The 55,919-nt window shown below is 72.5% G+C and carries 51 protein-coding genes (2 of these 51 cut by a window edge); 26 read left to right on the top strand and 25 right to left on the bottom strand.

Features of this window, described 5'->3' with window-relative positions; translation table 11 throughout:
- Positions 1-236: the 3' portion of a TOBE domain-containing protein gene (locus ACZ4IF_RS11345; RefSeq protein WP_467561645.1), read on the top strand. Its footprint begins 160 nt before the window's first position; 236 of the gene's 396 nt are visible here — the last part of the coding sequence; the start codon falls outside the window, past its left edge; its stop codon occupies positions 234-236.
- A 51-nt stretch (positions 237-287) separates the two neighbouring features.
- Here ACZ4IF_RS11345 and ACZ4IF_RS11340 read toward each other — a convergent pair whose 3' ends face one another.
- Positions 288-764, bottom strand: a complete 477-nt coding sequence (locus tag ACZ4IF_RS11340; protein ID WP_467561643.1) for a molybdopterin-dependent oxidoreductase — start codon at positions 762-764, stop codon at positions 288-290.
- A gap of 170 nt (positions 765-934) precedes the next feature.
- On the opposite strand from ACZ4IF_RS11340, the gene modA reads away from it, so the two are divergent.
- The 3 genes from modA to ACZ4IF_RS11325 are packed head-to-tail and all read left to right on the top strand — an operon-like array spanning position 935 to position 3,803.
- Positions 935-1,771 carry a molybdate ABC transporter substrate-binding protein gene (gene modA / locus ACZ4IF_RS11335; protein WP_467561641.1) on the top strand — a complete coding sequence of 279 codons (837 nt, stop codon included), beginning with the start codon at positions 935-937 and terminating at the stop codon, positions 1,769-1,771.
- Positions 1,768-2,646 (top strand): ABC transporter permease, encoded by an 879-nt coding sequence (locus ACZ4IF_RS11330; protein WP_467561639.1) that lies wholly within the window; start codon positions 1,768-1,770, stop codon positions 2,644-2,646. Before modA ends, ACZ4IF_RS11330 begins: the two co-directional genes overlap by 4 nt.
- Positions 2,647-2,672: 26 nt before the next feature.
- The gene (locus ACZ4IF_RS11325) at positions 2,673-3,803 is read left to right on the top strand and encodes an ABC transporter ATP-binding protein (RefSeq protein WP_467561637.1); all 1,131 of its coding nucleotides are present in this window, start codon (positions 2,673-2,675) and stop codon (positions 3,801-3,803) included.
- Positions 3,804-3,877: 74 nt separating this feature from the next.
- Here ACZ4IF_RS11325 and ACZ4IF_RS11320 read toward each other — a convergent pair whose 3' ends face one another.
- Positions 3,878-4,810 (bottom strand): FkbM family methyltransferase, encoded by a 933-nt coding sequence (locus tag ACZ4IF_RS11320; RefSeq protein ID WP_467561635.1) that lies wholly within the window; start codon positions 4,808-4,810, stop codon positions 3,878-3,880.
- A gap of 214 nt (positions 4,811-5,024) precedes the next feature.
- Between ACZ4IF_RS11320 and ACZ4IF_RS11315 the strand changes: the two genes are divergently transcribed.
- Together ACZ4IF_RS11315 and ACZ4IF_RS11310 are read left to right on the top strand one after the other, a co-directional pair.
- Positions 5,025-5,444 carry an ATP-binding protein gene (locus ACZ4IF_RS11315; RefSeq protein WP_359489209.1) on the top strand — a complete coding sequence of 140 codons (420 nt, stop codon included), beginning with the start codon at positions 5,025-5,027 and terminating at the stop codon, positions 5,442-5,444.
- 109 nt (positions 5,445-5,553) lie between these two features.
- Positions 5,554-6,384 (top strand): hypothetical protein, encoded by an 831-nt coding sequence (locus ACZ4IF_RS11310; RefSeq protein ID WP_467561633.1) that lies wholly within the window; start codon positions 5,554-5,556, stop codon positions 6,382-6,384.
- A gap of 87 nt (positions 6,385-6,471) precedes the next feature.
- Here ACZ4IF_RS11310 and ACZ4IF_RS11305 read toward each other — a convergent pair whose 3' ends face one another.
- The 10 genes from ACZ4IF_RS11305 to ACZ4IF_RS11260 all read right to left on the bottom strand — a co-directional run bounded on the left by ACZ4IF_RS11305 (position 6,472) and on the right by ACZ4IF_RS11260 (position 15,354).
- Positions 6,472-6,996 (bottom strand): hypothetical protein, encoded by a 525-nt coding sequence (locus ACZ4IF_RS11305; RefSeq protein ID WP_467561631.1) that lies wholly within the window; start codon positions 6,994-6,996, stop codon positions 6,472-6,474.
- Positions 6,997-7,143: 147 nt separating this feature from the next.
- The gene (locus ACZ4IF_RS11300) at positions 7,144-7,860 is read right to left on the bottom strand and encodes a sigma-70 family RNA polymerase sigma factor (protein WP_467561629.1); all 717 of its coding nucleotides are present in this window, start codon (positions 7,858-7,860) and stop codon (positions 7,144-7,146) included.
- A gap of 189 nt (positions 7,861-8,049) precedes the next feature.
- On the bottom strand, positions 8,050-8,202 hold the full coding sequence (locus ACZ4IF_RS11295; protein ID WP_179332499.1) for a hypothetical protein: 153 nt from the start codon (positions 8,200-8,202) through the stop codon (positions 8,050-8,052).
- Between the two features lie 172 nt (positions 8,203-8,374).
- Positions 8,375-10,213 (bottom strand): alkyl/aryl-sulfatase, encoded by a 1,839-nt coding sequence (locus tag ACZ4IF_RS11290; RefSeq protein WP_467561627.1) that lies wholly within the window; start codon positions 10,211-10,213, stop codon positions 8,375-8,377.
- A 61-nt stretch (positions 10,214-10,274) separates the two neighbouring features.
- Positions 10,275-10,496, bottom strand: coding sequence for a hypothetical protein (locus ACZ4IF_RS11285; RefSeq protein WP_095935547.1), 222 nt, complete (start codon positions 10,494-10,496; stop codon positions 10,275-10,277).
- 71 nt (positions 10,497-10,567) lie between these two features.
- Positions 10,568-12,286: a transglycosylase domain-containing protein gene (locus ACZ4IF_RS11280; protein ID WP_467561624.1), complete on the bottom strand. Its 1,719-nt coding sequence runs from the start codon at positions 12,284-12,286 to the stop codon at positions 10,568-10,570.
- A complete protein-coding gene (locus ACZ4IF_RS11275; protein WP_467561623.1) occupies positions 12,283-13,029 on the bottom strand; it encodes a hypothetical protein in 747 nt (248 codons plus the stop codon). Before ACZ4IF_RS11275 ends, ACZ4IF_RS11280 begins: the two co-directional genes overlap by 4 nt.
- Positions 13,026-13,577: a SigE family RNA polymerase sigma factor gene (locus ACZ4IF_RS11270; RefSeq protein ID WP_359489193.1), complete on the bottom strand. Its 552-nt coding sequence runs from the start codon at positions 13,575-13,577 to the stop codon at positions 13,026-13,028. Before ACZ4IF_RS11270 ends, ACZ4IF_RS11275 begins: the two co-directional genes overlap by 4 nt.
- A 92-nt stretch (positions 13,578-13,669) precedes the next feature.
- Positions 13,670-14,275: a hypothetical protein gene (locus ACZ4IF_RS11265; protein ID WP_467561621.1), complete on the bottom strand. Its 606-nt coding sequence runs from the start codon at positions 14,273-14,275 to the stop codon at positions 13,670-13,672.
- 128 nt (positions 14,276-14,403) lie between these two features.
- Positions 14,404-15,354 (bottom strand): L,D-transpeptidase, encoded by a 951-nt coding sequence (locus tag ACZ4IF_RS11260; RefSeq protein ID WP_467561619.1) that lies wholly within the window; start codon positions 15,352-15,354, stop codon positions 14,404-14,406.
- 111 nt (positions 15,355-15,465) lie between these two features.
- On the opposite strand from ACZ4IF_RS11260, the gene ACZ4IF_RS11255 reads away from it, so the two are divergent.
- Complete coding sequence (locus tag ACZ4IF_RS11255; protein ID WP_467561617.1) at positions 15,466-15,978, top strand: SigE family RNA polymerase sigma factor; 513 nt, start codon at positions 15,466-15,468, stop codon at positions 15,976-15,978.
- Complete coding sequence (locus ACZ4IF_RS11250; protein WP_467561615.1) at positions 15,968-16,672, top strand: L,D-transpeptidase; 705 nt, start codon at positions 15,968-15,970, stop codon at positions 16,670-16,672. The genes ACZ4IF_RS11255 and ACZ4IF_RS11250 overlap by 11 nt, the downstream gene beginning before the upstream one ends.
- Here the strand turns inward: ACZ4IF_RS11250 and ACZ4IF_RS11245 are convergent.
- Entirely contained in the window at positions 16,669-17,580 is a 912-nt protein-coding gene (locus ACZ4IF_RS11245; RefSeq protein ID WP_467561613.1) for an alpha/beta fold hydrolase, read from the bottom strand. The two genes, ACZ4IF_RS11250 and ACZ4IF_RS11245, sit on opposite strands and share 4 nt — an antisense overlap.
- A gap of 172 nt (positions 17,581-17,752) precedes the next feature.
- On the opposite strand from ACZ4IF_RS11245, the gene ACZ4IF_RS11240 reads away from it, so the two are divergent.
- Positions 17,753-18,205 carry a MarR family winged helix-turn-helix transcriptional regulator gene (locus tag ACZ4IF_RS11240; protein WP_467561779.1) on the top strand — a complete coding sequence of 151 codons (453 nt, stop codon included), beginning with the start codon at positions 17,753-17,755 and terminating at the stop codon, positions 18,203-18,205.
- Positions 18,206-18,216: 11 nt separating this feature from the next.
- Positions 18,217-18,495 (top strand): ribosomal protein L7/L12, encoded by a 279-nt coding sequence (locus ACZ4IF_RS11235; RefSeq protein ID WP_359489181.1) that lies wholly within the window; start codon positions 18,217-18,219, stop codon positions 18,493-18,495.
- Between the two features lie 95 nt (positions 18,496-18,590).
- Here ACZ4IF_RS11235 and ACZ4IF_RS11230 read toward each other — a convergent pair whose 3' ends face one another.
- The gene (locus tag ACZ4IF_RS11230) at positions 18,591-19,934 is read right to left on the bottom strand and encodes a helix-turn-helix domain-containing protein (RefSeq protein WP_467561610.1); all 1,344 of its coding nucleotides are present in this window, start codon (positions 19,932-19,934) and stop codon (positions 18,591-18,593) included.
- A 556-nt stretch (positions 19,935-20,490) separates the two neighbouring features.
- Here ACZ4IF_RS11230 and ACZ4IF_RS11225 point away from each other — a divergent pair.
- On the top strand, positions 20,491-21,735 hold the full coding sequence (locus ACZ4IF_RS11225) for an amidohydrolase (protein ID WP_467561608.1): 1,245 nt from the start codon (positions 20,491-20,493) through the stop codon (positions 21,733-21,735).
- 8 nt (positions 21,736-21,743) lie between these two features.
- On the opposite strand, the gene ACZ4IF_RS11220 is transcribed toward ACZ4IF_RS11225, so the two are convergent.
- From ACZ4IF_RS11220 to ACZ4IF_RS11210, 3 genes are all read right to left on the bottom strand, one after another.
- On the bottom strand, positions 21,744-22,970 hold the full coding sequence (locus ACZ4IF_RS11220) for a hypothetical protein (protein WP_467561606.1): 1,227 nt from the start codon (positions 22,968-22,970) through the stop codon (positions 21,744-21,746).
- Between the two features lie 129 nt (positions 22,971-23,099).
- Positions 23,100-24,257 (bottom strand): PP2C family protein-serine/threonine phosphatase, encoded by a 1,158-nt coding sequence (locus tag ACZ4IF_RS11215; protein ID WP_467561604.1) that lies wholly within the window; start codon positions 24,255-24,257, stop codon positions 23,100-23,102.
- Between the two features lie 4 nt (positions 24,258-24,261).
- Positions 24,262-24,903, bottom strand: coding sequence for an NAD(P)-dependent oxidoreductase (locus tag ACZ4IF_RS11210; protein ID WP_467561602.1), 642 nt, complete (start codon positions 24,901-24,903; stop codon positions 24,262-24,264).
- Positions 24,904-25,041: 138 nt separating this feature from the next.
- Here ACZ4IF_RS11210 and ACZ4IF_RS11205 point away from each other — a divergent pair, with 138 nt between their 5' ends.
- On the top strand, positions 25,042-25,479 hold the full coding sequence (locus tag ACZ4IF_RS11205; RefSeq protein WP_467561600.1) for a hypothetical protein: 438 nt from the start codon (positions 25,042-25,044) through the stop codon (positions 25,477-25,479).
- Between the two features lie 519 nt (positions 25,480-25,998).
- Positions 25,999-26,898, top strand: coding sequence for a hypothetical protein (locus ACZ4IF_RS11200; RefSeq protein ID WP_467561598.1), 900 nt, complete (start codon positions 25,999-26,001; stop codon positions 26,896-26,898).
- On the opposite strand, the gene ACZ4IF_RS11195 is transcribed toward ACZ4IF_RS11200, so the two are convergent.
- Positions 26,813-28,144, bottom strand: coding sequence for an aminotransferase-like domain-containing protein (locus tag ACZ4IF_RS11195; RefSeq protein WP_467561596.1), 1,332 nt, complete (start codon positions 28,142-28,144; stop codon positions 26,813-26,815). The two genes, ACZ4IF_RS11200 and ACZ4IF_RS11195, sit on opposite strands and share 86 nt — an antisense overlap.
- 74 nt (positions 28,145-28,218) lie before the next feature.
- Between ACZ4IF_RS11195 and ACZ4IF_RS11190 the strand changes: the two genes are divergently transcribed.
- From ACZ4IF_RS11190 to ACZ4IF_RS11175, 4 genes are all read left to right on the top strand, one after another.
- Entirely contained in the window at positions 28,219-29,016 is a 798-nt protein-coding gene (locus ACZ4IF_RS11190) for an alpha/beta fold hydrolase (protein WP_467561594.1), read from the top strand.
- A gap of 206 nt (positions 29,017-29,222) precedes the next feature.
- Positions 29,223-29,681: a DUF7144 family membrane protein gene (locus ACZ4IF_RS11185; protein ID WP_467561592.1), complete on the top strand. Its 459-nt coding sequence runs from the start codon at positions 29,223-29,225 to the stop codon at positions 29,679-29,681.
- A gap of 86 nt (positions 29,682-29,767) precedes the next feature.
- Positions 29,768-30,775, top strand: coding sequence for an endonuclease/exonuclease/phosphatase family protein (locus tag ACZ4IF_RS11180; protein ID WP_467561590.1), 1,008 nt, complete (start codon positions 29,768-29,770; stop codon positions 30,773-30,775).
- 89 nt (positions 30,776-30,864) lie between these two features.
- Positions 30,865-32,799: an FUSC family protein gene (locus tag ACZ4IF_RS11175; protein WP_467561588.1), complete on the top strand. Its 1,935-nt coding sequence runs from the start codon at positions 30,865-30,867 to the stop codon at positions 32,797-32,799.
- A 114-nt stretch (positions 32,800-32,913) separates the two neighbouring features.
- Here ACZ4IF_RS11175 and snpA read toward each other — a convergent pair whose 3' ends face one another.
- Positions 32,914-33,618: a snapalysin gene (gene snpA / locus ACZ4IF_RS11170; RefSeq protein WP_467561586.1), complete on the bottom strand. Its 705-nt coding sequence runs from the start codon at positions 33,616-33,618 to the stop codon at positions 32,914-32,916.
- A gap of 186 nt (positions 33,619-33,804) precedes the next feature.
- On the opposite strand from snpA, the gene ACZ4IF_RS11165 reads away from it, so the two are divergent.
- Complete coding sequence (locus tag ACZ4IF_RS11165) at positions 33,805-34,743, top strand: LysR family transcriptional regulator (protein WP_359489155.1); 939 nt, start codon at positions 33,805-33,807, stop codon at positions 34,741-34,743.
- Between the two features lie 126 nt (positions 34,744-34,869).
- Here ACZ4IF_RS11165 and ACZ4IF_RS11160 read toward each other — a convergent pair whose 3' ends face one another.
- The gene (locus tag ACZ4IF_RS11160) at positions 34,870-36,933 is read right to left on the bottom strand and encodes a PhoX family protein (protein WP_467561584.1); all 2,064 of its coding nucleotides are present in this window, start codon (positions 36,931-36,933) and stop codon (positions 34,870-34,872) included.
- Between the two features lie 231 nt (positions 36,934-37,164).
- Between ACZ4IF_RS11160 and ACZ4IF_RS11155 the strand changes: the two genes are divergently transcribed.
- From ACZ4IF_RS11155 to ACZ4IF_RS11135, 5 genes are all read left to right on the top strand, one after another.
- Positions 37,165-38,976, top strand: a complete 1,812-nt coding sequence (locus ACZ4IF_RS11155; protein WP_467561582.1) for a VWA domain-containing protein — start codon at positions 37,165-37,167, stop codon at positions 38,974-38,976.
- A 163-nt stretch (positions 38,977-39,139) separates the two neighbouring features.
- Positions 39,140-40,855, top strand: a complete 1,716-nt coding sequence (gene metG / locus ACZ4IF_RS11150; protein WP_467561580.1) for a methionine--tRNA ligase — start codon at positions 39,140-39,142, stop codon at positions 40,853-40,855.
- Positions 40,856-41,053: 198 nt separating this feature from the next.
- On the top strand, positions 41,054-41,419 hold the full coding sequence (locus tag ACZ4IF_RS11145) for a PH domain-containing protein (RefSeq protein WP_028799306.1): 366 nt from the start codon (positions 41,054-41,056) through the stop codon (positions 41,417-41,419).
- A gap of 135 nt (positions 41,420-41,554) precedes the next feature.
- Positions 41,555-44,767, top strand: coding sequence for an FG-GAP repeat domain-containing protein (locus tag ACZ4IF_RS11140; protein ID WP_467561578.1), 3,213 nt, complete (start codon positions 41,555-41,557; stop codon positions 44,765-44,767).
- A 203-nt stretch (positions 44,768-44,970) separates the two neighbouring features.
- Complete coding sequence (locus tag ACZ4IF_RS11135) at positions 44,971-45,447, top strand: hypothetical protein (RefSeq protein ID WP_467561576.1); 477 nt, start codon at positions 44,971-44,973, stop codon at positions 45,445-45,447.
- A gap of 68 nt (positions 45,448-45,515) precedes the next feature.
- Here the strand turns inward: ACZ4IF_RS11135 and ACZ4IF_RS11130 are convergent, their stop codons facing one another.
- Positions 45,516-46,469 carry an intradiol ring-cleavage dioxygenase gene (locus tag ACZ4IF_RS11130; protein ID WP_467561574.1) on the bottom strand — a complete coding sequence of 318 codons (954 nt, stop codon included), beginning with the start codon at positions 46,467-46,469 and terminating at the stop codon, positions 45,516-45,518.
- A 116-nt stretch (positions 46,470-46,585) separates the two neighbouring features.
- Complete coding sequence (aspS, locus tag ACZ4IF_RS11125; RefSeq protein ID WP_359489140.1) at positions 46,586-48,349, bottom strand: aspartate--tRNA ligase; 1,764 nt, start codon at positions 48,347-48,349, stop codon at positions 46,586-46,588.
- Between the two features lie 154 nt (positions 48,350-48,503).
- Between aspS and ACZ4IF_RS11120 the strand changes: the two genes are divergently transcribed.
- Positions 48,504-50,693, top strand: coding sequence for an ATP-binding SpoIIE family protein phosphatase (locus ACZ4IF_RS11120; protein WP_467561571.1), 2,190 nt, complete (start codon positions 48,504-48,506; stop codon positions 50,691-50,693).
- Between the two features lie 21 nt (positions 50,694-50,714).
- Here the strand turns inward: ACZ4IF_RS11120 and ACZ4IF_RS11115 are convergent, their stop codons facing one another.
- The 3 genes from ACZ4IF_RS11115 to ACZ4IF_RS11105 form a co-directional block, all read right to left on the bottom strand.
- Positions 50,715-51,770, bottom strand: coding sequence for an AI-2E family transporter (locus tag ACZ4IF_RS11115; RefSeq protein WP_467561569.1), 1,056 nt, complete (start codon positions 51,768-51,770; stop codon positions 50,715-50,717).
- Positions 51,771-51,894: 124 nt separating this feature from the next.
- A complete protein-coding gene (locus ACZ4IF_RS11110; RefSeq protein WP_467561567.1) occupies positions 51,895-52,863 on the bottom strand; it encodes a pirin family protein in 969 nt (322 codons plus the stop codon).
- A gap of 142 nt (positions 52,864-53,005) precedes the next feature.
- Positions 53,006-53,497, bottom strand: a complete 492-nt coding sequence (locus ACZ4IF_RS11105; protein ID WP_028799312.1) for an SseB family protein — start codon at positions 53,495-53,497, stop codon at positions 53,006-53,008.
- 142 nt (positions 53,498-53,639) lie between these two features.
- On the opposite strand from ACZ4IF_RS11105, the gene ACZ4IF_RS11100 reads away from it, so the two are divergent.
- A complete protein-coding gene (locus tag ACZ4IF_RS11100) occupies positions 53,640-55,466 on the top strand; it encodes an acyl-CoA dehydrogenase (RefSeq protein WP_467561565.1) in 1,827 nt (608 codons plus the stop codon).
- A 134-nt stretch (positions 55,467-55,600) separates the two neighbouring features.
- Positions 55,601-55,919 carry the beginning of a M18 family aminopeptidase gene (locus ACZ4IF_RS11095; RefSeq protein ID WP_467561563.1) on the top strand. 977 nt of this gene lie beyond the right edge of the window, so the window shows 319 of its 1,296 coding nt (coding positions 1-319); it begins with the start codon at positions 55,601-55,603; the stop codon falls past the right edge of the window.

Here is a 55,919-nt window from a genome sequence, read left to right as displayed (position 1 = left end):
CGCAGACCGGCGGGGAGGACGGGGGCGCCTCCCACACCTCGGTCCGCAACGCCTTCCCCGGCATCGTCACCGCCGTCAAGCTCGGCGACGTCGCGGCGCAGGTCGAGATCCAGGCGGGCCCGCACCGGCTGGTCTCCCTGCTGACCCGGGAGGCCGTGGAGGAACTCGGCCTGGAGGTCGGCGTGGAGGCCACCGCGCGGGTCAAGTCGACCAACGTGCACATCGACCGCACGTGAGGCGCCGCCGTCCCCGCGGCGACGGGGGGACGGGGGGACGGGAGCCGAGAGCTACACCCAGGACGGGTAACGTCCGTCCACGCGGATCGCGTTGATGCCGCTGATGTGCCGTGCCCCGCAGCGGTCCTGCGGCAGCACCAGCTGGGGACCGGCCCGGTCGAGCGGGGTGTCGTCGACGCCGACCGCGAGCAGCACCGGGGCGTGCGCGAAGTCGGGGTCGATCTCGGCCCATGTGAGCAGGGCGTGATGGCCGTCCGCCCCGGTCACCGCGATGAGGAAGCGCAGCCGGTCCTTGCGGCGGGCCGGGTCGAAGCCGGGCCGGGCGTCCCGCAGGACGTCATGCAGCAGCGGGCCCGTGAAGCGGTGGTGCTGCACACCGCTGGTGGCGCACTCGAAGCTGACGCCGACCCGGTGCTGCGGCCAGGCCAGCAGGTCGGGCACCGTCGGCCGGACGGGCCGGGCGAGATCCCCGGTCAGGGAAAGCTCCGCCAGTGGGGGAGCGGGTGGCTGGGTCGCGGACCGGCTCACGGGCACCACCTCCCGAAGGACCGTACCCGGCAGGAGGACCCGTGCAAACGCACATGCATACATCCCAATGCCGATCACATCGCTCATGCGATGCGACAGGAGACTTCCGGCTGGCATCTGCGTAAGTATGATCTGCGTATGCCTGCCTGAAGCCACGAGGGAGCAGAACCGTGACGACCCGCACCGCGCGCCGGACCCACCGCACCCGCCCCCTGCAGGCCGTAGCCGTCGGTGGCGCCGCGCTGCTGGCCCTGAGCGCCTGCTCCTCCTCCGACGACTCCGGCTCGGACTCGACGAGGTCCGACTCGTCCGCGTCGTCCTCCCCGAAGCTCTCCGGCACGGTCACCGTCTTCGCCGCCGCCTCCCTCAAGGAGAGCTTCACGGCCCTGGGCAAGGAGTTCGAGAAGGACCACCCGGGCACGAAGGTGACCTTCAGCTTCGGCGGCAGCGACACACTCGCCGCGAGCATCACGGGCGGCGCCCCGGCGGACGTCTTCGCCGCCGCGAGCCCGAAGACCATGGCGATCGTGACGGACGAGCACGACGCGGTCGGCACCCCGTCCACCTTCGTGCGCAACCAGCTGGAGATCGCCACCCTGCCCGGCAACCCGGACAAGGTCGCCTCCCTGAAGGACCTCACCAAGTCGGGCCTCAAGGTGGTCCTGTGCGACAAGACGGTGCCGTGCGGCGCCGCCGCGCAGAAGGCGCTGGACGCCAGCGGCCTCGGCCTCACCCCGGTCTCGTACGAGCAGGACGTCAAGAGCGCCCTGACGAAGGTCGAGCTGAAGGAGGCCGACGCGGCCGTCGTCTACAAGACCGATGTGAAGGCGGCGGGTGACAAGGTGGAGGGCGTGGAGTTCCCCGAGTCGGCCAAGGCCGTCAACGACTACCCGATCGCCCTCCTCAAGGACGCGCCCAACGCGGCCGCGGCCAAGGCGTTCATCGAGCTCGTGCAGTCCGCCGACGGCCAGAAGGTGCTGACCGCCGCCGGATTCCTCCAGCCGTGACGCAGCTGGGCAAGGCCGATGCCGCGGCCGACGTGCTCGAAGGTGGCGCCACCCGCAGGGACGGGCCGCGGCGGCGCGCCGGGGCCGGCCCGCGGCGCGGTGCCCCGCTCCCCCTGCTGCTGCCCGCCCTCGTCGGCCTCGCCTTCCTGCTGCTCCCGCTGGTCGCCCTGCTCGTCAGGGCCCCCTGGGGCAGCCTGCCGGAGCAGCTGACCAGTCCGGAGGTCTGGCAGGCGCTCCAGCTGTCGCTGATCACCGCCACCGCGGCCACCGCGGTGAGCCTGGTCCTCGGTGTGCCGCTCGCCTGGCTGCTGGCCCGCACCGACTTCCCGGGACGCGGGTTCGTCCGGGCGCTGGTGACCCTGCCGCTCGTCCTGCCCCCCGTGGTGGGCGGTGTGGCACTGTTGCTGGCCCTCGGGCGCAACGGCGTCGTCGGGCAGTGGCTGGAGTCGGCCTTCGGCATCACGCTGCCCTTCACCACGGCCGGCGTGGTCGTCGCGGAGGCGTTCGTGGCCATGCCGTTCCTCGTCATCAGCGTGGAGGGCACGCTGCGGGCGGCCGATCCCCGTTACGAGGAGGCAGCCATGACGCTGGGCGCCTCCCGTTTCACCGCCTTCCGCCGGGTCACGCTGCCGCTGATCGCGCCCGGGATCGCGGCGGGCTCCGTACTGGCCTGGGCCCGCGCGCTCGGCGAGTTCGGCGCGACGATCACCTTCGCGGGCAACTTCCCCGGCCGTACGCAGACCATGCCGCTGGCCGTGTACCTGGCGCTGCAGAGCGATCCGGCCGCGGCGATCGCGCTGAGCCTGGTCCTGCTCGCGGTGTCCATCGCGGTCCTCGCCGGGCTCCGGGACCGCTGGATGACGGCGGCGTCATGACGGACCGGACGACGGATGATGGCGCCATGACGGACACACCGCCCGCCGCGGGCGAGGAGGGCCCCGGCCCCGGCCAGGGGTACGCCCCCGGCGCCGGCAAGGGGTACGGCTCCGGGACGGGCCTCGACGCCCGGCTCGTCGTGCACCGCGGCTCCTTCCACCTCGACGTGGCGCTCACCGCCGCCCCGGGCGACGTCGTCGCGCTCCTCGGGCCGAACGGCGCCGGCAAGACCACGGCACTGCGCGCGCTGGCCGGCCTCACCCCGCTGTCCGACGGGGGACGCCTGCGGCTCGACGGTGCCGCGCTGGACCGTACGCCGACCGAATCCCGCCCGGTGGGCGTCGTCTTCCAGGACTACCTGCTGTTCCCGCACCTGTCCGCGCTCGACAACGTGGCCTTCGGGCCCCGCTGTCAGGGCGTGCCGAAGGCGGAGGCGCGGGCGCGGGCCGCCGCCTGGCTGGACCGCATGGGCCTGGCCGACCACGCCGGCGCCAAGCCGCGCCGCCTGTCCGGCGGTCAGGCCCAGCGCGTCGCCCTGGCCCGGGCGCTGGCCACCCGCCCCCGGCTGCTCCTGCTGGACGAGCCGCTCGCCGCGCTCGACGCCCGTACGCGGCTGGAGGTGCGCGCCCAGCTCCGGCGCCACCTGGCCGACTTCGAGGCCGTCGCCGTCCTGGTCACCCACGACCCGCTGGACGCGATGGTGCTGGCCGACCGGCTCGTCGTGGTCGAGCACGGCCGGGTGGTCCAGGAGGGGACACCGTCCGACATCGCCCGCCATCCGCGCACCGACTACATCGCCCAGCTGGTCGGCCTCAATCTCTACCGCGGGCAGGCCGAGGGCCACACCGTGCGGCTCGACACGGGCCCGGAGATCACCACGACCGAGGACCTCGGCGGACCGGTGTTCGTGGCCTTCCCGCCGAGCGCCGTCACCCTGCACCGCGACCGCCCCACCGGCTCCAGCGCCCGCAATCTGTGGCAGTGCCGTGTCGGCGGGCTGGAGACGCACGGCGACCAGATCCGCGCGGACCTCACCGGCGAACTCCCGCTCGCCGCAGACCTGACGACGGTCGCCGCCGCGGAACTCGACCTCCGTCCCGGTGCGCCGGTCTGGGCGACGGTGAAGGCCGCGCAGACGCACGCGTATCCGGCGTAGCCGGGCGCACGGGGACGCGCACCGGCCCGGGAAGCCGGCCGTCCCCGCCGGCGCGGGGCCCTGGTGCCGCGGCACTAGTCGGCGGCCGGTACCGCCGCCGCGCGCACCATCACGCAGTCGAACTCCACCACGCGCCCGGTGGCCGCCTCCCTGGACACCGGGTACATGCCGGTGATCTCGAAGCCGCTGCCCTCGTACACGGCGATCGCCTCGCCCATGCGCGGACTGCCCTCGTACAGCCGCAGCGTCGCGACCTCGGACTGCATCCCCACGAACTCCCCGGCACGGTCGCCCGCGCCCGCGAACACCTCCAGGTCGTATCCCTGCGTGTCCATCTTCAGATAGGGGCGGGGGTCGCCGAGCCCCGCGAGCGCCTTGTCCATCAGGCCGTCGAGACGTCGGACCTCGATCTCCTCGGTACGGGTCTTCGCGAACCGCTTGTAGCGGTCCTTGCCGTAATCGCTGGGCGGGAGCAGGGAGTTCATCGTGTTCCAGCCGACGTGGATGGACCGGGTGGCGTCCTCGCGCCCCAGGCCGACCCGGTACACCCACCAGTCGGGGTCCTCCTCGGCGGCCTCGCTCAGCTTGGCGAAGGCCTCTGCCGTCGGTTCGAAGGAGACGATCCGGCCGGTGTAGCCGAGGCGACGCAACTGCCGGCCGTACTGGCCCGCGTTGGCGCCCACGTCGAAGACGCAGTTCACCTCGTAGCGGTCGAGGAGCGCGGTGACGTGCTGGCCGCACAGGTAGGACGCGGCCGCCAGCTGGAACCGGCGCTCGTCGGCAGCCGCCCGCGCCTCGTCGAGGACGAGGCGCGCCCCGCTGTCGCCGAGCGGCACGCTCCTCCACCCTTCGGCCCTGCCCCGCAGCACCAGATCGGCTCCCCGGCCCATCGGCACGCGGCTGCGTTCACCGCGCCGGTACAGCACCGCGGCGCCCGAACCGAGATCCAGCACCCGCACCCCTATCCGGGGGAGCAGACCTAGCAGCTTTCTCCGAAGGGTCGGCATGCGCCACACCTTTCCAGACATGGCCGACTCATACCGGTGGTTCGCCGAGGAGGCACTTGGCGGGTTTGTGACGTACGACGCCGGTTGCGGATCGCCGGGGATGGGCATCACCCGGAGGCAGGACCGGCCGCGCACCGTGTCGCGCGGGTCCCGGCCGGCGGGGATGGAGCCGCCGGGTGCTCGTCGTCCTGGGAGGGGAAGAGAGGTGTCCGTCATGCGTGCGCACCAGCGCACCGTCCGACCGACCGCCCGCGTGGAGTACGCACTGCCGCGTGCGGCCGTCTCGGCGGGCAGGGCCCGCAGGCTGACGTCGGCGTTCCTCACCGTGCCCCGGCCGCCGATGGCACCGCCGACCGCCGACCAGGTCGACGACGCCACGCTCATCGCCTCCGAGCTCGTCGCCAACGCCGTACGGCACGGCCGCACCGGCTGCCGGCTGCGTCTGCAACTGGGCTACGGGCACGTGACCGTCGAGGTCCACGACGACAGCCCCGGGCGTCCGCGCGTCGGCCGGCTCGACACCGAGTCGGAGAGCGGGCGCGGGCTCGCCATGGTCCAGCAGCTCGCCCACAGCCTGGAGGTCGTCAGCACCCGCTTCGGCGGCAAGACGGTCAGGGCCGTACTGGCGGTCTGACCGCGGCCGTGCCGGCGGCTCACCCGGACGGCCCGGTGCGCTGGTGGGAGTGCCTGGCCGGTGGTGGCGTGGAGGGGACACACACCGCGTCCTCCGGAGGCCTCCCGCCATGAACCGTCCGCCCCGTCGCACCGCCTCCGCCCGCCACCGCTCCTCCCGCGTCCTCGGCTCCGCCCTGGCCGCGGGCGTGCTGCTGGCGACCGCCGCGTGTTCGAGCGACGAGTCCGGCGGCGCGGGCGCCTCCGCCTCCCCCAGCGCCAAGGAGTCCCCCGGCGCCTCGCCCTCCGTACGCGCGCTCAGCCAGTCGGAGGCACAGGCCGCTCTGATCACCAACAGCGACCTTGGATCGCAGTGGACCACGTCGAAGGGCGCCGCGGCCTGGCGGGACACCCTGCTCAAGAGCAAGGTCGACCAGCAGTCGTTCGTCACGAACAAGGGCAACGCCGCCGACTGCCAGAAGCTGCTCGACGGCCTGTACGCCGAGAACCTGCTCGGCGCTCCGACGGGCGCCCACGCGGACACCGGCTTCGACGACAGCGACAACGACGGGCAGATGCGCTACCAGGTCGCCGCCTACGGGCAGTCGGAGGTGGACGCGAACCTGAAGTGGCTGGGCACCCTGCCGGACAAGTGCGACCAGTTCACGGCGGTCGACGCCAAGGGCGGCAAGCAGACCGTCCAGGTCATCGAGATGTCCCTGCCCGGGGTCGCCGACGCCCGCCAGGGACTCCAGATCACGATGAACGGCTCGATGGAGGGCGAACCGACCACCCTGACCCTGGACTACGCCGCCGTCCGCGTCGGCGACAGCGCGCTGTCCCTGACCAACGGCGGCCTCCAGGGCGCCGAGAGCAACTCCACGACCCAGGCCGTCCAGGCCGGCGCGTCCCGCCTGAGCGACGTCCTCGCGGGCAAGTCGCCCGCCCCCACCCAGGGCTGACACCGCCCCGCACGAAGCGTGGACCGGCCCGATCCCCCGATCGGGCCGGTCCCACGACGGCCGCTGCACGGCCGCGTCCGCGCCGGACTACCGCTGTTGCAGCGCATCCGGCGTCAGCGCCGACCGGTCGGGCGCCCGGCGGCCGTTGCCGCCGAGTCCCCACGGTCCCGCGAGTGCCAGACCGACGGCCGCCGCCCCCACCAGGGCGGCCATCACGGTCGTTGTCACGACGGGCACACCGACGGCCAGGAGCACGACGACCACGACGACGTCGAAACCGGCCAAGGCGTAGAACAGGAGCGACCGGGCGGGCCCGGAGGCGGGCCGCTCCCGCTGGACGCGTGCAGCTCCGGACGACGCCTGACGCGGTGTGGACGCCGGCTCCTCCTCCGCCTCCTCGGTGCTGCCCGAGTCCTCTCCGTAGGCGCACAGGTCCATGTCGTCGTCGGATGCGATCGCGGCACGCTCCGCGACCATGCTCATGTGGACGGCCCATTCGTCGGGCGTAGGGGCCGGTCCGGCCAGAGGATCCGCCGCACGCTGCTCGCGGAGCAGCTCCACGAGTGCCTCGTGAGCGGTGGAGCGCCCCCGCGCCTTCCTCTCCATTTCCATGTGAACCTTCATTTCAGTTGAGCCGGGCTGTCTCTCAGCCAGGCGACCGCGGCGGGTGTGGCCCCCCGCGGAACCGGCGGAAGCCGTCGGGCCTCCTCCCGTGACCACGGAGCGGGTCGGGCTCCGTGGTCTCTAGAGGGGGTCCGCCTAGCGCAGGTGATCCAGCTCGTCGGGAGGCAGGGCCTCCAGTAAGGCCCGGGCCCGGTTGAGCCGGGCCGTGACGGTGCCCCGGTCGATCCCGAGTTCCTCGGCGATCGCGACGGGTCCCATCCGGTCCCGGTAGGTCATGAGCCACACCGTGCGTTGCCCCTCGTCGGGCACGTGCCGTCCGAGGAACGCGTCGACGGCCTCCCGCACGGTGACCCCGTCGATCTCGGAGTCGGCGGCCGGCTGCGGCAGCTCCTCCGGGTCTTCGGGCCGCTCGGAGCGATTCTCGGCGCGGTGGAAGTCGAGCCGGGCGTAGGAGAAGCACTTCGCCAGGAACGGCCACGGGTCGCCGTGCTTGAGTTGGAAGGCCGGGTTCATCCGGGCCTTGTAGTACCGGACCTGAGTGCGCACCTCGATGTCCGACAGGTCGGGCTCGCGGTAGCCCTGGGAGTGGATCGCCCTGCGCAGCCGGTCGCGGTGGTCCCACAGCTCCTTGCTGATCTCCGTGCGGAGCTGAGCGGCGACCTCCACTGCTTCGTCCCGCTCGGTGGGCGACACCTGGTGCGGGAGCACCGCCTTCTCCTCCGCCGGCGGCACGGCCCCGGCACGGAAGATCGGCGGCGGCGCGCCCTGACCGGCCTCCGTAGCCGATGAGGGAGCACGCTCGGGGGGTGACGAGTCGCCCATCCCCCCGCGCGTCGTGGGTCCTGCGGTCATGGGCTGCATTCCTTTGCCTGGTGCGTAGTTGATGCCCTGCTGCAGGAAGAGTCGTGCCGTTGTGCCCGCCGAGGGGGAAGCCTCGCCGAAACGGAGTCGCCACGTGCGGGGTGTCCGACGGTGCCCCGGAGACGACGAAAGGTCTCCGGCCCGTGGAGAACCGGAGACCTTTCGTGCGGTGCTGCCGCGCTACCTGGCGCGGAGCATCTTCCACGCCAGGGCCGCGACCGCGACGCCGACGCTCAGGGCGCCCCCCAAGGCCGGGTCGGAGAACGCGAGGCAGGTGACCACCGCGAACACGAGCACCACCAGCAGCGCGGTCGTCGCCTTCTCCTTGCTCATGTGCACTCCACATCTCGTCGGACCGCAGAAGAGGGACGGCGCATCGGGCCTCACGACTGTCCCGGGCACCTCGGATCGCCCTCTCATGGCAGGAAGTCGGCCCGTCAAGGCAGTCGGGGGGAACCGCCCGCGCCCAGGGGTGTGTTCGGGCCGTGCCCGAGGGCCGGTTCTCCTACGGGGTGACGATCGGGAAGGCCCTGTCGGGGTCCGAGGTGTAGGAGAGCAGGCGGGTCAGGAGTTCGGGGTCGCCGTCCGTCTCGATGCCCGCCAGGCCCTCGCCCGCGAGGACGCCGATCAGTTCCGGGCGGGTGAGGATCAGGGTGAGGCCGGCGTGCGGTTTCGGGGTGTGGTGGACGGGCATGTCGCGGTGCGTCAGGGCGCCGTGGTGCAGGTTGACCCGGTGGCGGCGCTGCTCGTCGATGACGACGAAGTCGAGGGTCATGTGGTCGTTCCAGGCCCGCGGGCCGTCGATGCGGACGGCGAGCGAGTCGAGAAGCATGCTCACGGTCAGCGCGGACGCCATCTCGGTGCCCGAGGTGTCGACCTCGTTGGCGGCCGGGCCCTCCCGCAGCTCCAGGGCGCCGGTCAGGTAGATGTTGCGCCAGGGCCCGTTCTCGCAGCCGTGCCCGAGGCGCTCGTAGACGGTGGCGAGCTCCTCCTTGGCGGCCGTGTTCTCCGGGTCGGCGAAGACGAGATGGAGCAGCAGGGTGGCGGCGAAGCGCAGGTCGCCCGCTTCGGCGTACGTACGGGCCTTGGCCAGCGTCTGCTCCGGGCCGCCCGCCACGTCGACGTGGCGCCGGGCGAGTTCGACGGGCGGGTGCTCCCACAGGTGGGCGGGGTTGCCGTCGTACCAGCCCATGTAGCGCTGGTAGACGGCTTTGACGTTGTGGCTGACGGAGCCGTAGTAGCCGCGGGCGTGCCAGGCGGTCTCCAGGGCGGGCGGCAGGCGCAGTTCCTCGGCGATCTCGGTGCCGGTGAGGCCTTCGTTGAGGAGGCGGAGCGTCTGGTCGTGCAGGTAGGCGTACAGGTCCCGTTGCTCGCCGAGGAATCGGACGACGTTGTCCCGTCCCCAGGTCGGCCAGTGGTGGGAGGCGAAGCCGACGTCGTAGGTGTCGCCGAAGACGTCGATCGCCTCGTCGAGGTAGCGGGCCCAGACGCGGGCGTCGCGGACCGGGGCGCCGCGCAGGGTGACCAGGTTGTGCAGGGTGTGGCAGGCGTTCTCGGCCATGCACAGGGCGCGCTGCTCGGACAGCAGGAAGTTCATCTCGGCGGGCGCCTCGGTGCCGGGCGTCGGCTGGAAGACGATCCGTACGCCGTCGACGACCTCGGTCTGGCCGGTGCGGGTGATGTCCACGGTCGGCGTGACCAGGCCGACGGTACCGGTCGAGGTGGTCGTGCCGAGGCCGGTGCCGATCTGTCCCCGGGGTCCTGTCGGCAGCCGTGACCCGTACATGAAGGTGGCGCGCCGCAGCATCGCGTTGCCGGCGTGGACGTTCTCGCTGACCGCGTGCTCCAGGAAGTTCTCGGGGGCGAGCACGGGCACCCCGTCCTCGGTGCCGTGCGGGAGCACCCCGCGGGCGCCTCCGAAGTGGTCGACGTGCGAGTGGGTGTAGATCAGTCCCGTGACGGGCCGCTGCCCGCGGTGCTCCCGGTACAGCGCCAGGGCGGCCGCGGCGCACTCGGCGGAGATCAGCGGGTCGATGACGATCACGCCCCGGCTGCCCTCGACGAGGGTCATGTTCGACAGGTCGAGGCCACGGACCTGGTAGACGCCCTCGGTCACCTCGTACAGGCCCTGCCGGGCGCACAGCCGGGCCTGCCGCCACAGGCTGGGGTGCGCCGTGTCCGGGCAGTCGTCCTCCAGGAACGCGTAGGCGTCCGCGTCGTGCACGACCCCGCCGTCGGCGTCCCGCACGACGCCCGGCACGAGCGCAGCGATGAATCCCCGATCGGCGTTCTCGAAGTCGCTGAGGTCGTCGAAGGGCAGGTCGTCACGCGCCGGGGCAGTCATGCGTCCAGCGTGGGTCCCGGCCTGGTGGGCGGCTAGCGGTGTGGGCCGTTCGTGGGGCGGGTCAGAGCCGGTCCATCCGGCCGTAGGGGCTGAGTACGCGAACCCGCTGGGCACCGAAGTCGACGAGCATCGCGATGCCCTCTTCGGCGCCGACGATCGTGCCCAGGCCGTACTGGTCGTGGGAGACGCGGTCTCCGAGGCTGAACTCCTTGGCCACGGGGACGACCGGGGCGGCGAAGGGGCTGGTGGGCAGGTGGCGCCTGGGCGCGGAGGATTTCGTCATCGTGCGTCCAGTATGGCTGTGCCGCACGGGGACGGAAGGGCTGTGAAGGTCTCGATCGCGCGAACCTCAGGTCACGGCACCGGGCCGCCGCCCCGTGCCGGGGAGGTCGGCACGGGGGTGCGGGCCACCCCGGGGGTCGACTGTTTCAGCCGGTCACGCACCTCTGTGGTGACGCGTACGGCGAGGTCGCCGGCCCCGGTGGGCAACTGGGCCGTGCGGGCCGCGTGCCCGTGGCGGGCCGGGCGCCGGGCGAAGAGCGCGGCCGTGACGGCGAGGCCGTCGTCGTACGTGGTCCGCCACAGGGTGCGGGTCCCGGCGCCGCCCGTGAAGGCGGCGGGCAGAACTCCGGAGGCGACGGCCATGCGCTTGTTGACCAGCACCGCGGAGAACGGGTCCATGGCGGTGCTGGTGTGCGGGCGCGCCGCGTAGAGGGTGCGTCCGGCGCGGGTGATCCGCTCGACGGTGTAGGGCCGCGCGTAGCTGCCGTGGGCCGCCGCCGTGGCATAGGCGGCGGCCATCCGGTACGGGGTCGGTGCGGCGGCGCGCGGCAGGCCGCTGAGCGGCGCGCCCAGCCGGGTCCCGGCGAACGGCCCGAGCGCCGTACCCGCCTCCACGGCTCCCGCGACCGCGTCGTTGAAGGGCTGCCGGGCGTAGTCCGCGCCGCCGTACAGGACGCGTACGGCGCCGTCGCCGGGGACCAGCGCCACGACGGCCGTGTGGAGCCGCGTGTCCTTGCCCGGCGGCAGCCCGGCGATCTGTTCGCAGGCCGCGTCCTGGGCCGTGAGGTCGAAGGTGGTGCGGACGGTGTAGCCGCCGCGGGCCAGTTCGTCCTGGGTGATGCCGAGCCGGCCGGCGGCCTCCTTCGCGGCGACGTCGATCAGGTACTGGCGCTGGCCGTCCGTGGCGCCGGGAGGATAGAAGCGGAACGCCGGGAAGCGGGCCGCCGCGCGCTGGGCGGACGTGATCGCCCCGCTGTCCGCCATCGCGTCCAGCACCCACTCCCAGCGGTGTTCGAGTTTCGCCGTCACCGTCGCGTCGGAGCCCGCCTTCTCGTAGTACGAGGGGATGTTGACGACGGCGGCGAGCGCGGCTCCCTGACCGATGCTCAGGTCCTGCGCGTCCACGCCGAAGTAGTTGCGCGCGGCGGCCTGGACGCCGGCCGCGCCGCGGCCGAAGTACACCGTGTTGAGGTAGCCCGCCAGGATCTCGTCCTTCGAGCGGGTGCGGTCCAGCTTGACGGCGATGAGTGCCTCGCGCGCCTTGCGGGACAGTGAGCGCTCGGGGCTGAGCAGGGCGTTCTTCACGTACTGCTGCGTGATCGTGGAGCCGCCCTGGCGTCCACCGCCGCTCAGCGTCGACCACGCGGCGCGGGCGACGGCGCTCGGCGAGACCCCGCTGTCCGTACGGAAGGAACGGTTCTCCGCGGCGATCACCGCTTCCTGCACATGCCGGGGTACCTGGGAGAGCGGCACCTCCTGGCGGTCGACCGGGCCGCGCCGGCCCAGATAGCCGCCGTGGCCGTCCACGAAGACCGTGCTCTGCATCGCCGTCTCGGGATGCGGCTCGGGAATCACCGTCAGCCGGTACGCCACCACGGCCGCTCCGGCCAGGGCGGCGAGCACGACGGCCAGCGCGACCAGCACCCGGCGCAGCCGCCGGCCACGGGTGCGCCGGGCCCGGATCCGGCGCGCGCGGAGGAACCGGCCGACGCGGGTGCGCACCGACCGGGGCGCCCGCCCCGCCGCGAAGGCGTCCGGCTCCGTCCCGGCGGAGCCGCCCGGGGCGCTCACGGGGTGAAGTCCTGGGTCGCGACGACCCCGCCCGCCGAGTCGTGGACCGTGACCCGCTCGGTGACGCCGGTCATGAGGCCGTCGGGCGTGGCGGACTTCGGCACCTTCACCTGCGCGTACCAGACACCCCAGCCGGGCTTGCCCGCGAGGACGAGGGCGGTGCCGTCGACGTCGCCCGCGGACGTGGTGACCGTGACACGGGCCGGTTCTCCCGGGCCGTGGAAGATGCCGGAGAGGAAGTAGACGTCGCCCTGTCCCGACTCCTGGAGGCTGATGCCGGGGCTGCTCATGTCGAGGTTGCCGTCGCTGACGCTGCGGAACTGGGAGCCGGGCGCGCCCGGCTCCGTCCAGTGCTTGCCGTCCTCGGTGAGCCAGATCCTGGTGCCGGGCGAGACCGTCACGCGCTCGCCGGGCGCCACCACACGCACCGTCCCCGCGGACGCCGAGGGCGAGGGGCTCGCCGTGCCGGCCGTCGGGGAGGGCGGGCGCACGCTGCTGCCGGGAGCGGACGGCTCGCCGGCCGCACCCGTGCCGAACACCACCACGGCCAGCGGCACCAGCAGCACCCCGCAGGCCGCCACGAGCACGGCGACCCCGCGCCGCCGTCTGCGCCGCCGGCCCTCGCGTTCGATGGCGGCCAGGGGAACCACTGACGGGGTGACGTCGTAGGCGGCTTCGGCGAACACCTCGCGCAGCCGCTCGGCCTCGGCCGGCGGACGCGGGGAACGGAACGGGTGGTTCATGGGCGGGCTCCGGAAACGGGGTGTCGGCCGTCGAACAGGGGGTGGGCCCGCAGGGCCTCGAGGCCACGCCGGGCATGGGTCTTGACGGTGCCGACCGAACAGCCGAGGAGCTGGGCCGTCTCGGCCTCGCCGAGGTCCTCCCAGTAGCGCAGCACCATCACGGCGCGCTGCCGCGCCGACAGGGCCGCGAGGGCCTCGTCCAGGGCCGCTCGCTGGGCGACGGCCTCCGCGTGGCCGGGCTCGCTCTCGTCCACCCGCTCGGGCAGGAACGGCATCAGCAGCTGCACGACACGTCTCTTGCGCACCCGGCTGAGGTTGTTGTTGACCAGCGAGCGGCGCACGTAGAAGTCGACGTCGTCGCGCGGGATGCGCCGCCAGCGCGCGTACACCTTGGCCAGCGTGGTCTGGACGAGATCCTCGGCCTCGTGGAAGTCCCCGGTGAGCATGTGCGCGGTGCGGACCAGGCGGGGCCAGGCCGCGGTCGCGTACGCGGCGAAGTCGCCGTCGTCGGCGGAGTCCTGGGAGGCGTCGGTGGGGGTGAGCGGCACGGCCGGCGGTCCCTCGGTGTCGGGTACGTGGGGGTGGAGGCGGTGCGGGGGAGCCGAGACCTGAACAACCCGGCTCTCCCGCACCACCGGGCTCACTTCAGCTGGGCGTAGATCCGGCCCTTGGTGTCGCGGACGGTGACGTTGCCGAGGAAGTCGGGGTCGCCCTTGCCGTCGGCCGGGACCTGGGTGGTGGCGTACCAGACGCCCCAGCCGGGCTTGCCGGCGAGTTCCAGCAACTTGCCGTGCACGGTGCCGGACTTGGTCTCGACGGTGACACGGGACGCGGTGCCCTTGCCGCCGTAGTAGAGACCGGAGAGGAAGTAGCGTCCCTCGGCGTCGCCTTCGGCCTGCATCGACACGCCCGGCCGGGTCAGGTCGACGTTGCCGTCGACGACGCTGCGGAACTGCGGCTCGGGGTCGCCGGCCGTCGTCCAGTGCTTGCCCTCGGCCGTGAGCCAGATCTCCGCGCCGTCCACGGCGACGTGCTCGCCGGGGGCGACGATCCGGGCGGTGGGAGCCTTCCTGGCGGCGGCCTCGGCGACCGGCCGGACGACGGTGGCGCGTTCGGTCCGTGCCGCCGCGTGGGTGGAGGTGCCGGACGCCGCCTTCCCCTGCGAGACGGCGTACGACACCGTGGGCGCCCCGACCAGCGCGACGGCCACGGCGGTCGCGGCCAGATACTTCTGCATCCGTGTCATGGACGGACTCTCCTTGCGATGTGAGGAACGTGCGGCGGTGAAACGGTGCGGAGGGCGCCTCTCCACTCCTCCAAACTCCGTCGGCCCGTACGCCGGATGACACCCGGCGGGAAAATTCCCGCGCGTTCTCAGGACAGCGCGCTGCCCGCCTTCCACTGCTCCCAGCCGAGGTTCCAGTCGCCGTATCCGTTGCCCACGGCCACCGTGTCCTTGGAGCCGACGACCTTGACGACGTCGCCGGGGACGACCTCGTCGTAGAACCTCTTCGCGGTGCCGTCGGTGGCGAGTCCGACGCAGCCGTGGGTGACGTTCTGGTGCCCGGCGTAGGTGTTGGCCTTCGGGTTCTGGTGGAGATAGGTGCCCGAGGTGGTGAGGTGCACGGCGTAGTAGTAGTAACCCGCGTACGCGTCGCCGTAGCCGACGGTCTGCGAGTTCATGAAGACCTTGGTCGCCTTGTCGGAGACGACCATGGTGCCGTTCCAGGTCTCCATGCCCGGGGCGCCCGCCGTGACGGGAACCTTTCGCGTCGTACCGGCCTTCTCAACCGTCATGGAGTGTGTGCGGACATCGACCGTGGCGACGAGGGAGCGGCCCACCGTGAAATGCCGAGTGATCCCGGCGCCGGCCCGGACGGTGACCTCCGTGCCGGGCTTCCAGTACGTGCGCGGCCGGAAGTCGACGCGCTGCCCGTCGAGCAGATTGCGGTCCTTGACCCAGCTCCACGCGCCCTCGACGTCGGCGGTGACCTTCAACTGCCGTTCCACGTCGGCCCGTTCGGCGGCCGGTACGGCACGGTCGAAGGTCACCGATATGGGCATGCCGATGCCGACGGTCTGTCTGTCGGCGATGTTGACGTGCGCGCCCGGCAGCGACTTCAGCGGCTTCGGCGTGGCCTTGTGCCCCTTCTGCAGGCCCGGGTTGACGGTCGCGGTGGCCTCGGGTGCGGCGCCCGTCCCCGTGCCTCCGCTCCCGTCGGCCACGGCCCGCCCCGAGCAGCCGGCCAGCGCGAGCGCGCACACGGCCAGCGCCGCCGCCCCCCAGGCGCGGCCCGGCCGGCGTCCCCTGACTCCGGTGGTCATCGTGATCCCCCTGTGGTGTGTTTCGATGTGCCACGTACGGGACCTGTACGCACGGCAGGGACGGCCGGGTTGCATCGGGCCGCGGAAATTCCGGAAACTCCGGCGGGGGGCATGACCGAGGAAGAGTTCGACGCGTTCTACGCGACCGCGTTCCCCCGGCTGACCGGTCAGCTCTACGCGTTCACCGGGGACCACGGTGAGGCGCAGGACGTCGTCCAGGAGGCGTTCGTCCGCGCCTGGGACCGGCGGCGGGAATTCCTCGCCGACAGTGCGCCCGAGGCGTGGATACGGACGGTGGCGATGCGGCTCGCGGTGAGCCGCTGGCGCCGTGCGCGCCGCTGGCTCGAACTCGTGCGCCGCACTCCGCCGCCCGAGCACACCCCGGGACCCGATCCGGAGCGCACCGCCCTGGTCGCCGCGCTGCGCACCCTGCCGGATGCGCAGCGGATGGCCCTGGTCCTGCACCATCTGTGCGACATGAGTGTGGAGCAGGTAGCCTCCGAAACCGGGGCTCCCGTGGGCACGGTCAAGGCCCGTCTGTCCCGCGGCCGGGCGGCACTGGCCCAGGTGCTCTCGGCGGACTCGACGGACGAGGAGGAGAGGGAGGACGACCGTGTCCGATGAACTCACCTCGAACCTGCGCGAGTTGGCCGCCGAGGGCGAGAACCACCCGGTGCTGACGGGTGCGGAGATCCGAGGCCGGGCGGTACGCCGCCGACGTCGTCGGCGTACGGTCGTGGCGACCGCCTCCGTGTCCGCCGCGGCGGCGCTCGCCCTGCTCGTCGCGGTCGGCCCGGGCGGCGGCACGGACCAGCGGCCCGCCCCCGCCGCGAGCCCCACCGGCACCCCCAGCCTCCCGGCGACGCCCGATGCCACGGTCGACCTGTCCCGGCGGCAGATGGAAGTCGCGGGCCGCGTCCTGCCGATCACCTCCGGCACCGAGTTCCGGCCCACGGCGACGGGCCGGATGACGGTCACCGCCAAGAGCGCGGCCAAGGTGATGCCGGCCACCACGGTCGGCCTCAAGTCGGACTACGACCTCAAGTTGTCCTGGGTGATCGAACTGTCCTTCTCCGACGGGTCGGCGAACTTCATCGCCGCCATCGCGCACGACGAGAAGGCGCCCGGCAACTACGACCACACGACGGGCTGGATCGGCCTGCGCTCGACGGACGCGGCGTGGCTGTACCAGCAGGTGAAGCTGGGTGCGGTGATCGACATCGAGGGGTCGGCGCCCAGGTCCACCGCCGACCGGTCCACGAGGGGTCAGGACGCGAACGCGGGCACGGGAACGAGGACGGGCGGCTCGGGCGGTTAGGCCCCCGGGGCGGACGGCGGGTGGCCGCGGTCCGGGCCGCCGGCCGGTGGCCGCGCGGGCGGTCGGGGTCCAAGAGCCGCGGGGCGGCGCCAGTCGGTCTTCGCGCGCTCGTCGGAAAGGCCGTCGAGATAGGCGTCCAGCGCGGCGAACGTGGCGGCGGGCCGTTCGAGGTGCGGCAGGTGCCCGGCCCCGGGCACGGTCTCGAACCGCGCGTGGGGAAGGGCCGCGGCGAGGGCGCGACCGTACGCGGGCGTGACGATGCGGTCGCTCTCGCCCCACAGCACCAGGGCCGGGGTCCGCACCCGGCCGAGTCGGTTCAGCAGCTTCGGGTCGTGCATGTACGGGTCGCCGGCCAGCAGTCGCACGGTCTCCATGTCGGCCCGCCGGGCCGCGATCTGCTCGGCGGTGAGCGTGGCGGGGTCGACGGCATGCCGTGCGGGGTCGTGGAACGCGTACGCGGCGAGCTCGCCCGGGGTGAGGGCGAAGATGTCGCGGACCGGCTCCCCCGGGACGGCCACGCCGACGGCGTTGATCAGGACCAGGGAGCCGATGACCGCGCCGTCGTCGCGGAAGGCCATCTCGGCGGCCGCCCAGCCGCCGATCGAGGAGCCGACGACCAGCACGTCGCGGTGCCCCTCGTCGCGGAGCCAGTGCAGATGGGTGAGGGCCAGGTCGTCGACCCCGGTGAACCAGTCGGGGCGTTCGGTTCCGTCCCAGCCGGGGTGCGTCGGCAGGAAGACCCTCATGCGCCGCTCGCCGGCCAGGTGCGCGGCGACGGCCGCGACGGTGGCGGGCCCGCTCCCTCCGTGCAGGACGAGCGCGACGCGGCCGTCGCGGGGGCCGGTCTCGGTGAGGGTGAGCGGGAGGTCGGGGCGCGGGAACACGGTCCGCGTCGTGATGTCAGCCATACGGCACAAGGTATCTACGCATGCTTATATAAGCAACCGTATTCGCTGCACTAGGATGCCGGACATGACCGCGCAGCCAGACGCATCCGCCGGCCGCACCGGCGGTCCCGCCGACCCGACGAACGCCCCGGAACCGACGCACGCCCCAGGACCGTCGGACGCCCCGGACGCCCTGGGGGCGACCGACGCGCCAGGGGCGTCCGACGCCCTCGGCCTCGAAGAGCTGGGCCGCGCGGTGAAGGAGGCGCAGTACCGGCACCACCGCGCACTGGACACCCGCCTCGCCGCGGCCGGCACGACCCTCGCCCAGTGGGACGCCCTGCGCGCGATCGCCCGCGCGCCCGGCGCCTCCGCGCACGAACTGGCCGTCGCCACCTTCCAGGGCGACCAGTCCTTCGGCACCCTGGCGAGCCGGCTCGCCGCGCAGGGCCTCGTCGAGCGCCGCCCCGGACGCGGCCGGCGCATCGAGCACCGCCTCACGCCGGACGGTGAGCGCGTCCTCGCCGCCGGGCGCACGATCACGCTGGAGGTCCTCACCGCCTCCTTCGCCCCTCTCGACCAGGACGAACGGGCCACGCTGCTCGCACTGTTGCGCCGCGTCGGCCTGCGGGGCGACGGGTCCTAGGATCGGTGCCCATGGAAATAACGGGTCTCTTCGTCCTGGCCGCACTGATGATCGCGAGCTTCGCCGGACTGGAAAGCAAGCTGGGCCGCACCGACCGCAGAATCGCCCGCGTCGAGCGCAAGCTCGACCTGATCCTCGACCACCTCGGCCTGCACGCCGGCGATCCGGAGCTGCCGCAGGTCACCGCGCTGCTGCGGGAGGGCAAGAAGATCCAGGCCATCAAGGCCTACCGCGAGGCCACGGGCGCCGACCTCAAGGAGGCCAAGGACGCGGTCGAGCGCATGGGGTGACCGGCCCGCCGGCCGGCGCGACACCGCTGCGGGCGCGCCCGCCCGTGCGGTCCCGCTCCGAGAGCCCCTGCCCGGGGCTGAGCCGTCGGCGGGAGTCAGAGCGGGGGCTGCGCCGGGGCCGGGCCCAGGGTCGTCGTGCCCGGCGCGGTGCGATGGCCGAGGCCCGTGCGGTACGCGTCGAGCGCCGCCTCGATGCGGCCCGTACGGCGCAGCAGGTCGCCGAGGAGCCGGCACAGGTCGGCCAGGTCCCCCGCCGCCCCGGCCCGCTCCAGCAGGCTCATCGCGCGCACATAGTGCTCCTCGGCCGCCTCGGTCTCCCGGGCGTCCTCCGCGATGATGCCGAGGAGCCGGTGCGCGGCGGCCGAGTGGATGGCTCCGCGCTCGGGACTGAGGTCTCCGAGCACCTCCCGCAGCAGGGCTGCGGCCTCCTCCGACTTGCCGCGCCGGTGCAGTACGTCGGCGAGCTCGACGGCGACCTGACTGGTGTAGAGGGCGGCACGCTTGGCGGAGAGCATCGCCTGCGCCTCGCGCAACTCGGCCTCGGCACGCTCCAGTTCGCCGTTCTGCGCGTACAGGTACCCGCGCATCCAGTGGCAGTTGGCCAGTTCGGTGCGGATCTGGAGCTGGCGGTAGAGCTCGGCCGCCTTGGCCAGGGACACGTCGGCCTCGGCGATGCGCCCCTCGGCGATCATCGTGCGGGCCACCGAGCGGTGCATCCGCGCCACCAGCGCCGGATCGCCGACCTGCGGCGCGAGGGCCAGCGCGAACTCGGCGGCCTGGGCGGCCCGGGCGTGCGCGCCCATGTCCATGTAGGGCGCGATGACTCCCGTGTAGAGCAGGAGCAGCGCGTCGGGGTCGTGCAGTCCGGTGCGGTTGAGCTCGTCGAGCGTGGACTCGAACAGGTAGCAGGAGTAGCGGAGTTCGCCCGCGAGGTAGTGGGAGACGGCCCGCCCGCGCACGGCGGGCACACGCTGCGGCAGCGGCGCGTCGCCCGTGCGGCGCTCGGACTCCTCGAAGCGCTCCCGTGCGGTGACCAGATCGCCGGTCTCCAGGGCGCATTCACCGAGGCCCAGCAGCGCGGCGGCCTGCTCGGCGACGAGCCCGTGCACGTCCGCCTCCGCGAGGAGCAGGGCGTACTGCTCCGCCGCGACCTCGGCCTCTCCGGTGGCGAGGGTGCGCTGCGCGTCGGTCAGCCGCAGTCGCAGATCCGTGGCGAGATGGGCGGGCCGCCCGGTCGTGAGCTCCTCGTAGGCGATGCCGAGCCGCTCGGCGATGTGCCGCAGCGCGGGTTCGGAGGCCCGCACCCGGCCCGCCTCCAGGGTGGAGATGTAGGCGGGCGTGTACGCGGGCTCCGCCAGCTGTTTCTGCGTCAGACCGCGGTCCGTACGCAGCTGTTGCACCCTTCGCCCGATGATCTCCGGGTCGTCGCGCTCCGCCATGGATTAAGCATGCCATTAAGTCGACTTACATTCGGACGACTCCTGACTATTGTCCAACCTCCTGGCGGCTCTTGCTCTTTGACACCCGCAGCCCCTACGTTAAGCGACGGATTAAGCCCGCTTAATAAGCTGCTGTTGTTGCGAGGTCGCCGTGGTCCGACGTCTTTTCGCGCGCTACTCCAGAGGGTTCGGTGCGGCCGTCGTCGCCGTGGCGGCTCTGGTCACGGCCGCGAACGCGGGCCCGGCGCGGGCGGCGGAACCGCCCCGCCCCACCCAGCACGTGCCGTCGACGGTGGCACAGACAGGGCGCTGAGGTCCGGCCGGGTCCCGCCCCCCCTTGGGAACCCGGCCCGCCCCGGTGCCCGCCGCCCTGGGGCGGCACGTACGGCGGCCGCCGGCGGAACTCCCCCTTCCGCCGGCGGCCGCCGGACGACCACGGCGCCGCCCCGGTGACCGCCGCTCTCCCGCCGGTGGCCGTCCGGTGACCGCCGCTCCCCCCGGCCCTGTCATGACGCACCCCCCTCCGACGTCCGCCCTCCGTGGCTACGCTGATGCCGTGACCTCTCCCGCCGCCCGCACCGCGCTGGACCTCACCGCCGACCTCCCGGTCCCGGACCTGGAGGACCTCTACCGGGACCTGCACCGCCATCCGGAACTGTCCCTGCGCGAGCACCGCACGGCGGACCGGCTCGCCGGGCGGCTGCGCCGGGCCGGGTACGAGACCCACGACGGTGTCGGCGGCACGGGAGTCGTGGGTGTGCTGCGCAACGGTGAAGGCCCCACCGTCCTGCTCCGCGCCGACATGGACGCGCTCCCCGTCACCGAGGAGACCGGCCTGCCGTACGCGTCGACGACGCCCGGGGTCATGCACGCCTGCGGTCACGACCTGCACGTCACCTGGCTGGCCGGCGCCGCCGACGCGCTCGCCGCCGGACGCGACACCTGGAGCGGCACGCTGGTGCTGGTCGGACAGCCCGCCGAGGAGACCGGGGAGGGCGCGGCCGGGATGCTCGCGGACGGCCTCTACGAGCGCGTCCCGCGGCCGGACGTGCTGCTCGCCCAGCACGTCGCGCCGGGCCCCGCCGGTCTGTACGCGCACTCCCCGGGCCTGATCATGTCCGCCTCCACCGACATCGACATCGTGGTGCACGGCGTCGGCGGCCACGGCTCGCGCCCCGAGGCGACCGTCGATCCCGTGGTGACGGCGGCGTACATCGTGACCCGGCTCCAGACCGTCGTGAGCCGCGAGGTCGCGGCGCGCGAGTCCGCGGTCCTGACGGTCGGACGGATCGAGGCGGGCACCCGGCACAACATCATTCCGTCCGAGGCGCGTCTGTCCCTCAACCTGCGCACACAGTCGCAGGAGGTCCGCGAGCGGATGATCGCCGCCGTGCGCCGTGTCGCGCGGGGCGAGTGCGCGGCGGCGGGCTGCCCCCGCGAACCCGACGTCACCGTCGGCGGCAGCTTCCCGGTGACCGTCAACGACCCCGACACGGACCGCCGCGTCGCCGCCGTGCACGCCGAGGTCTTCGGCACGGGGACGGTCCTCGACCCCGGGCCGGCGATGGGCAGCGAGGACTTCGACCGGCTCGCGGTGGGCGAACTCCCGTACTCCTACTGGTTCGTGACGAGCACCCCGGCCGACGTGTGGGACGCGGCCCCGGGCGGCGGCGACCTGATGGACCGGCTCGCCGCCGTGCCCGGCAACCACAGCCCGTTGTTCGCCCCCGACCTGTCCGTGGTCGCGCCGGGCGTGCGAACACTGGTGTCGGGGGCGCTGGCGTCGCTGAACGTCGCCTGACCTGCTCCTCAGGCCTGCGTCTGGAGCTGGCGCAGCTGCTGCCGCACGTGGTCCAGCGCCCCCTGCCGGCGGCCCGGCACCCGCCGTCTCAACTCGGCGAGCGCGGACCCCAGTTCACGGGCAGGCACCGCGTCGCCGACAAGACCCCACTGGTGGTGGGCCCGGTCCACGGCCGACTCCACCGCCGGGGAGTCGGGGGCCTCGCCCGCGCCCAGCCGGGCGTCCGCGACCGCCAGCCAGGTGCGGCAGCTGCGCTCCGGGTCCGCCGCGAACATCGCCAGGTCGGCGCGCACCTCCATCCAGTGCAGCACCTGCTCGGAGGCGGGCCCGTACGTCCGCAGCGCCTCCTGCTCCCGCCGCCCGGCCAGCGCCTCGGCCTCGCCGTGCCGGCCGGCCTGGACGGCAGCGGTGATGGTCTCGTGAGGATCGGGACCCGCCGGGGTCCCGATGTGGGCGTCCCCCGGAGCGGAGACCGCGGCGGGCGGCCCGAGCGGCCGGAAGCCGCCGGTCGGCGGGGCCGTGGGCGGCACGGCCGGCAGGGGCGGGGGTACGGCGGCCGCGGCGGCGCCGTACGCGCCGTGCCACGGCCGCGCCACCGCCTGCGGTGTCAGCACGATGTCGGGCGGCCCCGGCCTGGCCTCCTCGCCCGTCGCCCGGGTCAGCGCCTGCTGGTGCAGTTCGGCGAGGGGCGGCCGGTGACCGCTGCGCAGGACGGTGGCCGCCGCCCTCATGTACGCCGGAGCCGCCACGCTGCGGCGGGGCGGCGGCGGCGCGATCCGGCCGTACAGCGCGGCGGACGGCCCCGCCGTCAGGGGGCGGGCGGCGAGATGGTCCCAGGTCTCCGCGTCGGCGTGCAGGTCGACGAGGAGCGTGGTCGTGCCCGCCGGGCGCAGCCGGAGCTCCTCGGTGATCCAGTGCCAGGGGAAGGCGGTGTAGCGGACCGTGGCCGGGGTGGTGCGGGCGAGCGCGAGGTGCGGCAGGCGCTGGCGGCGGTCCAGTTGGAGCTGGCCGGCGAGGAAGACCGTCAGCGGGCCGGGCGAGGCCGCCGCCGCACGCAGCCGGGTCAGGACCGCCTGCGGCTCCAGCGGGTCGGCCAGTTCCACGACGTTCGCCGTGTCGCTGCCGGACAGCACGGCGGGAGACACCGCGGCCAGGACGGGGAGCACGGACGCCGCGTCCACCAGACGCCCCTTGCCCACCGGCGAGGCCGCGAGGAGCAGCACGGTTCCGGGCACAGATTCCCCTCCCCATCGATCACGTACGGCAGCACCGTAACCGCTGCGCGTGCAAAGCGGGGACGGCGGGAGGGCGAACGCCCCGCCCGTGCGCGGGCTCCGCCGGCCGGTCGCGGCCGGTCGCGGGCGCTATCGGCGGCGCACGGCGAAGATCGTGGTGTCGTCGGCCAGCCGGCCGCCGCCGTGCCGCAGCGTGCCGTCGCGGACGAACCGCACCAGGCGGTGCGGGTCCGCGGTGCGCGGGTCCTCGGTCAGGGCGCGGGCCACCTGTTCGCGCAACGGGAAGAAGGCGCCGCTCGCGTCGCGGGCCTCCGTCACCCCGTCGGTGACCAGCAGCAGCGTCTCGCCGTGCGCGAGCGGGACCTCCATCAGCGGCGGCGGGTCCTGTCCCAGCTCGCTCAGCCCGAGCGGCAGTCCGTCGCCCGGCGGCAGCTGACGCACGTCGTCCGGGGTGATCACCAGCGGTGGTTCGTGCCCGAAGTTGATGACCTCGACGCTGTCGGTGGAATCCGGCGGGAATCCGATCAGGATTCCGGTCGCGAAGCGGTCGCCGTCCAGGCGGCCGAGCGCGGACGTGTAGCGGCCGTGCCGCAGCATCCGCACCTCCAGCCGGTCGGCGACCGTGCGCAGCAGGGGTTCGTGGTATCCCGACTCCCGGAACGTGCCGAGCAGCGCGGCCGCCGCCTCCACCGCTCCGAGCCCCTTGCCCTGGACGTCGCCGAGCAGGACGCGCGTGCCGTGCAGCCCCGGCTGGATGTCGTAGAAGTCCCCGCCGACGCGGGCGTCGCTGTCCGCCGCGAGGTAGACGGCCGCGTGGTCCAGGCCGCCCCAGCCCGGCACGAGCGGGCGCAGCACCGTGCGCCGGGTGGTCTCGGCGACGTCCCGCATGTGCAGCATGCGTTGTTCGCCGCGGACCCGGACCGCGCAGGCGAGGACCGCGAGCATGCTGCCCAGGGCGACGAGGATGAAGTCGGGCAGGCCGGTCTGGTACTGGTGCGGCCAGGACGTGTCGACACCGATGTAGGTGGCCAGGGAGAGCACCGCGAGCGCCGCCGTGCCCCACACCCCGCAGATCGCCGCCGCGATGCCGGGCACCAGCACGATCCACGAGATGATCCGGAACTCGCCCGAGCTGTTCCAGTCGAACACGGCGATGCCGATGAGCAGGAGCAGCGGCGGCATCCAGGCGACGCTGCGTCCGCGCAGGCGCAGCAGTGTCTGCCGCTGGACGGCGTCGGGTCGCCCGGCGCTCGTCCGTGGTTGCTCCGCGGGGCTGCGGCCGGCCACCTGATCAGTACGCGACCGACATCCGGGCGCGCGGGTGGGCGTCCTTCTCCAGCTCGTCGACGACGGCGATCGCGTAGTCCTCCGCGCTGATCCGGCTGTTGCCGTGGTCGTCGGTGAGCAGCCGGTCGCCGCCGACACGGAAGGTGCCGGTGCGTTCACCGGGGGCGATCTCCGCGGCGGGGGAGACGTACGTCCAGTCGACGGCGTCGTCGTCCAGAGCGCGGTAGAAGTCGAGCACGTCGCGGTGGGCGAGTGCCTCGGAGAGGTAGGCCTCGGGGAAGCCGGGCTCGTCGACGATCGCCCGGCCCTCGGGGGTCTCCAGGCTGCCGGCGCCACCGACGACCACGAGCCGCCGGACTCCGGCCGCGCGGGCCCCCTCCACCAGCGCCCTGTTGATCGCGAGGAAGGGCTCGCGGGCCTCCGATCCGTCCCGCGGCGGCACACAGGCGGAGACCACCGCGTCCGCGCCCGCCGCCAGCTCGGCCACCTTCACCGGGTCCGAGGCGTCGGCAGCCGTCGCCGTGACCCCCGGGATCGGGGACTGTCCGGAACGGCTCACGGCCACGACGCGGTGCCCGCGCGCGGACGCCTCGGCGGCGATACGGCTGCCGACCATCCCGGTGGCACCGAAAAGTACGAGCTTCATGCAGCTCAGCGAAGCACGCGCCCGGGAGGCCCGCATCCCGGCGAAACAGGTGGTCGCGAAGGCCGTCCTCCGACTTGCCAGGCACCGGGGCGGGGTGTGCTCTGGAAGGCAGGGGCGAGGAGAGAGAGGAGTGTTCCCATGGCTCAAGCGGCACCTGTGTCACCCGCCTCAGGGACACCGCGCACCCCCGACGTCTTCGGGGAGCGCACCCACGCGATCGCACGGTGGGCGGTGCCCGCCGCGCTCGGGCTCGTCTACGGCTACTGGGCCGCGGCCATCACCCGCTACGGCGGCCCGATCACCGGCTGGAACGTCCTGTTCGGGTTCGTGTGCGCCATCGTGTTCGCGGCGCTCCTCATGGGCGTGAGCAAGCTGGCACCGCTGATGAAGCGGGAACTGCACGCCGTGGTGTGGGGCGCGTTCGCGGGCTGCGCGGTCGGATTCCTCTTCAGCCAGAGCGGCGCGTCGGTGTTGTCGTCGTCGCTGATGGGCCTGGTGGCCGGGGCCGGCGTGTTCTTCGGGGCCTTCTACCGCTACTACACGCACGAGGACGCGGCGGGACACCGCGTCGGATGACGGCGTGACGGTCCGTCCGACGAACACACCGCCCACGCGTCCCGACCATGCACGGCGCACGAGGCCCCGGCAGCAGCCGGGGTCTCGTGCGTCTCCCTCACTCACTCACCTACCCCCTGGGACCCCGGTCCCAGGAGCCCGTGGTGGAGCCGTAGATGGTCCTGTCCGGCTCCACGGTCCGGAGCGGCCGCCGTGCTGCCCGCCGCGACGGTCGGGAGGCCGCCCGTGAACGGGGCCGCGGCAGACGGCGGCTGCGGGGGGAACCCGCAGGGCCCGGGTGTCGCGCATGCCGGCCTCCTTCTCCTCTCCCAGGAAACACCCGTTCGGGTGAGGCCTCCACCGGAGCGCCCGGGGGCCTTGTGTCCCCCGGGGTTCACGAGGGTGCAAGCGGGGCTCGCGCGGCCGCGTGGGCGAAGGCCGGCGTCGGGTGACCGCGCGGAGCCCCCTTCGGCTTGCCGTATACGCCCATTTGGCGGCAAACGGCTCGCGCGACGCGTCCGGGAGGACTTGCCTGGAGGAGTGTCCCAACGTGTCCGGAGCTCCCTGTCGGCCGTGCTGATCCTCCTCGCCTGTCTGCTCGCGCCGCTCGGCGCGCTGTCCACCTGGGCGATGTACGGGCTCGGCGACCCCGGCCGGTACCGGGCCACGGTGGCACCGCTCGCCGCCGACAGCGACGTGCGGGACGCGATCGCCGCCGGTGTCACGGACGGCATCCTGCGCGAGGTCCATGTACGGGCGCGGTTGCAGGGGCCGGTGAACCACTTCGTGCGGGACGCGGTGCTCTCGTTCACCGAGACCGATGCGTACCGCACGGCGTGGGAGGCCGCGAACATGGCCGCGCACGACGCCGTGATGCGGGCGCTGCGCGACGATCGCGCGGGGCCGGTGACCGTCGACCTCGCGCCCGTCACCGAGCAGGTCAAACGCAGACTCGCCGACGACCACATGCCGTTGGCGAACCGTATCCCCGTCGAGCACACCGAGGTCACCGTGCTCGAGGCCGAGGACCTGGCCCACTTGCGAAAGGGGTTCCGCGTGCTCGAAGTCGCCGCGTTCTGGCTGCCGGTGGGCGCCGTCGCGTTCGCCCTCGCGGGCATCCTCGTGGCGGTGCGCCGCCGCCGGGCGCTTCTGGCGACCGGGCTGGGCACCGCGCTGGGCGCCGCGCTGCTCGGTGCGGCGATCGCCGTGGGCCGCCGGATGACCCTCGCCGACCTCCCGCCCGACGTGTCACCGCTGGCCGCGGGCGCGGTGTACGACGCGCTCACGGAGACGCTCCGGCTGGTGTCCTGGCTGCTCCTCGCCCTCGGCCTCGCCGTCGCGCTGGCCGCGGGGCTCACGGGTGTGTACGCGCGATACCGGCGAGCGTCCGCAACGCCCCCGCAAGCTCCCTCGGAGCGGTCGAGGCGAGTCCGAGCCTGACACAGTCCTCGGCCCGCGGACCGAGCACCGGGACCGTGAAGGCGGGCCCCGGGGTGAGCGCGATGCCCCGCTCCGCCGCCGCGGCGGCGAAGGTGTCCGCCCGCCACGGGGACGGCAGTTCCCACCAGAGGTAGTACGCCTGCGGGTCGGCGCGCACGGCGAAGCCCGCGAGATGTTCGGCCGCGAGCCGCTGACGGCTCGCCGCGTCCGCCCGCTTGGCGCGCACCAGACGGTCCACCGTGCCGTCGCCGATCCAGCGCACGGCCGCCTCCAGGGCGAACCGGCTCGCGGTCCACCCGCCCGAGCGGAGGGCCGCGGCCACCTGCCCGACGCGCCCCCGCGGTGCGACGAGGAAGCCGGCCGTCAGACCCGGGGCGACCCGCTTGGAGAGGCCGTCGACGACGTAGGTCCGCTCGGGGGCGTGGGCGGCGAGCGGGTCGGGGGAGCCGTCGTGCAGGAAGGACCAGATGCGGTCCTCGATCAGGGGGAGGTCCATGTCCCGTGCCGCCGCCGCGAGCTGACGGCGTCGCTCCCCGCCCGCCGTCACCGACGTCGGGTTGTGCAGGGTCGGCTGGACGTACACGGCGGACAGCGGCGCGGAGCGGTGGGCGGTCGCGATCGCCTCCGCGCGCAGGCCTTCGTCGTCCATGGCCAGCGGGACCAGGGTGATGCCGAGGCGCTCCGCGATCTCCTTGACCAGGGGGTAGGTCAGGTACTCGACGCCGACGCGGCCCCCGGGGCGCACCAGGGTGGCGAGTGCGGCGGCGATGGCCTGACGGGCGTTGCCGGCGAAGGCCAGCCGGTCCGGTGCCGGGTGCCAGCCCGGGGTGGCGAGGAGTGCCGCGGCGGCCTCGCGGACGGCGGCGGTGCCGGTGGCGGGGGCCGTGCGCAGTGCGTCGGTGAGCACGTCGGGGCGCAGCAGCGGGGCGAGCCCGTCGGCGAGGAGCTCCGACTGGCCCGGCGCGGAAGGGTAGTTGAGCTCCAGGTTGACCCGGGCAGTGGTGGCGGGCTCGGCGAGCGCGCGGCCCGAGGGTGCGGGGGAGGCCCGTACGAAGGTGCCGCGCCCGACCTCGCCGACGACCAGTCCGCGCCGGACGAGTTCGGCGTACACCCGCCCGGCCGTCGACCCGGCGATCCCGCGCCGGCGGGCGAACGCCCGCTGCGGGGGCAGCCGTTCGCCGGGCTTGAGCCGGCCGGCCGTGATGTCGGCGGCGATGCGGTCGGCGATGCGCCGGTAGTCCTCCATGCGTCCCCTCCACATTGCACCGAGAGCAAAGATCTTATTGCACCGAGGAGTTGGCCGCGCCTAGGGTCGTGGTCATGGCACCCTTCCTCGCTTACGAGGACAAAGGGGGCGCCTCCTCGGCGGCGCCTCTCGTCCTGATCCACGGCCACCCCTTCGACCGCACCATGTGGGCCCCGCAGATCGCGGCCTTCTCCCCCTCCCGCCGGGTCGTCGTCCCCGATCTGCGCGGCTACGGCGCGTCCCCGTCGGAACCCGGATTTCCCGGAGATCCCGCCCTCACTCCCCTGTCCACGTTCGCCGAGGACATCGCGTCACTTCTGGACGAGCTGGGCATCGCCACGTTCGTCCTGGGCGGACTCTCCATGGGCGGCCAGATCGTCATGGAGTGCTACCGGACGTTCCCGGAGCGCGTCCGGGGGCTCGTCCTCGCGGACACCTTCCCCGCCGCCGAGACCCCCGAGGGCAGGATGACCCGCAACGCGACGGCGGACCGGCTGCTGCGCGAGGGCATGCGCGGATACGCGGACGAGGTGCTGTACAAGATGGTCGCCCCGTACGCCGAGGCCGAGGTGGCGGCACATGTGCACCGCATGATGGTGTCGACGCCGCCCGAGGGAGCGGCGGCGGCCCTGCGCGGCCGGGCCGAGCGCCCCGACTACCGCGAACTGCTGACCCGCGTCACCGTCCCGGCGCTGGTCGTGGTGGGCGCCGACGACGAATTCACCCCCGTCTCCGATGCCGAGGCGATGCACGCGGCGCTCCCCGACTCCGCGCTCCACGTGATCGGCTCGGCAGCGCACCTGCCGAACCTGGAGCGGCCCGAGGAGTTCAACGGCGCGCTCGCGGACTTCCTGGCACGGATCGACGACTGAACCGACGAGGCGGGGGAGCCGGGGCGGGGCCGTACCGGCGAGGCCTGGCCGTCCCTGTTCGGGACGGGCCCGCGCGAGGTCTTCCGCACCGCGGGGACCGGCCCGGCGCGGGACCCGGATCGTCACCCGTCCGGCCCAGCGGGGCATGCGGCTCCCGTCCCCCGGGGCGAACCTGCGAGTGACACTCCAGGCCCCGAGGAGGCCCCATGTCCCAGAACACCGCGCCCCTCAGCCCCGAGCCCGCCCCGGGCACGGCCGGCCGAACGCCCCGCGGCTCGGGATGGCACTCGGGAGGCACCCTCTTCGCCGGCGTCCTGATGCTGGTCGGCGGAATCCTGGGCATCCTCATCGGCATCACGGGCATCGCCAGGGACGACGTGTACGCCCGCATCGGCACCTACGTCTACGAGTTCAACCTCACCACCTGGGGCTGGATCCACCTCGTCATCGGCGTGATCGTCGCGATCACCGGCTGGGGCGTCCTGAAGGGCCACGAGTGGGCGCGCGCCGTCGGCATCGCCGTCGCCGCGCTCTACATGATCGAGTACTTCATGTTCCTGCCCTACGAGCCCGTCTGGTCCGTCATCGCCATCGGCATCGCGGTGTTCGTGATGTGGGCGCTGGCGACGGGAGGCGACTCGCCCAGGACCGCCAAGACCGCCTGAGCGGACCTTCCGGGCAACTCTGCACCGCGGCACCCCGTCTTTGAGGGAGGATTCGGGCACCCACGCGGACGAGGGAAGGCCGGGACGTGGACACTGCGACGGCTGAGTGGACGGACCCCCGGGCGGCCGGAGGCACGCGCCGGACCGGGCGCCGGGCCGCCGCCTGGGCGTCCGGGCTGCTGCTGGCCACGGTGAGTGCCGTCGTCGGATGCCGGGCGGCCGACAGCGACGGGATCACCCCCGTGCCGCAGCTGCTGGCGTTCCTGCCCTGGCTGCTCGCCCCCACCGCACTCGGGCTCCTGCTCGCGCTGCTCGCGCGCTGGCGCATCGGGATGGTGTGGGGCGTGGTCGTGCTCGGGACCGTCGTCTGGTACGCCGAGCCGTACGGCAGGACGAGCGAGCCCGGCGGGACACCGCTGGCGGAACTGCGGGTGATGACCTCCAACGTGCAGTTCGGGCGGGGCACCGACGCGCTCATCGGCGCCGTACGGCGGCAGAAGCCCGACATCCTGTTCGTGGAGGAGTGCGAGCACGTGTGCTCCCGGGCCCTGCGGGACGCCTTCGGAGGCAACGGAGGGGACTACCCGTACCGGCAGGCCGTCGAGGGGGCGGGGTCCGACGGCTCGGTCATCATGAGCCGGTTCCCGCTGAAGGCCGCGGACGGCGTGCGGGGCACCATGGGCATGCCCGGGGCGGTCGCCGACGTGCGCGGGCACGACGTACGGCTCCAGCTCGCCCACCCGATGCCTCCGCTCCCCGGCCAGCTCGGCATCTGGCGGCGCGAGCTCGGCGAGCTGCGCGACTACGCGGCGGCCGGTGACGGTCCCACCGTCGTCGCCGGGGACTTCAACGCCTCCCAGGACCACGCCGCGTTCCGCCGCATCCTCGACACCGGGCTGCGCGACGGCGCCCGCCTCGCGGGAGACCCGCGCACCCCGAGCTGGCCCGCCAGGACCACGCCGACGCTCGGCGCACAGATCGACCACGTGCTCGTGTCCCAGGACTTCTCGGCGAACGCGGCGGTCTTCCCCCGGATCACCGGCACCGACCACCGCGCCCTGGTCGTCGACCTCACCCTCCACCGGCACCGCTGAGCACCACCCCGGCACACGTGGCGTCCGGGGTGGCCCCCACCAGCGCGAACGGGCCGAAGGACGGACGAACCGGCCCTCATAATGGGGACATGTCCCGCGAGTTCCCCATCGGCCTCACTCCTCCCGACTGGCTGGTCAGGAACCTCCAACCGCAGAAGGCGTCCGTCAACCGGGCCGCCGCCGCCCGCGCCTCCGTCGCCATCTCCCTGCCGCTCGCCGTCGGCATCGCCACCGGGCGGGCGGACTACGGGGCCCTCGCCTCCATGGGTGCGCTGTCCGGGGTCATCGGCGACACCGCGGACGCCTACCGCATGCGCATCCTCAACATCGCCGTGCCGCAGCTCTTCGGCGCGGTCGGCGTCACGGTCGGCGCGCTCGTGTTCGGGCACGGCTGGACCGCCGTCGTCGCCGTCACCGCGGTCGGGCTGATCTCCGGGATGATCTCCACGATCGGCGCCGTGGCCTCCGTGTCCGGTCTGCTGCTCCTCCTCAACTGCGTGATCGGCGCCGGACTTCCGCTCCCCGGACCGTGGTGGCTCGCACCCCTGCTGATGTCCGGCGGCGCGCTCCTCGTCCTCCTGCTGGCCCTGCTCGCCTGGCCGCTGCGGTCGGGCGTACCGGAGCGGGCCGCCGTCGTGAGCACCTACCGGACGGTCGCGGACCTGCTCGCCGCGAGCGGGACCGCCGGCTACGAGGAGGCCCGCTTCGCCGTCACCCAGTCCCTCAACCAGTCCTACGACCTCGTCCTCGCCCGACGCGCCTTCCACCACGGCCGCAGCCCCGACCTCGTCCGGCTGCTCGCCCAGCTGAACGCCGTCACCCCGATCATCGAGGCCGCCCCCGCCGCCCACCAGCAGGGCGAGCCGCTGCCCGCCGAGATCCCCGAGGCCGCGGACCGCCTCGCCGACGCCGTCGCCGCCGGCCGCTCCAGGCCCCTGGCGCTCCGGCTCCCCGAGCCCACCAACGAGGCCGCCCGCGCCGTCGACCACGCCCTGCGCCACGCCGCCGACGTGGCGACCGACCAGGCTCCCGACCGGGCCCTTGCCGACGACCGTCTCGGCCGGCCCGCCGCCCTGCGCGTCCGGGCCGGACGGGCCGCCCGCGAGGTCGTCCTGTCCGCCGCGTCCTGGCGCTACGGCCTGCGCCTGGCCCTGTGCATCAGCCTCGGGCAGGTGCTCGTCTCGATCGTCCCGGTGCCGCGCTCCTACTGGATCGCGCTCACCATCACCTTCGTCATGAAGCCCGACTTCGGGTCCGTCTTCTCCCGGGCGCTGCTGCGCGCGCTGGGCACGGTGGCCGGCCTCGTCGTCGCGGCCGCGGTCCTCACAGTGGTGCCGCGCGGCTGGTGGGACGTGGCAGTCATGATGCTCCTCGCACCGCTCGTCCCGGCGCTGACCCCGCGCGGCTACGGCTACCAGACCGCCGCCATCACCCCGGTGATCCTGCTGCTGTCCGACACCCTCAACCACCAGGGGACGGGCCTCATCGCCCCGCGCCTGATGGACTCCCTCATCGGGTGCGCGATCGCGCTGGTCGCCGGGTATCTGCTGTGGCCGGAGAGCTGGCACACCCGGGTCGGCGACCGGCTCGCCGACGCGGTGACCGACACGGCCACGTACGTGGAGCGCGCGTTCGGCGGCGACCCCGATCCCGCCGACCGCGCCCGCCGGCGCCGCCGCCTGTACCGCGATCTGTCCGCCGTCCGTACGGAGTTCCAGCGCGCCCTGACCGAACCGCCGCCCACCGGGCGCCGTGCCGCCGCGTGGTGGCCGCTCGTCGTCGCCGTCGAACGGATCGTCGACGCGACGACCGCGGCGCGCGTCCGGGTCAGACAGGGCGAGGCGGAGCCGTCCGCCGCCGAGATCTCCCAGGTCGTGCTCCAGCTGCGGGAGCTGTCGGCGGGGCTGCGGGAGACCGAGGTCCTCGTCGCCGTCCGCACGGACCTGACCGGCCCCCCGGACAGCGTGCTCGAACCGCTGCGCCAGGAGGTCGCGGCGGCGCGGGCGATCGCCTCGCCCCACTGACCGGGCGCGGGCCGCCACGGCGGGAGCGCGCCCGGGTGCAGACAGCAGCGCGGGCCGCCCGTGCAGGGGGCGGCCCGCACCCGTGGGGGGTGGGTCTGGTCTGCTGATGCGGAACTAGCGGGCGTGCGCCTTGCCCAGCGCCTTCTCATGGGCGAGTGCCTTGTCCAGCGCCTTCGCGAAACCGTTCGCCCAGAGCTGGTCCACGCGGGCGCGCTCGTTGGCGTCGGGGTTCGAGTTGGTGCAGGACGGGCCGGGACCGCCGCCCGACATCAGCTCGCTGCACGGGCCCTCGTAGTGGTCGGGCAGACCGAGGACGTGGCCCGTCTCGTGCGCGGTCACGCGCGTGGAGTCGTACTCCTGGTTCTGCGCGTAGTCGAGGAACACATAGCCGCCGCCGTGGCCGTCGGTGGAGGCGTACGAGCCGCGGGAGTCGTTGCCCTCGCGGTAGGAGAAGTCGGCGTTCGAGCCCGACTGGAGTTTCACGTTCGCCACCGCGCCGTTCCATATCTGGGCGCTGCGGGCTATCTGCGCGCTGAACGTCGGGGCGCCGGAGGGGTCGTAGACGACGGTGACGGCCGCGGCGCCCGGGTGCGCGGCACGCTTCTCGGCCACCGACCTGACGACCGCCTCGAAGAACGCCTGGTTGGCCTTGGCCTCCTCGGACGAACCCGCGTACGCGGACACCGTGTGGCCTGCCTGCGCGGAGGCGGTGTTCCGGGCGGCGGGGACGCTCGCCGAGGCGAGCTGCGGGGAGACGGCGGACGCGGTCACCAGACCGATTCCGACAGCGGTCGCCCGGGCGAATGCGGACATGCGCATTGATGACTCCTTGTGTGGGGGGTGAAGTCGTCATCGGCGAGTGTCGATGCCCGTGGGGCGGCTGTGATGATGGCAAGTGGCGATAGTCCGGAGCTATCAGCCCGTACTCGATCACCCAACTCGCCCATTTCGGAGCGGTTTTGTGCGTCTGGTGAAAGCTTTGATTCCGCTTTAGGCTCCGACGGCATGGAGCTTGAGGTCAGGCACCTCCGCGCACTGTGCGCCATCGCCGACACCGGCAGCCTGCACCGCGCCGCCCGCCAACTCGGCGTCGCCCAGCCCTCGTTGAGCACACAGCTGCGGCGCATCGAGCAGGAGCTCGGCGGCGCGCTGTTCCTGCGCGCACGCACCGGCTGCCGGCCCACCCCGCTCGGCCGGATCGTCCTGGGCCGCGCCCGCCCACTGGTGGCCGAAATGCGTGCCCTGGTCGCCGAGGCGCGCGCCGCCGCCGCGGACGGCCCCCAGCTCCGGATCGGCTCCACCGCCAGCCGCGCGCTCGCGGGCTGGCTGCGCCGGCTGCGCGCCCGGCAGCAGGAGACGCTCCTGCAGATGGACGTCTCCCCGAACGCTCTGCTCCGCATGGTCGCGGACGGCCAGCTCGACGTCGCCTTCGTGCACGAGGTCGAGGGCTCCCCGCTGCGCGTCCCGGAGGGCCTGCGGCTGCGCGTCCTGGTCGAGCGCGAGCCCCAGTTCGTCTCCCTGCCGACCGACCACCCGGCCGCCGCGCACCCCGTCGTCCAGCTGTCGGAACTGGCCGAGGACCGGTGGATGGTGGACCCGACGGTGGACGGCGAATGGGACGCCGTGCACCGCATGCTGCGCACGGCCGGACTCAACCCCCGCGTCCTGCACGGCGACTACCACACGGCCGCGACCCTCGTCGCGACCGGCGAGGTCGTCACGGTCTGCCAGCCGACCTCCCAGTCCCGCCCCGAGACGGCCGTACGCCCGCTCGCGGGCGACCCCCTCGGCGTACGGCTGCTGCTCGCGGCGCGCACGCAGGCGGACCTGGAGGCCGTCTGCCCCGAACTGGAGGAGGCGTACTGGGAGGCCGCGCGGCAGGCACCCGCGTACCGGGAATGGCTGGAAGCCACCGGGACGGAGACTGTCGTCCCGACGCCCTGACGGACGGTCTCCGCGGACCCCGCCGACGCCCCGGAGCGACCGTCTCCGCGAAACCGCCGCCGACCGCACAGGCGACCGGCGGCGGCCCGATACGCCACCCGGCCCCCGGATTCACCGGGGCGTCCCTCAGATCCCGATGTCGCATCCGTCCGCGCGCCACACGGCCACGACCGCCGGGCGGACGATCTTCCCGGGACCGTCGGGCCAGACGCTCGCCGGCTTCTCGACGGACGCGCCGTCTACCTCGCCCGGGTGCTGGACGGCGACCAGCACGCGCCGGTCCTGGACGAGCGGGCCGCAGGTCTCCGCGCCGGTCGGGACCGTCAGGAACTGCTTCAGCTCACCGCGCCGGTCACCCCTGGTCGCCACCCCGAACAGGCCGTCGTGCGAGCCGAGCTGGTTGCCGTCGGTAGAGATCCACAGATTGCCGTGCGGGTCGAACGCCACGTTGTCCGGGCACGAGATCGGGCTGACCCGGTCCTTCGGGAAGCCCGCGAAGTACGTGGCGGGGTCCGCCGGGTCGCCCGCGACGAGGAACAGCGACCAGCCGAAACGCGTGCTGTCGGCGCGGCCCCGGGCCTCGGTCAGCTCCAGGATGTGGCCGTGCTTGTTGGCGTTGCGCGGGTTGGCCTCGTCGGCGGGCGCGGAGCCCGCCTTGCCACGGTTGGTGTTGTTCGTCAGTACGACGTACACCTTGCCGGTGTGCGGGGAGGGCTGGATGTCCTCGGGCCGGTCCATCTTGGTGGCGCCGACCTTGTCACCGGCGAGCCGGGTGAAGACGAAGACCTCCTCGGCCGTCATCCCGTCGACGTGCGAGACGGCACCGCGCGCCGTCGCGGTCGCCAGCGGGATCCACTCGCCGCTGCCGTCGAACTCGCCGTCCGCGGGGAGCTTCCCGCTGCCGTCGACGTCGGCGGCCGGGGAGTCGCCGGTGAGCCGGGCGACGTACAGCGTGCCCTCGTCGAGGAGGGAGAGGTTGTGCTCGCGGTCGGCCCGGGAGCCGCCCCGGCGCATCCGCTTGCTGCCGACGAACTTGTAGAAGTAGTCGAAGCGCTCGTCGTCACCGGTGTAGACGACGGGACGGCCGTCCTCCGTCAGCCGCACGGTCGCCGCCTCGTGCTTGAAGCGTCCGAGCGCGGTGCGCTTGCGCGGAGTGGAGGTCGGGTCGTACGGGTCGAACTCCACGACGTAGCCGAACCGGTGCACCTCGTTCGGCTCCTGGGCGATGTCGAAGCGCTTGTCGAAACGCTCCCACTTGCGTTCGGTGGCGCCCGTGCCGATCCCGTACCGCTTGTCGGTGGCGCGGGAGCCGTTGGCGAAGTACTGGTTGAAGTTCTCCTCGCCGTGCAGCGTGGTGCCCCAGGGGGTGGTGCCGCCCGAGCAGTTGTTGAGCGTGCCGAGGACCTTGCGGCCGGTCGGGTCGGCGGAGGTCTTCAGCAGGTCCGAGCCCGCGGCCGGGCCGGTGAGCCGGAACTCGGTGGTCGCGGTGACCCGGCGGTTGAGGTGGTGCCGGGGGACGGCCGTCAGCCTGCCGGTGCGGTGGTCGCCCTCCACGACGACGGCGGACAGTCCATGCGCGGCCCAGGCGATCTCGGCCTGCTCGCGGGTCGGGTTCTCCGCGTCGTACCCGCGGAACATCAGGATCTCGTCGGTGTACTCGTGGTTGGCGACGAGGAGCCGGCGGCCCCGCTCGCCGGGCAGCGGCAGGAGGGCCAGGAAGTCGTTGTTGTAGCCGAACTGGCCGGCCTGGGCCGCGGCGGTCTGGTTCTCGGGGTCGAAGGCGGGAGCACCACGCAGGATGGGCTCTCCCCAGCGGATGACGACGTTCTGCCGGTACCCGTCGGGGATCGTCACGGCGTCCTCGGCGTTGGGCGCGACCGGCGCGAAACGCAGCCCGCGCGCCCCTTTTTCGCCCTTGTGCGCCGAAACATCCGGCGCCGCGGCGGCCTGCGGGGCTCCGGTGCCGACGACGGCCGCGCCGGTCGCCGTGGCCACGGTGACGACGGCCGCGGCCCGCATCACCGAGCGGCGGCTGAGCGCACCGGCGATCACGTCGCCGACGTACGCGTTGCCGCTGGTGTTGGGCACCTCGTGGAAGCAGGCGTCACCACAGCGGAACCGGCAGGTCATCGCGGACCGGCCGCCCGGATGCGAGCCGGGCGTTGCGATCAACGGCAGAGATCTGCGCACTTTACTCTCCCCATACGAACCCTTGGTGTGAGCGTGACGCTAAGGGGGCGTGTGTGCAGGAACGCGGCGACCGCATGAACGAAGAGTGAACCTGCGGGAGCCACAGGGGTGTTGACACGGCGCTCCGGCAGCTGTCCGCCCCTGCCCAAGATCGCCAGTCGCGGCCGCTAACCTTACGTGTCCGTCCTGGCCAGGGATTGACGGGATCAACTCACGCGAAGGGTTGCGCACATGGGCATTCTCACTCTCCTGCGGAATGCGTTCGGCCGCTCACGCAAGGGTCGTGACGCCGACGCGGAGACCTCGCGAGAGGCCTCGGCTCCGGCCGTCCCGGCCCCCACCCAGGAGCCCGAGCCGGCCCCCGCCCCCGCCCAGGAGGCCGCCGAGCCGAGGATTCCGGCCCCGGCCTCCGAGCCCGAGCCCTCCGTGGTGGACGACCTGGTCTCGGCGGCCTTCGACAACGTGACGGTCCCGAAGCAGTCCCAGCCGACACCTCAGCCGGAACCGTCCCCCGAGCCGAAGCCGGTGGCCGAGGCGAAGCCTGCGGCAGAGCCGGAGCCGGTGGCCGAGGTCGAGCCCGAGCCGGTGGCCGAGACGAAGCCTGCCGCGGAGCCCGAGGCGACGGCCGAGGCCGCGCCGGTCGCCGAAGCGACGCCCGTTGCCGAGCCGGCGGCCGAGGTCAAGGCCGAGCCGGAGCCGGAGCCGACGCCGGAACCGGCGGCCGAAGCCGAGCCGACCACCGAGGCAGAGCCCGCAGCCGAACCGGAGCCGGTCGCTGCGACCGAACCCGCGGCCGAAGCGACGCCCGCCGTCGAGCCCGAGCCGGTGGCCGAAGCCGAGCCGACCACCGAGCCGGAGCCCGCGACCGAGCCCGAGGCGGCTGCCGAGCCCGAGGCGGTCGCGGAAGCGGGACCCGCAGTCGAGCCCGAGGCGGTCGCCGCGGCGGAGCCGGAGGCGGAAGTCGAGGTCGAGCCCGAGGCGGTCGCCGCGGCGGAGGCCGAGGTCGAGGCGGAGACCGAGGCCGAGCCGGTCGCCGCGGCGGAGGCCGAGGTCGAGGCGGAGACCGAGGCCGAGCCGGAGTCGGCTCCGGAACCGGCGGCTGCGGCCGAGCCGGTCGCCGAAGCGACGCCGGAACCCGTGGCCGCGGCCGCCGACGGCGAGAAGACCCCACAGGCCCGACCCGCACCCGAGCAGGATGCCGGCACGGGTGGTGCGGGTGGGAACGACGAGGCCGAAGGCGAAGCCGAGGCCGCCCAGCCCGCAACGCCGGCCCCGTCCCCCACGGCCGAGGAGCAGCCGACCCCCGCGACAGAGGCGGAGCCCGCGGCAGAGGCACCTGCAGCCGACCCGGAGCCGCAGACCGGGTCCGAGCCCGCCGCCACGGCGCCCCGCGTCAGGGCCGAGGCCCCGGCCCTCACCGCCGCGTACAACGAGGCAGGCACCGCCCTCGGGAAGCGGGACCTCACCGGCACCCGAGCCCGCGTCTACCTCGTCCTCGACCGCTCCGCGTCGATGCGCGGGTACTACAAGGACGGCTCCGCCCAGGCCCTCGGCGAGCAGGCCCTCGCCCTCGCCGCCCACCTGGACCCGGAGTCGACGGTCCACGTGGTGTTCTTCTCCACGGAGCTGGACGGCACCGGCGAACTGACCCTCGCCGAGCACGAGAACAAGGTCGACGAGCTGCACGCGGCCCTGGGCCGCATGGGCCGCACGAGCTACCACGCGGCGGTGCAGGAAGTGCTCTCCCAGCACGAGAAGCACGGCTCGGACGCCGGCACCCCGCTCCCCGCCCTGGTGATCTTCCAGACGGACGGCGCTCCGGACGCGAAGACCCCGGCCACCCAGTCCCTCACCGAGGCGGCGAAGGACCACCCTTCCGTGTTCTTCTCCTTCGTGGCGTTCGGCGAGCACGACAACAAGGCCTTCGACTACCTCCGCAAGCTGAAGACCGGGAACACGGCCTTCTTCCACGCGGGCCCGGCCCCGCGCGAGCTGACGGACGCCGAGCTCTACGACGGCGTACTGGAGAACTGGCGGCCGTAGCCCTCCACGCCCCCGGACACCAGGCCGCCCGCTTCCCACCCCTCAAAACGGGAAGCGGGCGGCCCACCCATGTCGGCTACGATTTCAAGGTTCACAGAAGACGACCCGCCGACCCGAAAAGCGACGGACGTCACTCCGCGTAGCGACTTGGGAGCAGCCCGCGATGGCTCGACACCTCATCACCAGCGCCCTTCCGTACATCAACGGGATCAAGCACCTGGGCAACATGGTGGGGTCCATGCTCCCGGCGGACGTGTACTCCCGGTACCTCCGCCAGCGCGGCCACGACGTCCTGTACATCTGCGCGACGGACGAGCACGGCACCCCGGCCGAGCTGGCCGCGAAGGAGCAGGGCCTGCCGGTCGACGAGTTCTGCGCGCAGGCGCACGACGCGCAGAAGGCGGTGTACGACGGCTTCGAGCTGGCCTTCGACTACTTCGGCCGCAGCTCCAGCGCGGAGAACCGCGACATCACCCAGCACTTCGCCCGCCGCCTGAACGAGAACGGCTTCATCGAGGAGCGCGCGATCCGCCAGGTGTACTCGCCTGCGGACGGCCGCTTCCTGCCGGACCGCTATGTGGAGGGCACCTGCCCGCACTGCGGCTACGACAAGGCGCGGGGCGACCAGTGCGAGAACTGCACGCGTGTCCTGGACCCGACCGACCTGATCAACCCGCGCTCGGCGATCTCCGGCTCGACGGACCTGGAGGTCCGGGAGACGAAGCACCTCTTCCTCCTCCAGTCCAAGCTCCAGCACGAGGTCGAGGAGTGGGTGTCCCGTCACGAGGCCGACTGGCCGCAGCTGGCCTCCTCCATCGCCCGCAAGTGGCTGAACGAGGGCCTGCACGACCGGGCGATCACCCGTGACCTGGACTGGGGCGTGCCGGTCCCGGCCGACACCTGGCCCGAGCTCGCGGCGGAGGGCAAGGTCTTCTACGTCTGGTTCGACGCCCCGATCGAGTACATCGGTGCGACGAAGGAGTGGGCGGACCAGGACCCGGAGAACCGCGACTGGAAGTCGTGGTGGTACGACGTGGACACCACCGTGCGCTACACGGAGTTCATGGCGAAGGACAACGTGCCCTTCCACACCGTCATGTTCCCGGCCACCGAGCTGGGCGTGCGCGAGCCGTGGAAGAAGGTCGACTACGTCAAGGCGTTCAACTGGCTGACGTACTACGGCGGGAAGTTCTCCACGTCGCAGAAGCGGGGCGTCTTCACCGACCAGGCCCTGGAGATCCTGCCCGCCGACTACTGGCGCTACTTCCTGATCGCCAACGCCCCGGAGTCGGACGACTCGTCGTTCACCTGGGAGCACTTCACGGCCACGGTCAACAAGGACCTCGCCGACACCCTCGGCAACTTCGTCAACCGCGTGCTGTCCTTCTCGAAGAAGCGCTTCGGCGAGGAGGTCCCGGCGGGCGCCGCGGCCGGTGCGGCGGAGGCGAAGCTCGGCGAGGAGATCGCGGGCCTGCTGGCCGAGTACGAGACCCAGATGGAGGCCCTCCAGTTCCGCAAGGCGGCGGCCGCGCTGCGCGCCCTGTGGTCGGCCGGCAACTCCTACCTGGAGGAGAAGGCCCCCTGGCTGGAGATCAAGACCGACCCGGAGGGCGCGGCACTGACCCTGCGCACGGCGATGAACCTGATCCACCTGTACTCGGTGGTCTCCGAGCCCTTCATCCCGGCCTCCTCCAAGGCCATGCGCACGGCGTTCGCCCTCCAGGACGACACGGCGGCGTGGGTGACCCAGGACGAGGCGAAGTCCCTCGACTCGGTGCCCGCGGGTACCCCGTTCACCGTCCCGCCGGTCCTCTTCGCCAAGCTCACGGACGAGGACCTGGAGACGTACAAGGAGCGCTTCGGCGGCGCCCCGGAGTAGCAGCGGCGGCCGGTGGGCCCAGGCCCGGGAACGAGCAGTTCCCGGGCCTTCCGCATTCCCGGAGCAGGACAAACGGAACCCCCTCCTCCTCTGTGCCTGCGTCTCCTTCGGGCGGTATACATTGCGAAGATCATGTGAAGCCATTGGCTCACTGGGACACGAGTGGACGAGTGCGTCCACTGAGTGGGGGGTTCATCCATGGCGCTCTTCGGAAACGCGCACACCGTCGACCCGGCGTCGGCACAGCAGGACTTCGCACGCCTGCTCGGCCAGAACGAGCAGGTCCACGCCGCGTACCAGCTGATACGCGACACCATCCTGTTCACCGACCGCCGACTGCTCCTCGTCGACAAGCAGGGCATCACCGGCAAGAAGGTGGAGTACCACTCCATCCCGTACCGCAGCGTCACCCACTTCGCGGTGGAGACGGCCGGCACCTTCGATCTCGACGCCGAACTCAAGATCTGGGTCTCGGGCACTGCGGCGCCCATCGAGAAGACGTTCACCAAGGGCGTCGACATCTACGAGGTCCAGGCGATCCTCACCCAGTTCGTGGCGAAGTAGCACCGCCCGGCGGGCGGGCCGGTCCCGGCCCGCCTGCGCCTGTACGGCGCCTCCCCGCGAGGACCCCGTCGGCCCTTGCTAGCATCCGCACACTTGTGCGAGGGCGGGGGCCCTCGCGGGGAGGGAACAGTTCACGTGGGCAGACACGCCCCGAGACGGCGCGGCCCGGCCGCCCTCGTCTCCACACTCGCGGTCGCCTTGGCGGCCGGCACCATCACCCTGTTCGCCGGCACTCCGGACGGCGCCGGCAGCGCGTCGGCCACCGCGGTGGCCGGATCGGCGGGGACGACAGAGATCCTGCTGGACGATCCGAGCAGCGACACCCCGCGCTCCGACCGGCTGCTCTCCGCGGGCAGGACCGGGTTCCTGCACCGTCAGGCCGGGGTCGCGGGCCTGCTGTGGACGAACTACGAGGACGGCACCACCGTCACCGTGCAGGGGCCGACCGGCGTCTACAAGCCGACCACCACCACCTGCTGGGACATCCAGCTGCGCTGCGCCTCGGGCATGTACGGGCAGGCCGCCGACACCGTGGCCCTGCCGCACGCCTCCTACGGCGACCCGGTGTCCCTGTGGAGCCCGGACGGCAGCGCGCTGCGGACCGTCGACCTGAGCCAGTCGGCCGACTACGTGGGCACCTACGGGGACACGCTCGTCACGGTCGAGCGGAACGGCGTCGTCGACGGCGAACAGCTCGACGGCTACTGGCTGCACCTCGTGGACCTCATCGACGGCAAGCAGCGCGACCGCGTGGTCGACGGCTACCCGGCCGAGGGTTCGTGGAACGTGAGCGCCGCGCGCACCGGCGACGAGAACGGCTTCCTCCTGGCCTACGCGATCCACGACGGCAACGGCGACGTCGAGTCGTACACCGTCAGCTACCTCGACTTCGCGACCGCGCAGCTCACACCGGTCTTCACCGGCCTGGACGCCTCCCCGGAACCGGTGCTCACCGACGACCACGTCGGCTGGTACACGGAGTCCGCCGGACTGCACCTCAAGCCGCGCGGCGACCTCCTCGCCGAGGAGACCGTCCCGGTGGCGGGCAAGGAGATCGCCGGCTCGCCCGTCCCCGTCGTCGTCGGCGACTGGCTGGTCCTCGGTGTGTCCGGGGCCGGCGTCACGGCCGTGTCCCTGACCGACGGCACCGAGAAGACGCTGCTGACCCGGTCCTACGGGAACCCGCTGGCCACCCCCGAGGGCGACGCCCTCGTCACCGGCGGCACCGGCGCGGCGGACTGGTGGGTCCAGCGCGTCGGCCTCTCCGCCGACGGCACCCCGCGGCTGGAGAAGGTGCGCAAGGTGGTGCCGTACGAGAACGCCAAGACGGGCCTGGCGCTCAGCCGCGGCAGCCTGCGCGTGGCGGAGGACAGCACGAGCAGCACCTCGGACACCACGACCGTGCGCACGCTCACGACGAACGGCAGCACCGAACTGACCGCGTCCGCGCCCAGGACCGGCGACTCGGTGCAGCCCGTGTGCCCGTACCCGGGCACCACCTGTGCCGCGATGTGGGGCAACAGCGGCACGGCTCCCGAGGACGTCTACCTCGACACCTTCTACGACGGTGACGAGGGGGGCAGCGGACTGGAGAACGCCGACCGGCTGGTCGCCATCGGCGACGAATGGTCCAACGACACGCTGCAGTTCGGCACCACGGGCGGCTCCGTCGTCGACGTCTCCGACGGCTACGCCGTCTACAACTCCGGTGGCTCGACCCCGATGCAGTACATCGGCGAGTTCGGCTACGGCCAGCAGCTGAAGCGCTCGGTCCGGGCCGCGGCCCTGAACGGCTCGACGTTGTGGAGCGCCACCTCCACCACCGGCAAGCTCACCTCATACAGCCTGGCCGAGGAGAAGACCCTCTCCACCGTCACGGTCCCGGGCCTCGGCTGTGTGCCGAGCGAACTCCAGGCGGCGGGCCGCTGGGTGTACTGGTCGTGCCAGTCGGCCTCGGCCGGTGTGTACGACACCAAGGCCGGTACCTCGAAGGCCGTGCAGCCCGGTGACGTGCTGCTCGGCGACGGGTTCACCGTGCGGCACGACCACGCCACCGCGCAGCTCGTGCTGACCGAGGCGTCCACCGGAGCCACCCGCGTGATCACCTCGGACGTCCCGGGCACCGGTCCGGCCACGGACCGCCGCTACCGGTGGACCGTCGACGAGTACACGGGTCTGGTCGCCTGGATCGACACGTTCCAGCAGACGCACGTCGCCACCACCGGCATCACGCCGTCCGCGACGACCGCCTTCCGCAGCGAGGCCGGCGGCTACGTCGAGCCGGGCGCCTCCACCGCCTGGACCGGCGACTGGCAGCTGTCCCGCCCGGTCACCTCCTGGTCGCTGACCTTCACCTCGGTGCAGAGCGGTGCGACCGGCAGGGCCACCCGTACGCTCACCGGCGGCGCGGTCCCCGCCCGGCTCTCCGCGAACTGGAACGGCAAGACCTCCGGCGGCGTCCACTTCCCCAACGGTGAGTTCACCTGGACGCTGAAGGCGACCGGCCTGGGCACCTCGGCCCCGGTCACGGTGACGTCCGGCGAGGGCTTTCTGCTCAGGGGAGCCGCGGTACGCCACGACTTCGGCAGCGTCGACGGCCCGGACGGCAGGGGTGACCTGCTCACCCTGAACTCCTCCGGCGGACTGACCGTCCAGCAGGGCACCGGAAAGGGCACCTTCGGCAGCAAGACCACCGGCACCGGCTGGGCCACCTCCATCAAGGCGGTCCCCTTCGGCGACATGAACGGCGACCGCTGCAACGACGTCCTCGTACGCCTGAGCAGCGGGGCCCTGCGCCTGTACAAGCCGGGCTGCAACGCCGCCGTCAAGCCGACGACGTCGTACACGACGCTCGCCACGAGCGGCTGGACGCAGTACGACGTCCTGACCTCTCCCGGCGACATGACCGGCGACGGCCGCCCGGACCTCATCGCGCGCACCGCGTCGACCGGGACCGTCTACCTGTACAAGGGCACGAGCGACGGCAAGCTCGCCACCCGCGTGAAGCTCTACGACAACTGGAAGGGCTACAAGAAGATCGTCGGCGCCGGCGACCTCGACGGCGACGGCATCGGCGACCTGCTCGCCCAGGACACCTCCAACACCCTCTACCGCTACCACGGCAAGGGGGACGGCACCTTCGCCGCCCGCGTGAAGCTGTTCGGCGACTGGGGCGGCTCCTACAACGCCGTCGTCGGCGTCGGCGACATCACCGACGACGGCAAGGCCGATCTGGTCTCCCGCGACAGCAGCGGAAACCTGTACCGCAACAGCGGCGACGGCAAGGGATCCTTCGGCTCCCGCACGAAGATCGCGACCGGGTGGAGCGGCTACAAGTTCCTCTCCTGACGGGCACGCACATCGGCCGGGGCGCCCGGGACTTCATGTCCCGGGCGCCCCTGTCGTCGCCGCTCGTCCTCCCGCCCGCCGAGCCGGTGACGGGCCACCCGGGTGCCCGTGACGGCCCGGAGGGAACGTGCGCGGTCCGCTCCTCCGGATCCGGAGTGGACCCCGGCGCTGGCATGTCCGCGCTCACCCGTATGGTTTCCGCCATGGCAGTCCCCGAGGTCATCCCGATCGCCTACGAGCCGAAGCACCGCACCGAGACCATCGGCCGGTACGCGGACGGTCAGTTCCTGGCATCGATCACGTACGCCTTCCCGGAAGGCTTCCGTCCCGACGACGGCTGGGAAGAGCACAAACGCCTCTACACGGTGCTCCACACCTTCGACGTCGAGGGCCGGTACCGCGACTCGGAGATCTGGTGCGCGGGCACCTGGGCCGAGCAGCAGCGCAATCCCGACGGCGACGACTCGGTCCTCGCGCAGGCCCGGATCCACCTGGCGAAACTGCTGCGCAGCCTGCCCCGCCGCTCGTACACGGACATCGCCGTCCGCCCCTTCCAAGTCACTGTCGACGGCGTGCTCTTCGGCCTGCTGAGCGGATCGGACGAGGACGGCGACTGGGCCGAGCTCTACCCGGACCGGCTCGGCTTCGGCGAGCCGTGGGACGGCACCTACGACACCTGAGCGGCCGGGGTGAGGGGCCGCCCGGGGCACCGCGCGGCCCAGGACGGCCCCGAGTTCCGCGGACGGCGCTACGAGGCCGACGCCGACGCGCTCGGCTGGGTGTCCGTGCTGTCGTGGGTCTCGTCCGGGGCGACACCCATCGTCAGGTGCGCGTGGACGCCCTTGGCGATGTTCCTCCTGCTGTAGTCGAGGTGGAGAAGACCGCCCGCGTGCCCGTTCTGGGGGTAGATCGTGTCCTCGGTGAGGGTTGTGCGCGTGGTGGTGTTCGTCGAGTACGGGGCCACCTCGGCCGCGGCCAGGACCGACTTCTCGTCGAAGAAGAGCTGGCCGGTGTGACAGGTGTGGCCGCCCTCGTAGCCCGCGTCGGTCCAGGTGCCGTCCACGTGGACCTTGACGTGGATGTGCACGCAGCGGCCCTGGTACCAGCCCGGGAAGACGGTCTTGAAGGTGACGTAGCCGTGCTTGTCGGTCTTCCAGGTGCCGCGCAGATAGCGCTCGTCGTCGGTGGGTTCGGAGTGGCCGCCGCCACCGGAGGGACCGCCGGACGGGGGCTCGCCGGTCGGGGTGCCGGTGGGTGTCCCTGAGGGTGCGTCGGTGGGGGCACCCGTCGGGGCGCCGCCGCCTCCGCCGCTGCCCATCGACTCGTATCCGGAGTAGACGCCCAGTGCGGTGCAGTGCCAGATGTCGACCGCCGCGTTCCTGACGGGCTTGCAGGTCTCGGCGTCGATCACCTTGAGCTTGAGGGTCATGGGGATGCCCTCCTGGTCCTCGGTGATGTCCTGGCGGATCTTGTCCGCGTCGATGTAGTACGGACCCTCGGTGGTCTCCGAGGTCAGCGTGTAACAGGTCTCGGCGCTCGACGAGCCGGCCGCGGCGGAGGTGCCGGAGGCCGTCTCGCCCGCGAACGCGTTCACGGCGATGCCGCCGCCCACGCCCACGGCCGCCACGGCCGCTCCACCTGCGACGACGACCTTGCGTCGCGTCATATTCCGTTTGTGCGCGGGTCCTTGGGTCTCAGTCATGAACCGGACCGTAGGGTTCCCACCTGTCAGCAGCATGGGTGGGAACTGTGGTTCTGCAAGGCCACGCAGAATGGCCCGGAACCGACGTCGGTTCCGGGCCACTCGGGTGCTGGGGCCTACTTCGGCTGCGGCTTCCGCACCGAGAGGCTCAGCTCGCGCAGACGGGTCTCGTCGAGCTCCGTGGGCGCGCCCATCATCAGGTCCTGCGCGTTGCCGTTGAGCGGGAACGCGATCGTCTCGCGGATGTTCGGCTCGTCCGCGAGGAGCATGACGATGCGGTCCACGCCCGGGGCGATACCGCCGTGCGGCGGGGCGCCGAAGCGGAAGGCGCGGAGCATGCCCGCGAACTGCTCCTCGACGGTCTCACGGTCGTAGCCCGCGATCTCGAAGGCCTTGAGCATGATGTCGGGCTCGTGGTTCCGGATCGCGCCGGAGGACAGCTCCACGCCGTTGCAGACGATGTCGTACTGCCAGCCGAGGATGTCCAGCGGGTCCTGGGTCTCCAGGGCCTCCAGACCGCCCTGCGGCATCGAGAACGGGTTGTGCGAGAAGTCGATCTTGCCGGTGTCCTCGTCCTTCTCGTACATCGGGAAGTCGACGATCCAGCAGAACCGGAAGACGTCCTCCTCGAAGTGCCCGGCACGCTTGGCGGCCTCGACGCGCACCGCGCCCATGATCTTCGAGACCTCGTCGAACTCGCCCGCGCCGAAGAACACCGCGTGGCCGGCCGCCAGGGACAGGCGCTTGGTCAGCTCGGCGACGTTCTCCTCGGTGAGGAACTTCGCGATCGGACCCGTCAGCGAGCCGTCCTCGGCGACGCGGATCCAGGCCAGGCCCTTCGCGCCCAGGGTGACGGCGAAGTCACCGAGCTGGTCGAAGAACTTACGGGGCTGCGCGGAGACGTCCGGCACGGGCAGGGCACGCACGTGCTTGCCCGCGAACGCCTTGAACTCCGAGCCCTCGAAGATGTCGGTGATGTCGACGAGCTCCAGCTGGGCGCGCAGGTCCGGCTTGTCGGAGCCGTACTTCAGCATCGCCTCGCGGAACGGGATGCGCGGGAACGGGGACGTCACATGACGGCCGTTGCCGAACTCCTCGAACAGCTCGGTCATCAGCTTCTCGATCGGCTGGAAGACGTCCTCCTGCTCGACGAACGACATCTCGACGTCGAGCTGGTAGAACTCGCCCGGCGAGCGGTCCGCGCGGGCGTCCTCGTCGCGGAAGCAGGGCGCGATCTGGAAGTAGCGATCGAAGCCGGAGATCATCAGCAGCTGCTTGAACTGCTGCGGGGCCTGCGGCAGGGCGTAGAACTTGCCCGGGTTGAGACGGGAGGGCACCACGAAGTCGCGCGCGCCCTCGGGGGAGGTGGCGCTGAGGATCGGGGTCGCCATCTCGTTGAAGCCGAGCGCCGTCATCTTGTGACGGATCGCCGAGATCACCGCCGTACGCAGCAGGATGTTGCGGTGCATGCGCTCGCGGCGCAGGTCGAGGAAGCGGTACTCCAGGCGCCGCTCCTCGTTGACGCCGTCCTCGGCGTTGATCGTGAAGGGCAGCGGCTGGGCGGCGCCGAGCAGCTCGACCTCGCCGACCTCGACCTCGATCTCGCCGGTGGGCAGGTCGGGGTTCACGTTCTCCGCGCCGCGCGAGACCACCTTGCCGTCGACGCGGACGGTGGACTCCTTGGAGACCTTGTCCAGGGCCTCGTAGGCGGGCGTACCGGGGCGGGCGACGAGCTGCGTGATGCCGTAGTGGTCGCGCAGATCGATGAAGAGGATGCCGCCCAGGTCTCGGCGATTGTGCAGCCAGCCGCTCAGCCGGACGTCGCTCTCGACGTCAGAGGCGCGGAGCTCGCCGCAGGTGTGGGACCTGTACCGATGCATCGTCGTTCATCCAGTCTTCGCGGATCGGGGTCTGTTTCACGTGAAACGTCCTGGGCCGGGGCCCGGACCCCCCAAGGGTACCGGGCACCCCAAGATCGCCACTCCCCAATACTCTCGGTGGCAGGCAGCGATCACCTCTTCTTACAGTGGGGCCATGCGCACTGGTGAGCCCCTGCCCGGCGTGGGGGATGTCCTCGCCGCCCTCGCGACCGGCCTGTGGCGCTGGGACAACGCCGCCGGTCTGGTCACCTTCGACGCAGAGGCCGCCCGGCTGATCGGCCTGCCCGCGGAGCCGGCGACACTCACCGAGGCGGGCGCGCGCTCCCATTTCCACCCCGTCGACTGGAACGAGATCGACGGGGTCGTCCAGCTCGCCGTCGCCGAGGACACCCTGGCCGAGGCCCGGATGCGGATCATGGACGGGCACGGCCGGGTGCTCCGCACCGTCCGCAGCCGCTCCAAGCCGATCGTGGACCCGAAGACCGGCGAGTTCGAGCTCATCGGCACCCTCCAGGAGGTCTCCGAGCAGCCGCCGGGCGCCGCCGCGCGCACCCCGGTCACCGGCGACTGGCGCCGCTCGCGGGAGGCGTTCCTGCTGGACGCCGGCCGTGCGCTGGCCGAGGCCCGGTCGACGGCCGAGGTGCTGCGGGTCGCGGCCGGCCTGTCCATGCCCGGGTTCTCCCCCGACGGACTGGCCGTCTTCGGCGCCGAGGGCGACCGGCTGACCGTCATCGGCCACCACGGTCACCAGCCGGGGGCCGAGAGCCCCTTCTCGCACATGGCGCTGGCCACCGACTACCCGGCCGCGGAGGTCGTCCGCACGGGCCGTGCCGTCTACCTGTCCTCGCCCGACGACTACCGGGACCGCTATCCGGTCTCCTGGCCGCTCGCCAAGCACTTCGGACGGCACTCCTGGGCGTTCCTGCCGCTGACCGTCGCGGGCCGCACCATGGGGGCGTGGATGGCGGCCTTCACGTACCCCGTCAGCTTCACGCCCGACGAGCGTTCGGTCCTCACGACCGTCGCCCGCATGCTCGCGCAGGCCCTCTCACGTGCCGGGGCCGCCGAGACCGAGCGGGCACTCACCGACGGCCTGCAACGCTCGATGATGCCCACGCTGGGCCCCCGGACACCGGGCATGACCATCGCCGCGCGCTATGTCCCCACCGGCGGCGGCCTCCAGGTCGGCGGCGACTGGTACGACATGATCCCGCTGCCCGGGGGGAGTGCCCGGACGAAGTCCGGCGGAGGCCGCTTCGCGCTGGTCATCGGCGACGTCCAGGGCCACGACGTCCGCGCGGCGGGCCTGATGGGCCAGCTGCGCATCGCGCTGCGCGCGTACGCCTCCGAGGGCCACCGCCCCGACGCGGTGCTCTCCCGGGCCTCACGCTTTCTGTACGGGGTCACCGACTCGGTGACCTACGGGTCGAGCGGCGGCGCCGACGACGGGGATCCCGACGACACCCGCTTCGCGACCTGCCTCTACGTCGAGGTCGACCCGGCGACCGGGACGCTCGACATCGCCCGCGCCGGGCACCCGGACCCCGCGATACGCATGGCCGACGGAACGGTGCTGATGCGGCCGACCGCGGGCGGGCTGCCGCTGGGCGTCGACCCGGACGCCGACTACCCCACGACCCGGCTCGTCCTGGAACCGGGCGAGACCATGCTGATCTGCACCGACGGGCTCATCGAGACCGGCGGTCACGACCTCGACACCGGCTGGCGCCGTATCCGCCGGGCCCTGGAGGCCCACGAGGGCGACATGGAGTCCCTGGCCGACGCGCTCGTCCAGGTCGTGCACGGGCCCTCCTCGCACCACACCACCGGGCCGCTCGCCGACCGGCGGGAGGACGACATCGCCGTCGTGCTGCTGTGCCGGCAGGGTCCGGGCTGCGGCTGCGACGACACCGTGACGCTCGCACCGCCGCCGGTGCGCCGCACCATGCTGACCGTGGCGCAGGCCGAGCCCGAGGCGATCGCCGGGGCCCGCCAGCAGCTGCGGGAGCTGCTCCACGACTGGGCCTGTGAGGATCAGTTCGACGGGGCGGTCCTGCTGGTCTCCGAACTGATCACGAACGTCCTGGTGCACACCGACACCGACGCGCTGGTCGTCGCCGAGGTGACGGGCGGCGCGGACGGACGGCGCCTGCGGGTGGAGGTCTCCGACGCGAGCGACGACCTGCCGCACCGGCGACACCCCGGGGAGCTGGCGTCCTCCGGGCGGGGGCTGGTGTTCGTGGAGCTCCTCGCGGACGCCTGGGGCGTGGATCCCAGAGGCGAGGGGAAGAGCATCTGGTTCGAATTCCACGAGGCCGGCGCGCAGCTCGCCGCAGACGGCTGAGGCCGGGCGCGGCGCGGGGACTCAGGACGCCTCGGAGGCCTCGGAGGCCTCTGCCCCGTAGCGCGTACGGAGTTCGTGCAGTACACCGAAGCCGGCCGCCGTCAGGGGCACGGCCAGCAGCATCCCGAGGATTCCCGCGACGGACGCGCCCGCCGTGATGGCCAGCATCACCACCGCGGGATGCATCTGCACGGTGCGGCTCTGGATCATCGGCTGGAGCACGTGCCCCTCCAGGACCTGCACGGCGAGGACGACGCCGAGGGCCCACAGCGCGATGACGAACCCGCGGTCGGCGAGCGCGACCAGCACCGCCACCGCGCCGGAGATGAACGCGCCGAGGTAGGGGATGTACGCCCCCACCAGCACGAGCGCGCCGAGTCCCACCGCGCCCGGCACCCGCAGGATCAGCAGTCCGACGGTGATGCACACGGCGTCGATGAGCGCGATGAGGGTCGTCCCGCGCATGAACCCCTCGACGGCCTGGAAGGCACGGCGGGCCATGGCCTCGACGACGTCGGCGGTGCCCCGCGGCGCGAGCGACCTGAGCGTTCCGGCCACCCGGTGCGAGTCCCGCAGGAAGAAGAAGACGAGCAGCAGGGCGAGTACGGCCACGGCGATGGTCTCGCCGACGACACTGACCCCGCTGATGACGTTGGACGCGGCCGTGCCGCCGAACTTGGTCAGCAGTTCCTTGGAGTTGGCCGCGAGGTCCTCCAGCGAGGTCCCGGCCGCGCCGAAGTGCTCGGCAAGGGACTTCCCGGCCTGCCTCAGCGAGGCGACGATCTGGTCGCCCGTGTCGATGAGCGCGGCGACGACGATGTAGATGGCGCCGCCGACGATCAGGACCACCGCGACACAGGTGAGTCCGGCGGCCAGCGACCGGTTGACCCGCATCCGCAGCAGCCGCCGGTACAGCGGGCCGAGCAGCGCGGTGCCCAGCAGGGCGAGCAGCACCGGGGTGACCGCCGTACGGAATTCCCCGCACAGCTGGATCCCGACCCACCCGACACCGGCGACGAGCAGGATCACGGCACACCAGGCGGCCAGCTTCCTGGCGCCTTCGGGGAGTAGCTGCACGGTGCCAGCCGATCACGCACCGGCCACGGCGTCGCCCCGGGACGTCCGAAAGGGGGAGGGCGGCAAGGGCTCGTCGCCCTTGCCGCCCTCCCGCCGTCCCGGAGCACGCCCCGGACGTCACGGTCTACAGCGTGCCGGACATCCCGTGCACCGCCGGGATGGTTCCCAGGCGGCCCTTCTGGAAGTCCTCGAAGGCCTGCTGGAGCTCCTCGCGGGTGTTCATCACGAAGGGGCCGTAGTGCGCCATGGGCTCACGGATCGGCTGCCCGCCGAGGAGGACGACCTCCAGGTCCGGCGTGTGGGCGTCCTGCTGCTCGTCGGCGCGCACGGTCAGCGCGCCGCCGGCGCCGAACACCGCGGTCTGGCCCATGTGGACCGGGCGGCGCTCCGTGCCGACCGAGCCCCGTCCGGCGAGGACGTAGGCGAGACCGTTGAAGTCCTCGCGCCACGGGAGCGTGATCTCCGCGCCGGGCGCCAGGGTCGCGTGGACCATGGTGATCGGCGTGTGCGTGATGCCCGGACCCTGGTGACCGTCGAGCTCACCGGCGATGACGCGCAGCAGCGCGCCGCCGTCGGGGGTGCTCAGCAGCTGGACCGTGCCACCCCGGATGTCCTGGTACCGCGGCGCCATCATCTTGTCCTTGGCCGGGAGGTTCACCCACAGCTGGAGGCCGTGGAAGAGGCCGCCGGACATGACGAGCGACTCCGGCGGGGCCTCGATGTGCAGGAGGCCCGAGCCCGCGGTCATCCACTGGGTGTCACCGTTGGTGATGGTGCCGCCGCCACCGTTGGAGTCCTGGTGGTCGAAGATCCCGTCGATGATGTAGGTCACGGTCTCGAAGCCGCGGTGGGGGTGCCAGGGGGTGCCCTTGGGCTCGCCCGGCGCGTACTCCACCTCGCCCATCTGGTCCATCATGATGAACGGGTCGAGGTGGCGGTAGTTGATCCCGGCGAACGCGCGGCGAACCGGGAAGCCCTCACCCTCGAAGCCACTGGGCGCCGTCGTCACGGTCAGCACGGGACGGGACACGGCGTCGGCCGGCGCGGCCACACGGGGCAGGGTCAGCGGGTTCTCGACGGTCACTGCAGGCATGGTCGGTACCTCCTTGTGGTCCGAGGTTAGTTGATTGTTGAACTTTCTGCCACCCCCAACGAACGACGCCCGGAGGGCATTCCCTCCGGGCGTCCGCGCGGCGGCTCCTCGCGGAGCCGGCCCTTCTTCTGCTGTCGTGCGGCTATCCGTACATCCGGCGCATCGCGAAGTCGACCATCTGCTCGACGGCCTTGGCGTCGAAGACCATGCGGTGCTCGCCCTCCATGTCGAGCACGAAGCCGTAGCCGGTGGGGAGGAGGTCGATCACCTCGGCACCGGTGATCACGAAGTACTTGGACTCCTTGCCGGCGTAGCGGCGCAGCTCCTTGAGGGAGGTGAACATGGGGATGACCGGCTGCTGGGTGTTGTGCAGCGCCAGGAATCCGGGATTGTCACCACGCGGGCAGTACACCTTCGACGTCGCGAAGACCTGCTGGAAGTCCTCCGCGGCCATCGAGCCCGTGGTGAAGGCGCGGACCGCGTCCGCGAGCGACGGCGGCGACGGCTCCGGGTAGAGCGGCGGCTGCTGGCCGTACCCGCCGGGCATCTGGCCACCCGGCATCTGTCCGGGGATGTTCCCCTGGGGCTGGGCATACCCCTGTTGGGCTCCCGCGTTCTGGTCATAGCCGTACATGCGTCAAAGAGTAGTGGGCCACATATGGACCATCAGGGGTTGATTCTTATTACTGACGGGTAGCATCATCGTAGCTACTTGTTGGTACGTGAACTAGCTGCGAGGAGTCAGTGCCTCGCCGATCCCTTACGGAGCCGTCGCCATGGGGCACTACAAGTCGAATCTCCGCGACATCGAGTTCAACCTCTTCGAGGTGCTCGGGCGCGACAAGCTGTACGGCACCGGCCCGTTCGGGGAGATGGACACCGACACCGCCAAGAGCATCCTCGATGAGCTGACCCGCCTCTCGGAGAACGAGCTGGCCGAGTCCTTCGCCGACGCCGACCGCAACCCGCCGGTCTTCGACCCGGAGACCAACACCGCGCCCGTGCCCGCGTCCTTCAAGAAGAGCTACAAGGCCTTCATGGACTCCGAGTACTGGCGTCTGGGCCTGCCCGAGGAGATCGGCGGCACCACCGCCCCGCCGTCCCTCATCTGGGCCTACGCGGAGCTGATCCTCGGCGCCAACCCGGCCGTGTGGATGTACTCCTCCGGCCCGGCCTTCGCCCGCATCCTCTTCGAGGAGGGCACCGAGGAGCAGAAGAAGTGGGCCCAGATCGCGGTCGACAAGACCTGGGGCTCCACCATGGTGCTCACCGAGCCCGACGCCGGTTCGGACGTCGGCGCCGGCCGCACCAAGGCGATCCAGCAGGAGGACGGCTCCTGGCACATCGAGGGCGTGAAGCGCTTCATCACGTCCGGTGAGCACGACATGGAGGAGAACATCCTCCACTACGTCCTCGCCCGCCCCGAGGGCGCCGGCCCCGGCACCAAGGGCCTGTCCCTGTTCCTCGTCCCGAAGTACCTCTTCGACTTCGAGACCGGCGAGCTGGGCGAGCGCAACGGCGCGTACGCGACGAACGTCGAGCACAAGATGGGCCTCAAGGCCTCCAACACGTGCGAGATGACCTTCGGCGACCGCCACCCCGCCAAGGGCTGGCTGATCGGCGAGAAGCACGACGGCATCCGCCAGATGTTCCGCATCATCGAGTTCGCCCGCATGATGGTCGGCACGAAGGCGATCTCCACCCTCTCCACCGGCTACCTGAACGCCCTGGAGTACGCCAAGGAGCGCGTCCAGGGCCAGGACCTCGCCAACTTCATGGACAAGGCCGCCCCCAAGGTCACCATCACGCACCACCCGGACGTGCGCCGCTCGCTGATGACGCAGAAGGCGTACGCGGAGGGCATGCGCGCCCTGGTGCTGCACACGGCGGCCGTCCAGGACGAGATCATGCTGAAGGAGGCCGCGGGCGAGGACTCCGCCGCCCTGGAGGCCATGAACGACCTGCTCCTGCCGATCGTCAAGGGCTACGGCTCCGAGAAGGGCTACGAGCAGCTCGCCCAGTCGCTGCAGACCTTCGGCGGCTCCGGCTTCCTGCAGGAGTACCCGATCGAGCAGTACATCCGCGACGCCAAGATCGACACCCTGTACGAGGGCACGACCGCGATCCAGGGCCAGGACTTCTTCTTCCGCAAGATCGTCCGCAACCAGGGCGCCGCGCTGAACTCGCTCGCCGAGGACATCAAGTCGTTCCTCGCGCTCGGCACCGGCGGCGAGAACCTCTCCGCCGCCCGTGAGCAGCTCGCCAAGGCGGCCGTCGAGCTGGAGGCCATCGTCGGCCTGATGCTGACCGACCTCGCGGCCACCGAGCAGGACGTCAAGAACATCTACAAGGTGGGCCTGAACACGACCCGCCTGCTGCTCGCCTCCGGCGACGTCATCGTCGGCTACCTGCTGCTGCGCGGTGCCGCCGTCGCCACCGAGAAGCTGGAGACCGCCTCCGCCAAGGACAAGCCCTTCTACACCGGCAAGATCGCGGCCGCGAAGTTCTTCGCCGCCAACGTCCTGCCCGGCGTCACCGGCGCGCGCAAGCTCGCCGAGGGCGTGGACCTGGACCTGATGGAGCTCGACGAGGCCGCGTTCTAGAGCCCGCGCGGAGCTGGGCGGACGCCCAACCAGAACCTGTCCTTCCGGTCAGGTGTCCGCCCTTCACATCCCCCTTACGACGGCCCGTTCCCCATCGCCGGGAGCGGGCCGTCGCGCGTCGTTAAGGTGAACCCATGAGTACACCCGCCCGCTTCGACCGCGGCCACACCGACGACCTCATGTCCTTCCTGGCAACCAGCCCGACGCCGTACCACGCGGTGGCGAACGCGGCCGAGCGTCTGGAGAAGGCCGGATTCCGCCAGGTCGCCGAGACCGACGCGTGGGACGGGACGAGCGGCGGGAAGTACGTACTGCGCGGAGGCGCCATCGTCGCCTGGTACGTGCCGGAGGGCGCCGAGCCCCACACGCCCTTCCGGATCGTGGGCGCACACACCGACTCCCCGAACCTGCGCGTGAAGCCGCAGCCCGACACCGGCGCGCACGGCTGGCGCC

It is taken from the genome of Streptomyces sp. NPDC025784, from assembly GCF_055558435.1.
This window is presented reverse-complemented; position numbering and strand designations above follow the sequence as displayed.

Bases quoted from the DNA above. Each gene is read 5' to 3' on its own strand.
- ACZ4IF_RS11325 (WP_467561637.1), top strand. From the start codon at position 2,673: ATGACGGACACACCGCCCGCCGCGGGCGAGGAGGGCCCCGGCCCCGGC.
- ACZ4IF_RS11320 (WP_467561635.1), bottom strand. From the start codon at position 4,810: ATGCCGACCCTTCGGAGAAAGCTGCTAGGTCTGCTCCCCCGGATAGGG.
- ACZ4IF_RS11315 (WP_359489209.1), top strand. From the start codon at position 5,025: ATGCGTGCGCACCAGCGCACCGTCCGACCGACCGCCCGCGTGGAGTAC.
- ACZ4IF_RS11310 (WP_467561633.1), top strand. From the start codon at position 5,554: ATGAACCGTCCGCCCCGTCGCACCGCCTCCGCCCGCCACCGCTCCTCC.
- ACZ4IF_RS11305 (WP_467561631.1), bottom strand. From the start codon at position 6,996: ATGGAAATGGAGAGGAAGGCGCGGGGGCGCTCCACCGCTCACGAGGCA.
- ACZ4IF_RS11300 (WP_467561629.1), bottom strand. From the start codon at position 7,860: ATGACCGCAGGACCCACGACGCGCGGGGGGATGGGCGACTCGTCACCC.
- ACZ4IF_RS11295 (WP_179332499.1), bottom strand. From the start codon at position 8,202: ATGAGCAAGGAGAAGGCGACGACCGCGCTGCTGGTGGTGCTCGTGTTC.
- ACZ4IF_RS11290 (WP_467561627.1), bottom strand. From the start codon at position 10,213: ATGACTGCCCCGGCGCGTGACGACCTGCCCTTCGACGACCTCAGCGAC.
- ACZ4IF_RS11285 (WP_095935547.1), bottom strand. From the start codon at position 10,496: ATGACGAAATCCTCCGCGCCCAGGCGCCACCTGCCCACCAGCCCCTTC.
- ACZ4IF_RS11275 (WP_467561623.1), bottom strand. From the start codon at position 13,029: ATGAACCACCCGTTCCGTTCCCCGCGTCCGCCGGCCGAGGCCGAGCGG.
- ACZ4IF_RS11265 (WP_467561621.1), bottom strand. From the start codon at position 14,275: ATGACACGGATGCAGAAGTATCTGGCCGCGACCGCCGTGGCCGTCGCG.
- ACZ4IF_RS11260 (WP_467561619.1), bottom strand. From the start codon at position 15,354: ATGACCACCGGAGTCAGGGGACGCCGGCCGGGCCGCGCCTGGGGGGCG.
- ACZ4IF_RS11255 (WP_467561617.1), top strand. From the start codon at position 15,466: ATGACCGAGGAAGAGTTCGACGCGTTCTACGCGACCGCGTTCCCCCGG.
- ACZ4IF_RS11245 (WP_467561613.1), bottom strand. From the start codon at position 17,580: ATGGCTGACATCACGACGCGGACCGTGTTCCCGCGCCCCGACCTCCCG.
- ACZ4IF_RS11235 (WP_359489181.1), top strand. From the start codon at position 18,217: ATGGAAATAACGGGTCTCTTCGTCCTGGCCGCACTGATGATCGCGAGC.
- ACZ4IF_RS11230 (WP_467561610.1), bottom strand. From the start codon at position 19,934: ATGGCGGAGCGCGACGACCCGGAGATCATCGGGCGAAGGGTGCAACAG.
- ACZ4IF_RS11210 (WP_467561602.1), bottom strand. From the start codon at position 24,903: ATGAAGCTCGTACTTTTCGGTGCCACCGGGATGGTCGGCAGCCGTATC.
- ACZ4IF_RS11205 (WP_467561600.1), top strand. From the start codon at position 25,042: ATGGCTCAAGCGGCACCTGTGTCACCCGCCTCAGGGACACCGCGCACC.
- ACZ4IF_RS11195 (WP_467561596.1), bottom strand. From the start codon at position 28,144: ATGGAGGACTACCGGCGCATCGCCGACCGCATCGCCGCCGACATCACG.
- ACZ4IF_RS11190 (WP_467561594.1), top strand. From the start codon at position 28,219: ATGGCACCCTTCCTCGCTTACGAGGACAAAGGGGGCGCCTCCTCGGCG.
- ACZ4IF_RS11185 (WP_467561592.1), top strand. From the start codon at position 29,223: ATGTCCCAGAACACCGCGCCCCTCAGCCCCGAGCCCGCCCCGGGCACG.
- ACZ4IF_RS11175 (WP_467561588.1), top strand. From the start codon at position 30,865: ATGTCCCGCGAGTTCCCCATCGGCCTCACTCCTCCCGACTGGCTGGTC.
- snpA (WP_467561586.1), bottom strand. From the start codon at position 33,618: ATGCGCATGTCCGCATTCGCCCGGGCGACCGCTGTCGGAATCGGTCTG.
- ACZ4IF_RS11165 (WP_359489155.1), top strand. From the start codon at position 33,805: ATGGAGCTTGAGGTCAGGCACCTCCGCGCACTGTGCGCCATCGCCGAC.
- ACZ4IF_RS11155 (WP_467561582.1), top strand. From the start codon at position 37,165: ATGGGCATTCTCACTCTCCTGCGGAATGCGTTCGGCCGCTCACGCAAG.
- metG (WP_467561580.1), top strand. From the start codon at position 39,140: ATGGCTCGACACCTCATCACCAGCGCCCTTCCGTACATCAACGGGATC.
- ACZ4IF_RS11145 (WP_028799306.1), top strand. From the start codon at position 41,054: ATGGCGCTCTTCGGAAACGCGCACACCGTCGACCCGGCGTCGGCACAG.
- ACZ4IF_RS11135 (WP_467561576.1), top strand. From the start codon at position 44,971: ATGGCAGTCCCCGAGGTCATCCCGATCGCCTACGAGCCGAAGCACCGC.
- ACZ4IF_RS11130 (WP_467561574.1), bottom strand. From the start codon at position 46,469: ATGACTGAGACCCAAGGACCCGCGCACAAACGGAATATGACGCGACGC.
- aspS (WP_359489140.1), bottom strand. From the start codon at position 48,349: ATGCATCGGTACAGGTCCCACACCTGCGGCGAGCTCCGCGCCTCTGAC.
- ACZ4IF_RS11120 (WP_467561571.1), top strand. From the start codon at position 48,504: ATGCGCACTGGTGAGCCCCTGCCCGGCGTGGGGGATGTCCTCGCCGCC.
- ACZ4IF_RS11110 (WP_467561567.1), bottom strand. From the start codon at position 52,863: ATGCCTGCAGTGACCGTCGAGAACCCGCTGACCCTGCCCCGTGTGGCC.
- ACZ4IF_RS11105 (WP_028799312.1), bottom strand. From the start codon at position 53,497: ATGTACGGCTATGACCAGAACGCGGGAGCCCAACAGGGGTATGCCCAG.
- ACZ4IF_RS11100 (WP_467561565.1), top strand. From the start codon at position 53,640: ATGGGGCACTACAAGTCGAATCTCCGCGACATCGAGTTCAACCTCTTC.